This window comes from Rhodanobacter sp. sgz306013 (assembly GCF_057031145.1).
In genome coordinates this window covers 1-57,671 of the sequence record NZ_JBXCIJ010000001.1, presented here as the reverse complement: position 1 = coordinate 57,671, position 57,671 = coordinate 1, and the positions used below count along the sequence as shown (strand labels likewise).

Annotated in this window: 49 protein-coding genes and 1 pseudogene; 25 read left to right on the top strand and 25 right to left on the bottom strand. The window is 62.9% G+C overall.

All coding sequences use genetic code 11. The annotated features are described in order from the left end of the window. Nucleotides 1–43: 43 nt before the first annotated feature. Nucleotides 44–754 carry a monofunctional biosynthetic peptidoglycan transglycosylase gene (gene mtgA, locus AC2EWF_RS00250; protein WP_483637366.1) on the top strand — a complete coding sequence of 237 codons (711 nt, stop codon included), beginning with the start codon at nucleotides 44–46 and terminating at the stop codon, nucleotides 752–754. 155 nt (nucleotides 755–909) lie between these two features. Then, nucleotides 910–1,338: a CBS domain-containing protein gene (locus tag AC2EWF_RS00245; protein WP_483637365.1), complete on the top strand. Its 429-nt coding sequence runs from the start codon at nucleotides 910–912 to the stop codon at nucleotides 1,336–1,338. On the opposite strand, the gene AC2EWF_RS00240 is transcribed toward AC2EWF_RS00245, so the two are convergent. After that, entirely contained in the window at nucleotides 1,328–2,584 is a 1,257-nt protein-coding gene (locus AC2EWF_RS00240) for an NTP/NDP exchange transporter (RefSeq protein ID WP_483638231.1), read from the bottom strand. The genes AC2EWF_RS00245 and AC2EWF_RS00240 overlap by 11 nt on opposite strands. Nucleotides 2,585–2,852: 268 nt before the next feature. On the opposite strand from AC2EWF_RS00240, the gene AC2EWF_RS00235 reads away from it, so the two are divergent. Beyond that, nucleotides 2,853–4,148 (top strand): serine hydrolase domain-containing protein, encoded by a 1,296-nt coding sequence (locus tag AC2EWF_RS00235; RefSeq protein ID WP_483637364.1) that lies wholly within the window; start codon nucleotides 2,853–2,855, stop codon nucleotides 4,146–4,148. Nucleotides 4,149–4,218: 70 nt separating this feature from the next. Here the strand turns inward: AC2EWF_RS00235 and AC2EWF_RS00230 are convergent, their stop codons facing one another. The 9 genes from AC2EWF_RS00230 to AC2EWF_RS00190 all read right to left on the bottom strand — a co-directional run bounded on the left by AC2EWF_RS00230 (nucleotide 4,219) and on the right by AC2EWF_RS00190 (nucleotide 13,659). After that, nucleotides 4,219–5,241, bottom strand: a complete 1,023-nt coding sequence (locus AC2EWF_RS00230; RefSeq protein WP_483637363.1) for an energy transducer TonB — start codon at nucleotides 5,239–5,241, stop codon at nucleotides 4,219–4,221. A 390-nt stretch (nucleotides 5,242–5,631) separates the two neighbouring features. After that, complete coding sequence (gene metJ / locus AC2EWF_RS00225; RefSeq protein ID WP_483637362.1) at nucleotides 5,632–6,159, bottom strand: met regulon transcriptional regulator MetJ; 528 nt, start codon at nucleotides 6,157–6,159, stop codon at nucleotides 5,632–5,634. Nucleotides 6,160–6,211: 52 nt separating this feature from the next. Beyond that, nucleotides 6,212–6,424, bottom strand: coding sequence for a hypothetical protein (locus tag AC2EWF_RS00220; protein WP_483637361.1), 213 nt, complete (start codon nucleotides 6,422–6,424; stop codon nucleotides 6,212–6,214). Between the two features lie 366 nt (nucleotides 6,425–6,790). Beyond that, nucleotides 6,791–7,186 (bottom strand): glycine cleavage system protein GcvH, encoded by a 396-nt coding sequence (gene gcvH, locus AC2EWF_RS00215; RefSeq protein ID WP_369494728.1) that lies wholly within the window; start codon nucleotides 7,184–7,186, stop codon nucleotides 6,791–6,793. A gap of 73 nt (nucleotides 7,187–7,259) precedes the next feature. Next, nucleotides 7,260–8,360, bottom strand: a complete 1,101-nt coding sequence (gene gcvT / locus AC2EWF_RS00210) for a glycine cleavage system aminomethyltransferase GcvT (RefSeq protein WP_483637360.1) — start codon at nucleotides 8,358–8,360, stop codon at nucleotides 7,260–7,262. 69 nt (nucleotides 8,361–8,429) lie between these two features. After that, nucleotides 8,430–9,047 carry an alpha-ketoglutarate-dependent dioxygenase AlkB family protein gene (locus AC2EWF_RS00205; RefSeq protein WP_483637359.1) on the bottom strand — a complete coding sequence of 206 codons (618 nt, stop codon included), beginning with the start codon at nucleotides 9,045–9,047 and terminating at the stop codon, nucleotides 8,430–8,432. A 90-nt stretch (nucleotides 9,048–9,137) separates the two neighbouring features. After that, nucleotides 9,138–11,030: an adenylyl-sulfate kinase gene (gene cysC / locus AC2EWF_RS00200; RefSeq protein ID WP_483637358.1), complete on the bottom strand. Its 1,893-nt coding sequence runs from the start codon at nucleotides 11,028–11,030 to the stop codon at nucleotides 9,138–9,140. Next, nucleotides 11,030–11,947 carry a sulfate adenylyltransferase subunit CysD gene (gene cysD, locus AC2EWF_RS00195; RefSeq protein WP_483637357.1) on the bottom strand — a complete coding sequence of 306 codons (918 nt, stop codon included), beginning with the start codon at nucleotides 11,945–11,947 and terminating at the stop codon, nucleotides 11,030–11,032. Before cysD ends, cysC begins: the two co-directional genes overlap by 1 nt. A gap of 314 nt (nucleotides 11,948–12,261) precedes the next feature. Continuing rightward, on the bottom strand, nucleotides 12,262–13,659 hold the full coding sequence (locus AC2EWF_RS00190; RefSeq protein WP_483637356.1) for an amidase: 1,398 nt from the start codon (nucleotides 13,657–13,659) through the stop codon (nucleotides 12,262–12,264). A 219-nt stretch (nucleotides 13,660–13,878) separates the two neighbouring features. Here AC2EWF_RS00190 and AC2EWF_RS00185 point away from each other — a divergent pair, with 219 nt between their 5' ends. The 12 genes from AC2EWF_RS00185 to AC2EWF_RS00130 all read left to right on the top strand — a co-directional run bounded on the left by AC2EWF_RS00185 (nucleotide 13,879) and on the right by AC2EWF_RS00130 (nucleotide 28,785). Then, entirely contained in the window at nucleotides 13,879–15,495 is a 1,617-nt protein-coding gene (locus AC2EWF_RS00185) for an electron transfer flavoprotein-ubiquinone oxidoreductase (protein ID WP_483637355.1), read from the top strand. A gap of 112 nt (nucleotides 15,496–15,607) precedes the next feature. Continuing rightward, on the top strand, nucleotides 15,608–17,587 hold the full coding sequence (locus AC2EWF_RS00180) for a glycosyltransferase (RefSeq protein WP_483637354.1): 1,980 nt from the start codon (nucleotides 15,608–15,610) through the stop codon (nucleotides 17,585–17,587). 51 nt (nucleotides 17,588–17,638) lie between these two features. Next, nucleotides 17,639–19,699, top strand: a complete 2,061-nt coding sequence (locus AC2EWF_RS00175; protein WP_483637353.1) for a glycoside hydrolase family 99-like domain-containing protein — start codon at nucleotides 17,639–17,641, stop codon at nucleotides 19,697–19,699. A 113-nt stretch (nucleotides 19,700–19,812) separates the two neighbouring features. Continuing rightward, the gene (locus AC2EWF_RS00170) at nucleotides 19,813–20,559 is read left to right on the top strand and encodes an electron transfer flavoprotein subunit beta/FixA family protein (RefSeq protein WP_483637352.1); all 747 of its coding nucleotides are present in this window, start codon (nucleotides 19,813–19,815) and stop codon (nucleotides 20,557–20,559) included. Between the two features lie 111 nt (nucleotides 20,560–20,670). Further along, nucleotides 20,671–21,612 (top strand): electron transfer flavoprotein subunit alpha/FixB family protein, encoded by a 942-nt coding sequence (locus AC2EWF_RS00165; RefSeq protein WP_483637351.1) that lies wholly within the window; start codon nucleotides 20,671–20,673, stop codon nucleotides 21,610–21,612. Nucleotides 21,613–21,652: 40 nt separating this feature from the next. Continuing rightward, nucleotides 21,653–22,996 (top strand): phosphohexomutase domain-containing protein, encoded by a 1,344-nt coding sequence (locus AC2EWF_RS00160; RefSeq protein WP_483637350.1) that lies wholly within the window; start codon nucleotides 21,653–21,655, stop codon nucleotides 22,994–22,996. A 248-nt stretch (nucleotides 22,997–23,244) separates the two neighbouring features. Continuing rightward, nucleotides 23,245–23,991 (top strand): NAD-dependent epimerase/dehydratase family protein, encoded by a 747-nt coding sequence (locus AC2EWF_RS00155; protein ID WP_483637349.1) that lies wholly within the window; start codon nucleotides 23,245–23,247, stop codon nucleotides 23,989–23,991. After that, on the top strand, nucleotides 23,988–24,998 hold the full coding sequence (locus AC2EWF_RS00150; protein ID WP_483637348.1) for a glycosyltransferase family 2 protein: 1,011 nt from the start codon (nucleotides 23,988–23,990) through the stop codon (nucleotides 24,996–24,998). The genes AC2EWF_RS00155 and AC2EWF_RS00150 overlap by 4 nt, the downstream gene beginning before the upstream one ends. Nucleotides 24,999–25,003: 5 nt before the next feature. Beyond that, the gene (locus AC2EWF_RS00145; RefSeq protein WP_483637347.1) at nucleotides 25,004–25,438 is read left to right on the top strand and encodes a GtrA family protein; all 435 of its coding nucleotides are present in this window, start codon (nucleotides 25,004–25,006) and stop codon (nucleotides 25,436–25,438) included. A gap of 25 nt (nucleotides 25,439–25,463) precedes the next feature. After that, on the top strand, nucleotides 25,464–26,096 hold the full coding sequence (locus AC2EWF_RS00140) for a class I SAM-dependent methyltransferase (protein WP_483637346.1): 633 nt from the start codon (nucleotides 25,464–25,466) through the stop codon (nucleotides 26,094–26,096). After that, on the top strand, nucleotides 26,080–28,164 hold the full coding sequence (locus AC2EWF_RS00135; protein ID WP_483637345.1) for a hypothetical protein: 2,085 nt from the start codon (nucleotides 26,080–26,082) through the stop codon (nucleotides 28,162–28,164). The genes AC2EWF_RS00140 and AC2EWF_RS00135 overlap by 17 nt, the downstream gene beginning before the upstream one ends. Before the next feature lie 66 nt (nucleotides 28,165–28,230). Next, nucleotides 28,231–28,785, top strand: a complete 555-nt coding sequence (locus tag AC2EWF_RS00130) for a hypothetical protein (RefSeq protein WP_483637344.1) — start codon at nucleotides 28,231–28,233, stop codon at nucleotides 28,783–28,785. A gap of 150 nt (nucleotides 28,786–28,935) precedes the next feature. On the opposite strand, the gene AC2EWF_RS00125 is transcribed toward AC2EWF_RS00130, so the two are convergent. Together AC2EWF_RS00125 and AC2EWF_RS00120 are read right to left on the bottom strand one after the other, a co-directional pair. After that, nucleotides 28,936–29,094 carry a hypothetical protein gene (locus AC2EWF_RS00125; RefSeq protein WP_483638265.1) on the bottom strand — a complete coding sequence of 53 codons (159 nt, stop codon included), beginning with the start codon at nucleotides 29,092–29,094 and terminating at the stop codon, nucleotides 28,936–28,938. Nucleotides 29,095–29,125: 31 nt separating this feature from the next. Further along, entirely contained in the window at nucleotides 29,126–30,955 is a 1,830-nt protein-coding gene (locus tag AC2EWF_RS00120; protein WP_483637343.1) for a Wzt carbohydrate-binding domain-containing protein, read from the bottom strand. A gap of 403 nt (nucleotides 30,956–31,358) precedes the next feature. Between AC2EWF_RS00120 and AC2EWF_RS00115 the strand changes: the two are divergent. After that, nucleotides 31,359–32,522: pseudogene (locus AC2EWF_RS00115) on the top strand (IS3 family transposase). 199 nt (nucleotides 32,523–32,721) lie between these two features. On the opposite strand, the gene AC2EWF_RS00110 reads toward AC2EWF_RS00115, so the two are convergent. The 9 genes from AC2EWF_RS00110 to AC2EWF_RS00070 all read right to left on the bottom strand — a co-directional run bounded on the left by AC2EWF_RS00110 (nucleotide 32,722) and on the right by AC2EWF_RS00070 (nucleotide 44,458). Then, nucleotides 32,722–34,764, bottom strand: a complete 2,043-nt coding sequence (locus tag AC2EWF_RS00110; protein ID WP_483637342.1) for a glycosyltransferase — start codon at nucleotides 34,762–34,764, stop codon at nucleotides 32,722–32,724. A 28-nt stretch (nucleotides 34,765–34,792) separates the two neighbouring features. Next, nucleotides 34,793–35,812, bottom strand: a complete 1,020-nt coding sequence (locus AC2EWF_RS00105) for a glycosyltransferase (RefSeq protein ID WP_483637341.1) — start codon at nucleotides 35,810–35,812, stop codon at nucleotides 34,793–34,795. After that, entirely contained in the window at nucleotides 35,809–36,783 is a 975-nt protein-coding gene (locus tag AC2EWF_RS00100) for a GDP-mannose 4,6-dehydratase (RefSeq protein ID WP_483637340.1), read from the bottom strand. Before AC2EWF_RS00100 ends, AC2EWF_RS00105 begins: the two co-directional genes overlap by 4 nt. After that, nucleotides 36,780–37,733, bottom strand: coding sequence for a GDP-mannose 4,6-dehydratase (locus AC2EWF_RS00095; RefSeq protein ID WP_483637339.1), 954 nt, complete (start codon nucleotides 37,731–37,733; stop codon nucleotides 36,780–36,782). The genes AC2EWF_RS00100 and AC2EWF_RS00095 overlap by 4 nt, the downstream gene beginning before the upstream one ends. Next, nucleotides 37,730–39,649 (bottom strand): methyltransferase domain-containing protein, encoded by a 1,920-nt coding sequence (locus AC2EWF_RS00090; RefSeq protein WP_483637338.1) that lies wholly within the window; start codon nucleotides 39,647–39,649, stop codon nucleotides 37,730–37,732. Before AC2EWF_RS00090 ends, AC2EWF_RS00095 begins: the two co-directional genes overlap by 4 nt. 90 nt (nucleotides 39,650–39,739) lie before the next feature. After that, nucleotides 39,740–41,035: an ABC transporter ATP-binding protein gene (locus AC2EWF_RS00085; RefSeq protein WP_483637337.1), complete on the bottom strand. Its 1,296-nt coding sequence runs from the start codon at nucleotides 41,033–41,035 to the stop codon at nucleotides 39,740–39,742. Further along, nucleotides 41,032–41,826 carry an ABC transporter permease gene (locus tag AC2EWF_RS00080; RefSeq protein WP_483637336.1) on the bottom strand — a complete coding sequence of 265 codons (795 nt, stop codon included), beginning with the start codon at nucleotides 41,824–41,826 and terminating at the stop codon, nucleotides 41,032–41,034. Before AC2EWF_RS00080 ends, AC2EWF_RS00085 begins: the two co-directional genes overlap by 4 nt. A 66-nt stretch (nucleotides 41,827–41,892) precedes the next feature. After that, entirely contained in the window at nucleotides 41,893–43,275 is a 1,383-nt protein-coding gene (locus AC2EWF_RS00075; RefSeq protein ID WP_483637335.1) for a glycosyltransferase, read from the bottom strand. Nucleotides 43,276–43,291: 16 nt separating this feature from the next. Next, nucleotides 43,292–44,458, bottom strand: coding sequence for a trans-sulfuration enzyme family protein (locus AC2EWF_RS00070; RefSeq protein WP_483637334.1), 1,167 nt, complete (start codon nucleotides 44,456–44,458; stop codon nucleotides 43,292–43,294). Between the two features lie 184 nt (nucleotides 44,459–44,642). Between AC2EWF_RS00070 and rfbB the strand changes: the two genes are divergently transcribed. From rfbB to AC2EWF_RS00045, 5 genes are all read left to right on the top strand, one after another. After that, the gene (gene rfbB, locus AC2EWF_RS00065; protein ID WP_483637333.1) at nucleotides 44,643–45,692 is read left to right on the top strand and encodes a dTDP-glucose 4,6-dehydratase; all 1,050 of its coding nucleotides are present in this window, start codon (nucleotides 44,643–44,645) and stop codon (nucleotides 45,690–45,692) included. Next, nucleotides 45,689–46,573: a glucose-1-phosphate thymidylyltransferase RfbA gene (gene rfbA, locus AC2EWF_RS00060; RefSeq protein ID WP_483637332.1), complete on the top strand. Its 885-nt coding sequence runs from the start codon at nucleotides 45,689–45,691 to the stop codon at nucleotides 46,571–46,573. The genes rfbB and rfbA overlap by 4 nt, the downstream gene beginning before the upstream one ends. Then, nucleotides 46,570–47,127, top strand: coding sequence for a dTDP-4-dehydrorhamnose 3,5-epimerase (gene rfbC, locus AC2EWF_RS00055; protein WP_483637331.1), 558 nt, complete (start codon nucleotides 46,570–46,572; stop codon nucleotides 47,125–47,127). Before rfbA ends, rfbC begins: the two co-directional genes overlap by 4 nt. Then, on the top strand, nucleotides 47,124–48,056 hold the full coding sequence (gene rfbD, locus AC2EWF_RS00050; protein WP_483637330.1) for a dTDP-4-dehydrorhamnose reductase: 933 nt from the start codon (nucleotides 47,124–47,126) through the stop codon (nucleotides 48,054–48,056). The genes rfbC and rfbD overlap by 4 nt, the downstream gene beginning before the upstream one ends. Nucleotides 48,057–48,164: 108 nt before the next feature. Continuing rightward, nucleotides 48,165–49,577, top strand: a complete 1,413-nt coding sequence (locus tag AC2EWF_RS00045) for a mannose-1-phosphate guanylyltransferase/mannose-6-phosphate isomerase (RefSeq protein ID WP_483637329.1) — start codon at nucleotides 48,165–48,167, stop codon at nucleotides 49,575–49,577. A gap of 66 nt (nucleotides 49,578–49,643) precedes the next feature. On the opposite strand, the gene AC2EWF_RS00040 is transcribed toward AC2EWF_RS00045, so the two are convergent. Continuing rightward, a complete protein-coding gene (locus AC2EWF_RS00040; RefSeq protein ID WP_483637328.1) occupies nucleotides 49,644–50,429 on the bottom strand; it encodes an SURF1 family protein in 786 nt (261 codons plus the stop codon). A 98-nt stretch (nucleotides 50,430–50,527) separates the two neighbouring features. Further along, a complete protein-coding gene (locus tag AC2EWF_RS00035; protein ID WP_483637327.1) occupies nucleotides 50,528–51,859 on the bottom strand; it encodes an MFS transporter in 1,332 nt (443 codons plus the stop codon). A 224-nt stretch (nucleotides 51,860–52,083) separates the two neighbouring features. On the opposite strand from AC2EWF_RS00035, the gene cyoA reads away from it, so the two are divergent. The 4 genes from cyoA (at nucleotide 52,084) to cyoD (ending at nucleotide 56,126) form a co-directional block, all read left to right on the top strand. Beyond that, entirely contained in the window at nucleotides 52,084–53,085 is a 1,002-nt protein-coding gene (gene cyoA / locus AC2EWF_RS00030) for a ubiquinol oxidase subunit II (protein WP_483637326.1), read from the top strand. Between the two features lie 64 nt (nucleotides 53,086–53,149). Beyond that, complete coding sequence (cyoB, locus tag AC2EWF_RS00025) at nucleotides 53,150–55,138, top strand: cytochrome o ubiquinol oxidase subunit I (protein ID WP_483638230.1); 1,989 nt, start codon at nucleotides 53,150–53,152, stop codon at nucleotides 55,136–55,138. After that, entirely contained in the window at nucleotides 55,135–55,752 is a 618-nt protein-coding gene (gene cyoC, locus AC2EWF_RS00020) for a cytochrome o ubiquinol oxidase subunit III (protein ID WP_483637325.1), read from the top strand. Before cyoB ends, cyoC begins: the two co-directional genes overlap by 4 nt. Next, nucleotides 55,749–56,126 (top strand): cytochrome o ubiquinol oxidase subunit IV, encoded by a 378-nt coding sequence (gene cyoD / locus AC2EWF_RS00015; protein WP_483637324.1) that lies wholly within the window; start codon nucleotides 55,749–55,751, stop codon nucleotides 56,124–56,126. Before cyoC ends, cyoD begins: the two co-directional genes overlap by 4 nt. Nucleotides 56,127–56,736: 610 nt before the next feature. On the opposite strand, the gene AC2EWF_RS00010 is transcribed toward cyoD, so the two are convergent. Together AC2EWF_RS00010 and AC2EWF_RS00005 are read right to left on the bottom strand one after the other, a co-directional pair. After that, on the bottom strand, nucleotides 56,737–57,006 hold the full coding sequence (locus tag AC2EWF_RS00010; RefSeq protein ID WP_483637323.1) for a hypothetical protein: 270 nt from the start codon (nucleotides 57,004–57,006) through the stop codon (nucleotides 56,737–56,739). 463 nt (nucleotides 57,007–57,469) lie between these two features. Next, a partial coding sequence (locus AC2EWF_RS00005; RefSeq protein ID WP_483637322.1) for a hypothetical protein occupies nucleotides 57,470–57,671 on the bottom strand: 202 nt, incomplete at its 5' end.

The following is a 57,671-nucleotide window of genomic DNA, read 5'->3' as shown; positions in this document are numbered from 1 at the left end:
TGGCCGCCTCTATACTGCCGCGGATCTCCTCCAGCCGCCCGCCATGCCACGTCTCCCGCCCTTTCGTCGCCTGCTGCGCTGGATCGCGTTCGCCGCGTTGGCCTGGGTGGCGCTCACCTGGTTCGCCGTGCTGGTATTGCGCTTCGTGCCGCCGCTGACTTCGGCGGTGATGGTGGAGCGGCGCATCGGCGCCTGGCTGCACGGCGAGCGCGACTTCCGCCTGCGCCAGCACTGGGTGCCGTGGTCGCGGGTGTCGCCGTGGGCACCGCTGGCGATGGTGGCCGGCGAGGACCAGAAATTCCCCTTCCACCACGGCTTCGACTTCGACTCCATCCACGAGGCGATCGACGCGGCCGACGAGGGGGCGCGCCTGCGTGGCGCCAGCACGATCAGCCAGCAGACCGCGAAGAACCTGTTCCTGTGGAACGGCCGCAGCTTCGTGCGCAAGGGGCTGGAGGCGTATTTCACCGTGCTGCTGGAACTTACCTGGCCGAAGCGGCGCATCCTCGAGGTGTACATGAACATCGCCGAGTTGGGCGACGGCATCTACGGCGTCGGGGCGGCCAGCGAGATCTATTTCCACGAGGCGCCGGCGCGCCTTACCCCGGAGCAGGCGGCGCGGCTGGCCGCAGTGCTGCCTAGCCCGCGGCACCTGCATGCCGACCGTCCCAGCGCCTATGTGCTGCGCCGCGCGGCGTGGATCGAGCGGCAGATGCGCCAGCTCGGCGGCCCGGCCTACATCGGCGAGCGATGACCTTTGCGATCGTCCCCGGTCGCGAGAATCTAGCGGGCGGCCATCCCTGGCCGCACTATCCAAAACGGTGCTTCACGATCCGGCTACACCGGCCGCGAGCTCTGGCGCTAGACTCATCCGGCCCCCATCCGCGGGTTCAACCGGAGGTCCTCGGCATGCGTCAGGTCAGGCATCTGCTGGAAGGCAAGGGTGGCGGCCTCTACACCATCGCGCCGGACGCCCCCGTGCTGGATGCGATCAAGCTGATGGCCGAACACCGCATCGGTGCCCTGCTGGTGATGCGCGGCGAACAGCTGGTGGGCGTGGTGTCCGAGCGCGACTACGCACGCAAGGTGATCCTGCAGGGCCGCTCCTCGGCGCAGACCGCGGTGGCGGACATCATGCGTGCCGACCCACTCACGGTAGGGCCGCAGACCGACGTGCTGGATTGCATGCGCCTGTGCACCGACAGCCGTGTGCGCCACCTGCCGGTGCTCGAAGGCGGCAAGGTGGTCGGTGTCATCTCGATCGGCGACCTCGTGAAGGCGGTGATCGACGCCCAGGCCGAGCAGATCGAGCATCTGGAACGCTACATCACGGGGTGAACACGTCCTTGCGAGTCACCGGGGTTTCCGGCGCCAGATCGGGTGACCAGCCCGCACGCCGCGACACCCAGCTGGCCAGCACTGCCACGCCGGCGCCCGCCAGCGCCAGCCCGGCGACACCCACGCCGAGCACGCGCAGGCCGCTCACCGTGCTGGTCACCACCAGGTCGCCGAAGCGCCACACCGCGGTCTCCACGAAGTTCTTGCCCTTGTAGCGCGTCTCGCGCGGCACCCGCGTGTACAGCGCATCCGCCGCCGGCTTGGTCATGCCGTAGGCGAAGCCGCGGGTGATCACCTGCATCACCGCCAGCAGCGGCACGCTGTACCCGAGCAGCTCAAGGTGACCGGCGCCAAGCATCGCCACTCCGGCCAGCAGCAGCACGTTCACCAGCGCCGGAAACAGCAGGCCCCAGCCGGCACCATGGCGGATCAGCAACCAGCGGGTCAGGCCCAGCTGCAGCAACGCGCCGAGCAGGTTGGTGGCCAGGTCCAGGTTGCTGTAGAACGCCGTGCGCGCCACCGCGTCGGTGAAATGCGCCTTGGCGTAGTCGGCCACGAGCGCGTAGGCCAGCGTGCCGATACCGTCGCCGAACAGCATCAGCAAAGCCATGTAACGCAGGAACGGACGTGACCACAGCTCCTTGAGTCCGGCCCACAGCGAGCCGCCGATCGCCGCTTCGCCAGCGCCGCCCGGCTGCTGATCGTGCTGCGCGGAAAGCCGCAGCAACAACGCCAGCGAAAGCGTCAGCGCGCACGCAGAAACCACCAGCAGCGGCGCCACCCCGATCAGTTGCACCAGCAGCTTGGTCACCAGCGGACCGAAGATCGCGCCAGCCATGCCGCCCAGTGCGATCAACGAAAATACCCGTCGCGCGTGGCCGCTGTCGAAGATGTCCGCCATGAAGCTCCAGAACAGCGACACCACGAACAGGTTGAACACGCTGGCCCAGACGAAGAACACCACGCCCAACTCGCGCGCGCCGATGCGCTGCTGCGCCATGAACGCCGGCACGAACGCCAGCAGGCAGAGAATAAAGAAGCTGTAGCTCCAGCCCAGCAGCCGGCGGCGCCGGAAGCGCGCCACCAGCATCCCGAACAGCGGCGTCAGCAGCAGCATCACCACCAGCACCGCGCCGTAGAACAGTGGCAGCGACTGCGAGCCGACCGCACCGCTCAGCTGGCCCATGACTGGCCGGATGATGTAGTACGAGGTCATCACGAAGAAGAACGCCAGTGCGGACAGCACGGGTTCGGCGCCCTCGCGGGTCGCGTCGGCACGAATCGGACTCACGCGGGCATCCAGCACGGGCAGGAGCCCGGGGGGCTGCAAGGCTAGCACGCCCCGGGCGCAGCGTCGGCGATCCGCGGCGACCGCCAGATGAACCCGCGCACGCAGCCGCGTTGTCCCTCCATGCAAAGTGCTGGAGAATCAGCGCTTCCGTCCAGCCGCCGGCCACTCGCCCGGGCACATCCAAGCTCGACGTCGTCCTTGTCATCCAGCCTTGCCGAAGTACATGCCGTTCCGACACCTGCCTACCGTTCTCGCCTGCGCCATCGGGCTGGCCTGCACCGGCCTCCACGCCGCGCCGGCCGACGACAGCGGCAACCTGCCCCCGGCCAGCGCGCACATCGCGTCGGCCGAACTGCCGCCCGGGCGCGTCAAGGCCACGCTTGCCGACTACCGGCGCTGGCTTGGTGAACTCGACGCGCGCCACGGTGCCGCCGGCCTGGCCACGGCGGTGGTGGTCGACGACAAGGTGGTGTTCGAGCAAACCCTCGGCTACGCCGACGCAAGCAAGCAGACGCCGGTCACGCCGAATACCGTGTTCCGGCTCGCCTCGCTCTCCAAGGCGTTCGCCACCGCGGTCACCGGCCTGCTGGTGGACAGCGGCAAGCTGCGCTGGGACATGAAACTGGTCGACGTGCTGCCCTATTTCAAGCTCAAGGACATGCAGTCCGCCGACCAGGCCACCGTGGCTGACATCCTCGGCCAACGACTGGGCCTGCCGCACAACACCTACGACAACTTGCTGGAAGACGACGAGTCCTACCAGGAGCTGGTGCGCAAGCTGGACGAGGTGGACAACACCTGCCCCGCGGGTCAGTGCTACGGCTACCAGAATGTGGCCTTCAGCATGATCGGCGATGTGCTGTTCGCGCGCACCGGCAACTTCTTCAGTCGCCTCGTCGATCAGAGCCTGTTCCATCCGCTGGACATGCAGACCGCCAGCTACGGCCGCTCCGCGCTGGAATCCAGCAAGAGCTGGGCGCACCCGCACCGTCCCGGAAGGAACCACGGCTGGATTCCGTTCGAACCCAACGAGACCTATTACCGCGTGGCCCCGGCCGCCGGCGTCAACGCCAGCATCCGCGACATGGAGCTGTGGCTGATCGCGCAGATGGGCGGCCGCCAGGACGTGCTGCCCACCAGCCTGCTCGACGTCCTGCATGCCCCCGCCGTGAATACCCCGACCGAACTGCGCGCCACGCCATGGCGGCGGGCGCGGCTCAGCGCCGCGCACTACGCGCTGGGTTGGCGCGTCTACACCTATGCCGGCGAAACACTGATCTTCCACGCCGGCGCGGTGGCCGGTTACCGCACCATGATCGGCTTCTTCCCGAAGTACCACGCGGGCGTGGTCACCTTGTGGAACTCCGCCGGCGCGATGCCCAGCGGCTTGATGCCGATGGTGTTCGACAGCCTGCTCGGCCTGCCCCACGTGGACTGGGCCGGGGTGGAAAGTCCGGAGCCGGCCAAGGCGGCGCCGGCCAGGCCCGTGCACAAGGCGCGACCGCGCCGCCGCCACTGAACGGGCCATCCACGCAAAAACGGCGCATGCCATGCATGCGCCGTTTTGCCCGAACGAGCCGGAGCTCCCGTCAGCGTCCGGTGCTGAACTCGATCTTCTGCTGCTTGGTGCTCGCCACCGCCGTGCCGCCACGCATCGCCGGCTTGAAGCGGTAACGGTTCACCGCCTCCATCGCGGCGCGATCGAACACGTGGCGCGGCTGCGCATCGACCACGCGCACGTCCGAGGTGCGGCCTTCCGGCGTGACGGTGAAACTGACTACCACCCAGCCGCTCTGGCCCGCACGCAGCGCCGCGGTGGGATAGTTCGGGTTCGCGCCCTTCAACAGCACCGCATCGCTGCTCTCGGCGGCTGCGACCGCAGCCGGCGCGGCCTGCGTCTTCTCCGGCGCTGCGGCCTGTTGCTGCTGTTCGGTCCGCTGCTGCTTCGCCTTGGCCTGCTCGGCGGCCAGCTGCGCCTGCTGCTGCTCGGCCTGCTTCGCGGCCTCCTGCTTCTCGGTGGCGGCCTTCTGCGCCGCAAGCTGCGCCGCCTTCTGCTGGTCCTGCGCCTGCTGTTGCTGCTGGCTGGCCAGCTTGCGCTGCGCATCCAGCTTGGAACGCAGGATGGTCAGCGTGTAGTTCGCCGGATCGGCCTTGGCCAGCAGGTCGATCTCGCGCTGCGCCTCGTTGAAGTCACGCGAGTTGACTGCCTGCTCGGCATCCGAGGCGGCGTACGGGAAGGTCTCGCGCAGGGCGCTGGTGGCCACGGGATTGCCGGGCTGCTTGGCCAGCACGCGCAGGTAGAACTCGAACGCGTTGTTGCCCGCCGGCGCGAGCAGGCGCTGGTCCTTCAGGGCCTTGCTGGCCTCGGTCAGCAGCTGGTTGACGTCCATCGCCTGCACGTTGGCCGGCGCGGCCTCAGCCTGGGTCTTCACCGCCGCCGACACGGCCGGCACACCGCCGGTGTCCAGCTGCATCTGCTGTTGGTAGGGCCGGATGATCAGCAGCCACGCCGCTGCAGCAAGCGCGGCGACGATGGCAACAATGGCGATGGCGACGGGCCGAACGGCCCCGCGCACGCGACGGCGCGCGATGTGTGTATATCGGGTATCCATGGTCTCTCACCGAGTGTCGACAGATACCCGCGCTTTTTCCCCCTGTGCATCCAGGAGCGGCGAGTCCCCTGACTACGCCGCGGCGCGGATGTGGGAAAGGTAACCGCATTGCGCCGGAGGGGCAAATCGCATGGACTTTCGTCGCAAGCCGTGATGCGTTCCGCGGCGGCGCGGCGGGTGTCGTGCTGGCGGGGCGGCATGGAATCGCCGGTTGCCGGCGGCGCCAGTCCTTGCGATACCCCGCTGGCCGGGGCAGTCAAACAGGCGGCCATCCAAGGTCGCACTCCAAAAACGAAACGTCCCGGCAATGCCGGGACGAAGTTTCCGAATCGATCTCCCCGCGCTGGGCACCGCGGGGAGACAAATCGATGATGCCTGTTGTTGTAGTGCTTACTTTTTGCTGGTCTTGCTGGTCTTGACGGCCTTCACCACCTTGGCGGCGGCAGGCTTCTTGGCAGCGGCCTTCTTCGCCGCCGGCTTCTTGGCGACCTTCTTCGCAGTGGTCTTCTTCGCAGCCGCCGGCTTCTTGGCGGCAGCCTTCTTCGCCGCCGGCTTGCGGGCGGTCTTCTTCGCGGCAGCCTTCTTGACGGCCGGCTTCTTGGCGGCGGTCTTCTTGGCAGTGGTCTTCTTGGCGGCCTTCTTGGCAGCCGGCTTCTTTGCAGCGGATTTCTTGGCAGTGGCCATGGTTCGTCTTAGCTCCTCATCGGTTGGCAGTGGTTGCCCAGTAAAAGCATGGAGGAACGCCTCGACCAGCAAATCGCTGTTGGTGGCGTGCCTCAGATTCTTCACCTGACGTTCGGTGCGCAGGTCGGACAGCGTACGCAATACATGGAGCGGAATCGAAACGGTGATCTTGCGTACCGCGTTCGCCTTCTCACCGTGCTCTATGTAAGGCGTGATGTATTTCGGTGATGCCATGTTGCCGTTCCCCGTGAACTTGGGCGAAAGCTATTCCGTAAGATTTCAGCTGTCAATGGATTTTGGCCGGCAAATCAATCCGTTTCGCCAAGCGGCGCGTGCCGCCGGCGCGGACGATGGCACCGGATCGGCATCCGGGACATTTGCATTTGGACATCCATACATCCAAACGGTATCCCGGCGCATTTTTCATCGCGCGTTGAAAATTGCCTGAAACAAGGGCTTTTCCGATTGCGCACCGCATCTCGCCTGGAATGCGGCGCATCTTCGTCTCCACACACCGGCCCGCGCTCCGCCTGCCGGATGAGGGCGCTCCGGAGAGATGAACGGGACGCGACCGGATTCTCCGCGAAACGACCGCCGGCGGAACCGTTTGCGGCCGTCGCGGGCAACGAACAGCCGGCCAAGGCACCTCGCCGAGGCGGCGGCAACGACCGGGACCGTCCGCTCCGGCGACGCCGGCAAGCACGCCGAGCGCGACCATCGCCCCCGCTTCCGACGCTTCGGACGACTTGCATCGCCTCCGCAAACGGCCGTCCATTTGACGCATCGGGCACGGCATGCACGGATGCCGGAAACGACGACGGCCGCGCGAGGCGGCCGTCGTCGGTCCGGGCGGGAACGCGGAAGCTCAGTGGTCCTCGTTCTCGATCAGTTCCTCATAGGCGCTGGCGTCGAGCAGCTGGTCCAGTTCGGCGCGGTCGCTGATGCGCACGGCGAAGATCCAGCCTTCCCCGTAGGCGTCCTCGTTGATCGTCTCGGGCTTGTCGTTGAGCGCCTCGTTGACCTCCACCACCTCGCCGGACACCGGCGAGTAGATGTCCGAGGCGGCCTTCACCGACTCCACCACCGCGGCGGCATTGCCGGCCGTGACGCTGGCGCCGATTTCCGGCAGCTCGACGTAGACCAGGTCGCCGAGCTGGCCCTGGGCATGGTCGGAGATGCCCACGCGTACCAGGCCGCCGTCTTCGACGCGAGCCCACTCGTGGGATTTGTTGAACTTCAGGTCGCCGGGAATCTCGCTCATGGTCGGGTCCAGTTTCGGGTCAGGGGACAGGCGGCCATTCTAGCCGCAAGAGATTGGCAGGAAAGGCGCCGGCTCAAATGCCGTCGCAGGGCTTGCCGTCGCGCACGAACGGGTACTTCACCAGGCGCACCGGCACCTCGCGACCGCGGATGTCGACCCGGATCGCACCCGGCTCGCCGGCGGGGATGCGGGCGAACGCGACGGCCTTCTCAAGGGTGGGCGCGAAGCTGCCCGAGAGGATCTCGCCCTCGCCGTTCGCGGTGAGCACCTTCTGGCCGTGGCGCAGCACGCCCTTCTCGTCCAGCACCAGGCCCACCATCACCCGCGACACGCCAGCGGCCTTCTGGCGCTCCAGCGCGACGCGGCCGATGAAATCGCGCCCCTCGTCCAGCGCGATGGTCCAGCCAAGGTTGGCCTCCCACGGCGAGACGGTCTCGTCCATGTCCTGGCCGTAGAGGTTCATGCCGGCCTCCAGGCGCAGCGTGTCGCGCGCGCCGAGGCCGGCCGGCGCCACACCCGCCGCAGCCAGCGCCTCCCACAGCGCCACCGCGTGCTCGGCCGGCACGATGATCTCGAAACCGTCCTCGCCGGTGTAGCCGGTGCGCGCCACGAACAGCGGCATGCCGTGCGGCCCCTGCGCGGCGGCGGCGGCGAACTTGCCCAGCTTCTCGATGCGCGGGCGATCGACTTCGTGCAGCACGCCCAGCACCTTGGCGCGGGCGTGCGGGCCCTGCACCGCGATCATCGCGAACTCGGGACGCTCCCGTACTTCAACGCCGTAGGCAGCGGCCTGCTTCTCGATCCACGCCAGGTCCTTGGCGCGGGTGGCGGCGTTCACCACCAGGCGGTAGAACTCGTCGCCAAGGAAATACACAATCAGGTCGTCGATCACCCCGCCCTGCTCGTTGAGCATGCACGAGTAGAGCGCCTTGCCGTGCACCTTGAGCTTGTCGACGCTGTTGGCCAGCAGGTGGCGCAGGAAGTCCTTGGCGCGCGCGCCGTGCAGGTCGACCACGGTCATGTGCGAGACGTCGAACATGCCGGCGTCGCGGCGCACCGCGTGGTGTTCCTCGATCTGCGAGCCGTAGTTGATCGGCATGTCCCAGCCGCCGAAATCGACCATCCGCGCGCCCAATGCGCGATGAGTGGCGTTGAGTACGGTCTTCTCGGTCATCGCGATGGCGCCTTGCGGGGATGGGAGACGGCCATTATCCCCTGCCCGCCCGCGGCATTCCAAGCCGCGTCAGTGCGCCGACGTATCGATCCAGCGGAAGGTGAGGTTGATGCGCGGCGCGGTGATGCCGCGCATGCGCGGCAGGTCGTGCCGGTACAGGCGCTGCGTGTCGCCGGCCATGCGCAACAGGCTGCCGTGCGGCAGCACCAGCTCCAGGGTGTCGCCGGGCCGCACCGACTCGCCGCGCGGACGGCGCCGGCGGAAGCGGAAGCGGCGCTCCGCACCCAGGCTCAGCGAGGCGATCAGCGGCCGCGCGCCCAGCTCGGGCTCGTCGTCACTGTGCCAACCCATCGAATCCCGGCCATCCCGATACAGGTTCGCCAGCACGCTGTTGAAGCGCGCGCCGCAGTCCTGCTCGACACGCGCACGCACGGCGGCCAGCGCGGCCGGCCAGGGCCGCGGCTCGAAGCGCGTGCGCGAATAGGTGTAGGCGATGCCGGGATCGCCGATCCAGCAACTCAGCCGAGGCGAATCGTGCTCGCGGCCGAACAGGCGGATGCGGTGGGTCTCCCAGGCAACCGCCCGGCCCAACTCGGCGAACAGCGCATCCGCCTCCGCCGCGTCCAGCCAGTGCGACCATAGCGCCGCATCGGCATCGGCAAGCCGGAGGCCCTGCCAGCCGCTCATCGCCCGGGCCGGCGGTCCGGACCATGCGCAATCCGGAGCGATGCATGCAGCGCCCATGGGCAGGGCGAACAGGAGAGCGCCCCCGCAAGCTCAGACGGCGTAGCCATCGTCATGCGCCTGCAAGCCGATACGCCCCAGCAACTGCGTGGCCAGCTGCTCGGCGAGCTGCTCGGCACGCAGTCCGGCGGTCTGCAGGTGCACCTCGGGCGCCTCGGGGACTTCGTACGGCGCGTCGATGCCGGTGAAGTTGCGGATCTCGCCGGCGCGCGCCTTGCGGTACAGGCCCTTGGGGTCGCGCTGCTCGCACTCGGCCAGCGGCGTGTCCACGAACACTTCGACGAACTCGCCCGCGTCGAACAGCTCGCGCACCGAGCGCCGCTCGCTGCGGTAGGGCGAGATCGCGCTGACCAGCACGATCAGGCCCGCATCCACCATCAGGTGCGCCACCTCGCCGATGCGGCGGATGTTCTCCACGCGGTCCTCAGGGGTGAAACCCAGGTCCTTGTTGATACCGTGGCGCACGTTGTCGCCGTCCAGCAGGTAGGTGTGGTGGCCCAGCGCGTGCAGGCGCTTCTCCACCAGGTTCGCGATGGTGGACTTGCCCGCGCCGGACAGGCCGGTGAACCACACGCACAGCGGGCGCTGGCCCATGCCGGCGCCGCGCACCGTCTTGTCCACGTCCACGTGCTGCCAATGCACGTTGGCGGAGCGGGTCAACGCGAAGTCGATCATGCCGCAGGCCACGGTGGCGTTGCTCTGGCGGTCGATCAGGATGAAGCCGCCCAGAGTGCGGTTGGTGGCGTAGGACTCGAACGCGATCGCCTCGTCCAGGCCCACCGTGCAGTAGCCCACCTCGTTGAGTGCCAGATGGCGTGCAGCCAGCTTGGCCTGCGTGTTGACGTCCACCTTGTGCTTGATCGCCATCACCCGCGCGTTGACCGTGCGCGTGCCGATCTTCAGCCAGTAGGTGCGGTTGGGGAGCAGCGCGTTGTCGCCCAGCCACACGATGTGGCAGGCGAACTGGTCCGCCACCGGCGCGGGGCGCAGCGCGTCGGCGATCACGTCGCCGCGGCTGGCGTCCAGCTCGCGGTCCAGGCACAGGGTCACGGCCTGCCCTTCGCCCGCGCTGTCCAGGTCTCCGTCGGCGGTGACGATGCGCGCGATGCGCGCGCGCGCCACGCCGGGCTGCACCACTATCTCGTCGCCCTTCGCCACGCGGCCGCCACAGATCGTGCCGGCATAGCCGCGGAAGCCGTGGTCGGGGCGGTTCACCCACTGCACCGGCATGCGGAAATCCGCCGCCCGCGCCGGCGTGGCGTCGGCCGCCTCCAGCAGGTCGAGCAGCGTGGGCCCGTGGTACCAGGGGAGGCGCGTCGAACGCGTACCCACGTTGTCGCCGCCCGGCGCGATGACTGGCAGGCAGTCGACCCTGGCGATGCCCAGCGTCTGCGCCAGCGCCCGGTAGGACGCGGCGATCTCGCGGTAGACCTGCTCGCTGCAGTCCACCAGGTCCATCTTGTTCACCGCCAGCACCACCTGGCGGATGCCGAGCAGGCTGCATATGTAGGAGTGCCGGCGCGTCTGCGGCAGCAGGCCCTTGCGCGCGTCCACCAGCACCACCGCCAGCTCGGCGTTGGAAGCGCCGGTGGCCATGTTGCGGGTGTACTGCTCGTGGCCCGGGCAGTCGGCCACGATGAAATGGCGGCGCGCGGTGTGGAAGTAGCGGTAGGCCACGTCGATGGTGATGCCCTGCTCGCGCTCGGCATCCAGGCCGTCGGTGAGCAGGGCGAAATCCAGTACGTCGCCCGCGTCGGCATGCAGGCGACGGCTGTCGCGCCCGAGCGCGGCGAGCTGGTCCTCCGGCACCATGCCGGCGTCGTACAGCAGGCGGCCGAGCAAGGTGCTCTTGCCGTCGTCCACGCTGCCGCAGGTGATGAAGCGCAACAGGCCCTGGCCGGCGCGATCGGCGTTGACGGCGTCCATCAGAAGTAGCCCTCCTGTTTCTTGCGCTCCATCGAGGCCGAGGGATCGTGGTCGATCACCCGGCCCTGCCGCTCGGAGCTCTTCGAATCGGCCATCTCCTGGATGATCTCGTCCAGCGTGGCGGCGCTGGACTCCACCGCGCCGGTGAGCGGGTAGCAGCCCAGGGTGCGGAAACGCACCATGCGCGTCTCGATCCGCTCGCCCTCGCGCAGGGTGAAGCGCTCGTCGTCCACCATGATCAGCGCGCCGTCGCGCGCCACCACCGGGCGCGGCCTGGCGAAGTACAGCGGCACCACCGGGATGTTTTCGCGGCGGATGTACTGCCACACATCCATCTCGGTCCAGTTGGAAATGGGGAACACGCGCACGCTCTCGCCCTGGCGGATCTGCGTGTTGTAGGTATGCCAGAACTCCGGGCGCTGGTGCCTGGGGTCCCAGCGGTGCTGGGCATTGCGGAACGAGAACACGCGCTCCTTGGCGCGCGACTTCTCCTCGTCGCGGCGCGCGCCACCGATCGCCGCGTCGAACCGGTGCTGGTCCAGCGCCTGTTTCAGCGCCTGCGTCTTCATGATGTCGGTATGCACGGTGGCGCCGTGGGTCAGCGGCGAGATGCCCTGGCGCACGCCGTCCTGGTTGATGTGGACCATCACCTCGACGTCGCCCGCAGCGGCCACCTGGTCGCGGAACGCGATCATCTCGCGGAACTTCCAGGTGGTGTCCACGTGCAGCAGCGGGAACGGCGGCTTCGCGGGGTGGAAGGCCTTGCGCAGCAGGTGCAGCAGCACCGAGGAGTCCTTGCCGATGGAATACAGCATCACGGGTCGGCGGAAGCTGGCCGCCACCTCGCGGAAAATGTGGATGCTCTCGGCCTCGAGCTCGTCGAGGTGGTCGGTGCGTGGTGCCAGGCGTGCGTTCATGAGGTGCCAGTTTCAGTAGCGAGGTACGGCCCGCTGCAGGCCGAGCCGAACGGGCATGCTACGCGAGCGCCGCCGATTGCCCAAACAACCAGGCCGATGGGAAAGCGCACGAGATGGCATATGGTGCCAAAACGCATCCCGTGCGCGACGCTTGAACCGCGTAGTAGCGGCTTCAGCCGCGATTCGCGCCCCATCCCGAAAAGCACCGCGGCTGAAGCCGCTCCTACGCCATTCCTGTGGGTTTGCATCCGTCGGGTCGAGTCCGCATGGGCTTGCCATTGCCTGGCAGCCATGCCAAGGCGTGGACTTGTGTGTCAGGCGATCGCCGGATAAACCGGATCGGCATCCAGCGTGGCCGCACAGACCGCGGCCAGCTCCAGCAGGCGCAGGTCCGAGCCGCGTCCGCCCACCAGTTGCAGGCCGACCGGCAGGCCGTTCGCCAGCGTGCCCATCGGGATGCTCACCGCGGGACAGCCGGCAAGGCTGGCGAAGCTGGTGAGGTCGGCGTGGTTGTCCGGCTCCGCCCCGCCCAGCGGGAAGGCGCCGCAGGGCGTGGTGGGCAGCACCAGCACGTCGATCTGCGAGAACAACCGGCGCATCTTCAGCGTGGCCGCGTCGAGCACGCGGTCGGCCCTCGCATAATCCGCCGCGCTCTTGCGCGCGGCGTAACCCAGCATGTCGCGGAAACGCGGCGACACCGGATGCGCGCTGTCGGCCAGATCCTCGGCGAACGTGCCCAGCATCTCCGCCTCCATCAGCAAGAGGCCGGCGCGGCGGGTGCGCGCGAAATCCCAGTCGGCGAAATCCACCGTGCGGCGCTCGCCCAGTGCGTGGGCGAGCTTGGCCACGGCCGACTCGAAGAGGTCCGCCACCTCGGCCTGCAGGCCCACCGCGGCCAGGTCCGGCAACAGGCCGGTACGCAGCTTGCCCGGCTCCCAGTCCGGCAGCGCCAGCGCCACGCGGCGGCGGCGCGAGCGCGCGTCATCGGCGTCGTAGCCGGCCAGCACCTGCAGCAGCACGGTGAGGTCGGCCACGCTGCGCGCGATCAGGCCCACCGCGTCCAGCCGCCGCGCCGCCGGCACCAGCCCGCGCGCGGAGATCTCGCCGTGGGTGGGCTTCAGCGCATAGACGCCGCAGTAGCTGGCAGGAATACGGATCGAACCCAGGCTGTCCGAGCCCACCGCCGCCGCCGCCAGGCCCGCGGCCACCACGGCCGCGGCGCCGCCGGAGGAGCCGCCCGCGCTGTAGCCCGGCTTCCACGGATTGTGGGTGGGGCCGTAGTGCGGGTTGTCGGTGGCCGCGCCCAGTGCGCCCTCGTCCATGTTGGTCTTGCCGACCAGCACCGCGCCCGAGGCGCGCAGCCGCGCCACCACGTGCGCGTCGTCGGTTGCCGGCTGGTCGCGCCCCGGCAGGCCGGCGCGGGTCGGCCAGCCGGCGATGTCGAGGTTGTCCTTGATCGCCACCGGGATGCCGTCGAGCCGGCCGATCACGCCGTCGCGCCGCCGGTGCTCGGCGGTGCGCGCCTGTTCCTGCAGCAGGCCGGGACTCAGGCCCACGTAGGCATTCAGTTGCGGGTTGATGCGCTCGATCGCTTCCTGGGTCGCCTCGGCCAGCGCCTGCGGGTTGGTGCGCCCGGTGGCCATCCAGTGCAACAGCTGGCACACGGTGGCGCGGCGCAGGTCCAGGTCGGTGATCGGCGGCAGCGAGCTCATCGGCATTCCTTAACTTGTGCGTTCTTCCATGAACGCGTGAATCAAAAAGCGGCCATCCATGGCCGCGACCTCCATTAGGCGTGGGCGGATTATCGCCACCACCCGTGAAGCCCGTGCAAGCCCGGGATGCCGGGTTTGCCGCGCAGCACGCGAAACCGGACAATAGCGCATTGACCGTGTCGCGCCGCCGACACCGCCCCCGACCTGCCGGAGTCCGCCATGAGCGAACGCGAAACCATGGAATACGACGTCGTCGTGGTCGGCGCCGGCCCGGCCGGGCTGTCGTTCGCGATCCGCCTGAAGCAGCTGCAGCCCGACACCACGGTGTGCGTTATCGAGAAGGCGTCCACCATCGGCGCGCAGATCCTCTCCGGTGCGGTGATCGAACCTGGCCCGCTGGACGCCCTGCTGCCCGGCTGGCGCGACGCCCCGCCGCCGATCTGCGTGCCTGCCGGCGAGGACGAGTTCTGGCTGCTGAGCAAGACCGGCGGCCGCAAGCTGCCGGTGCCGCCTGGCATGAACAACCACGGCAACTTCATCGTTTCCCTGGGTGCCCTGTGCGCGTGGATGGCTCCGCAGGCCGAGGCGCTGGGCGTGGACGTGTTCCCCGGCTTCGCCGCCGCGGACACCGTGTTCAACGACGACGGCTTCGTCGCCGGCGTGCGCATCGGCGACATGGGCGTGGCGAAGGACGGCTCGCACAAGGCGGGCTATACCCAGGGCATCGACATCAAGGCCAAGGTCACCGTGCTCGCCGAAGGCGCGCGCGGTAGCCTCACCAAGCAGCTGATCAAGCGCTTTGCGCTGGACAAGGACAGCGACCCGCAGGGTTATTCCATCGGCATCAAGGAACTGTGGCAGGTGCCCGCCGGCCGCGCCGTGCCTGGCAAGATCGTGCACAGCTTCGGCTGGCCAGCCGACAGCCACACCTACGGCGGCAGCTTCCTCTACCACCTGGACAAGGACCGCATAGCGCTGGGCTACGTCAGCGGCCTGGACTACACCGACCCCAACTACCAGCCGTGGGAGGCCTTCCAGCAGTGGAAGAACCATCCGACAGTGAAGTCGTTGCTGGAAGGCGGCACCATCCTCTCGGCCGGCGCACGCGCCATCGTCACCGGCGGCTGGCAGTCGCTGCCCAGGTGCGAGATGCCCGGGGCCCTGCTGATCGGCGACACCGCCGGCCTGCTCAACGTGCCCAAGATCAAAGGCACCCACCAGGCGATCCGCAGCGGCATGCTCGCCGCCGAACACCTCGCCGCCAGCGGCCTGGATGCCGCCGGTTTCGACGCGAAACTGCGCGGCTCCGAGGCGATGGCCGAACTGAAGAAAGTGCGCAACATCAAGCCTGCCTTCAAGAAGGGCCTGTGGTTCGGCATGCTCAACGCCGCGTGGGAAACCGTCACCGGCGGCCGCTCGCCGTGGACGCTGAAGAACAAGCCCGACTGGTCGTCGCTGCACAAGCTCGGCCAGCAGGAGGAACCGAAGCGCGACTACGTGCAACGCGAACTGCCCCCGCGCGACCGCCTCGCCGGCGTCTACTTCGCCGCCACCGAGCACGACGAGGACCAGCCCATCCACCTGCACGTGGCCGACACCGGCATCTGCGTCGACCAGTGCACCAGGGAATACGGCAACCCCTGCACCCGCTTCTGTCCCGCCAACGTCTACGAGATGGTGGAAGACGTGCACGCCGATGGAAGCAAGGGCAAGCGCCTGCAGATCAACGCCGCCAACTGCGTGCACTGCAAGACCTGCGACATCAAGGATCCATACCAGATCATCACCTGGGTGACGCCGGAAGGCGGCTCGGGGCCGAACTACCAGAACCTGTGAGGGCGTTCCGCTGAGCGGCAAGCTGTCATGGCGACTGAAGCGCCTGCGCTACCTCGCGCAACGCACCCGCGCCAGCCTGGCACTGCGCGGCTGGCGCGGCACGCTGGCACGCATGCGGCAGGAGTTCCGATTCCGCCCCGAACACGACGACACGCTGGAACTGCTGCCGCTGGACGAACCGTTCGCGCCCTTCGCACTGCCCACATCGGACGCACCGCACGTGTCCGTCGTGATACCGGTGCATGGAAAGCTTGCCTACACCATGGCCTGCCTGCGTTCGCTGGCGAAGCACGGCGCGCAGGCGGCGTACGAAGTGATCGTGGTGGACGACGCGTCTCCCGACGACAGCGCAGCCACACTGGCAAAGGTCGGCGGCCTGCAACTGCTTTGCAACGCCGGGAACCTCGGCTTCGTGGGCAGCTGCAATGCCGGCGCGGCAACGGCGCGCGGGGAATTCCTGCTGTTCCTCAACAACGACACCCAGGTCACGCCCGGCTGGCTGGATGCGCTGCTGCGCTGCTTCGACGAACGTGCCGACTGCGGCATCGCCGGCAGCCGGCTGGTCTATCCCGACGGCCGCCTGCAGGAGGCGGGTGGCCTGGTCTTCGGCGACGGCAGTGCCTGGAACTACGGACGCTTCGAAGCGCGCAACGACAGCGCCTTTCGCTACCGCCGCGAGACCGACTACGTTTCCGGTGCGTCGCTGATGATCCGCCGCGAAACCTTCCAGCGAGTCGGCGGGTTCGACACGCGCTACGCCCCCGCCTACTACGAAGACGCCGACCTCGCTTTTGCCGTGCGCCAGCTGGGCCTGCACGTGTACTACGAGCCGGCCAGCACAGTCATCCATTGCGAGGGCATCAGCGCCGGCACCGATACGGACAGCGGGATGAAGCGCTTCCAGCGTATCAACCAGGCGAAGTTCGTCGAGAAGCGGAAGGCCGACCTGGCCAGGCAGCCGCTCCCAGGAACGCCGCTGGAACGTGCGGTCCGTTGGCGCCGTCGCGGCCGCGTGCTGGTGGTGGATGCCATGACACCCGACCCCAGCCGCGACTCCGGCTCGCTGCGCCTCACCGCGATCCTGCGCATCCTCGACGAGCAGGGCTGGAGCGTAGTCTTCTTACCCGATGATGGCCGCGCATCGGCAAGCGAAATCGCCGCACTGGGCGCGCTGGGTTGCGAAGTGCTGTGCAAGCCGGAAACCACCAACCTGCCCGACTGGTTGCGCCGCTACGGCCGTGAGCTGGACGCCGTGATGCTCTGCCGCCACACCGTGGCCGGCCAGTACGAGGCACTTGTGCGCCGCCACGCACCGCAGGCGAGATTGCTGTTCGATACCGTTGACCTGCACTTCCTGCGCGAACAGCGTGCCGCGGAACTGGCCGCCAGCGACGCCATGCGCCAACAAGCGGAGAGCTCACGCCGCAGCGAATTGAAGCTGATCGAACAAGCCGACATCAGCTTTGTGGTCAGCCCGCACGAACAGGCGCTGTTGAAAGACTTACTACCCGGTGCTCGCGTGGAACTACTTTCCAACATACACGAGGTGCACGGGACTCCCGCTCCGTTCACCGGACGGCGCGATCTCGTCTTCATCGGCGGCTACGGCCACCCGCCGAATAGCGACGCGATCCGCTGGATCGCCGCCGAAATCCTGCCGCGCCTGCGCAAGGTTCTGCCCAACATCCGCGTGCACCTGATTGGCGACATGCCGGAAGTCGCACGACAGGAACTGTCCATACCGGGCCTGGAAATCCACGGCCGTATCCCCGACATCGCCCCCTGGCTGGACCGTTGCCTAGCCACCATAGCCCCGCTGCGCTTCGGCGCCGGAGTGAAGGGCAAGATCAACATCTCGATGAGCCATGGCGTGCCCGTGATCGCCACTCCACTTGCCGTGGAAGGCATGCGACTGGAGAACGGCGTGAACGTGCTGTTGGCCAGCGACGCCGATGCCTTCGCCACGGCAGCAGTGCGGCTGCAGCATGACTCAGCGATGTGGCAACAGCTGTCCAGCCATGGGCTCGACAATATTCGCCGGCACTTTTCCATCGCAGCCGCGTCCGCCACGCTTCATCGCGTACTGGGTTGACCACGCGCCGGCCAACGTCGATGCTTCTGCATCGCTACTCATAGGTCACCGATGCCCGCCCGCGAATTCGCCAGACGCTGCCTGTTCGCCGTGCTGCGCACGGGCTTCCGGCTCACCCCAATGCCCGGCGCCACGCGCGACCGCCTGCGCCAGCGCTTCCTTGATCGCCACGCGTATCTGGTCCCGCGTAGGCCGCATGGCCAGGCCAACGGAACATCGCAAGCCGATCATCGCCTACGCAGGCAGGCCGCCGGCCGTGCGATCGGCTTCGTGCCCCGGCGCAGCGGCAGTTTGCCGACGCCGCTGCCGGCCACAGTGGTAGCGTTCTATCTGCCGCAGTTCCACCCCATTCCCGAAAATGACACATGGTGGGGCGAGGGTTTCACCGAGTGGCATAACGTCACGCGCGCATTGCCACAGTTCGAGGGCCACCAGCAACCGCGCCTGCCCGGTGAACTCGGCTTCTACGATCTGCGCCTGGCGGACACGATGCGCCAGCAGATGCGGTTAGCTCGCGAGTACGGCATTGGCGCGTTCTGCGGCTACTTCTACTGGTTCGCCGGCAAGATTTTGCTGGAAACGCCGCTACAGCAATGGCTGGCCGACCCAACGCTCGACCTGCCGCTGTGCCTGTGCTGGGCCAACGAAAACTGGTCACGGCGCTGGGATGGACGCGCCGATGACATCCTGATCCGGCAGCAACATAGTCCCGCTGACGATCTCGCCTTCATCGAACACGTCGCGCACTATTTCGTCGAGCCGCGCTACCTTCGCATCGACGGCAAACCGCTGCTGCTGGTCTATCGCCCCGGACTGCTGCCGGACCCGAAAGCGACCGCCGCGCGCTGGCGCGAATGGTGCCTCGCCAACGGCATCGGCGAGATCCGGCTCGCCTATGTGCAAAGCTTCGATCGCGTCGATCCGCTTACGATCGGCTTCGACGCCGCCGTGGAGTTTCCGCCAAACAACACCTCGCCGGTGCCGATCACTGCGCGCCAGCGTTTGCTCAACCCCGACTTCCGTGGTGACGTGCACGACTGGCGTGAGCTGGCCCGCCAATCAATGGAACAGCCCGATCCGGCGTACCCACGCTACCCCGGCGTCAACCCGGGCTGGGACAACGAGCCGCGGCGCAGCGGCGGCGGCCGCATCCTCGCCCACGCCTCGCCGCGCGGCTATCGCGACTGGTTGCGCCACGCGATCGCCGCGGCGCAACGCCGCTTCCCGGTGCAGCCGTTGGTGTTCGTCAACGCTTGGAACGAGTGGGCCGAGGGCGCCGTGCTGGAACCGGACAGCCGCCTCGGCCACGCTTGGCTGGAGGCGACTCGCACCGCGCTGCGACCCGCCCCGGCTGCGGATCACCGCCCCTGTGCCGTGCTCCACGTCTGGTACCCGGAACTGTTGGATGAGCTCGTCGCGGCACTGCGCGCCAGTGGCATCGACTGGCGACTCGTCCTCACTACCGCGCTCGAGCGCGAACAGGCGGTACGCGAGCGGATCGCCCGGCTAAGTATCAACGCCGAGATCGAGGTGTTCGAGAACCGCGGTCGCGATATCCTTCCGTTCCTGCACGTGGCCAACCGGCTGCTCGACGAGGGAGTGACCACCGTGCTCAAGCTGCACGGCAAGCGCTCCACTCATCGGTCGGACGGCGAAATCTGGCGTCGCGAACTGCTGGACAAGCTGCTCGCACCCGAGCGTGCTACGCGTGTCGCGGCAGCCTTCCGCAACGACTCCACGCTAGGCCTGGTATGCGCCGAGGGACACTTGCAGCCGCTGGACTACTACTGGGGCGCCAACCAAGCCAACGTCGAATACCTGACCCGCCGCATCGGCATACCGGCGCCGAACGTGCAGCGCGACAGCTTCATCGCCGGCAGCATGCTCTGGCTACGTCCGGCCGCATTGCGTCCTCTACTGGACGCACATTTCGGCACAGAGGAATTCGAGCCAGAGGCTGCTCAGCTCGACGGCACATTGGCCCATGCCGTCGAACGCGTACTTACTCTCACTGCCGCCGCTGGCGGCTTCCGCACGGCGACTGCAGCCTCACTGATCGGCCTCGCCGAGACCGGAGCCTATCCCTATCCTTATGCGCGCCGCAGTGGCTGAGCAGCCTGCCGCCGCGCCACTCTAATTGCTTGGTTCGTGCGAGTGTTCAAGCAGGGTAGAATGAGCATTTAAGCGCCCCTGCAGCGGCCTACCCCTGAGTCAAGGAATTGCTGATGAAAATTCTGGTCGGTTACAAGCGCGTCGTGGACTACAACGTGCGCATCCAGGTCAAGCCCGATGGCACCGGCGTGGTGACCGATGGCGTGAAGCTTTCCGCCAATCCGTTCGACGACATCGCGCTGGAAGAAGCCCTGCGCCTGCGCGAGAAGGGCATTGCGGAAGAGGTCGTGGTGGTGGGCATCGGCCCCACCGACCTCACCGCGCACCTGCGCAACGGCCTCGCGATGGGCGCCAACCGCGCCATCCACGTCACCACCGCCGACGCGGTGCAGCCGCTTACCGCGGCACGCGTGTTCCTCAAGCTGGTCGAGAAGGAACAGCCCGGCCTGGTGATCCTCGGCAAGCAGGCCATCGATGACGACGCCAACCAGACCGGCCAGATGCTGGCGGCACTGTGGGACCGCCCGCAGGCCACCTTCGCCAGCAAGGTCGAGATTGCCGACGGCAAGGCCACGGTGACGCGCGAGGTGGACGCCGGCCTGGAAACCATCGCGGTGGATCTGCCCGCGGTCATCACCAGCGACCTGCGCCTCAACGAGCCGCGCTTCATCAAGCTGCCGGACATCATGAAGGCCAAGTCCAAGCCGATCGACGTCATCGAGTTCGCTACGCTGGGCGTCGACAGCGGCGACCACCTGAAGACCACCCACTATGCCGCACCGCCCAAGCGCAGCAAGGGCGTGATGGTGAAGGACGCAGCCGAGCTGGTCGCGGCGCTGAAGCAGAAGGGCTTGCTGTAACCACCACATCACCCGTAGGAGCGGCTTCAGCCGCGACCGGCTGAAAGGAATCGCGGCTGAAGCCGCTCCTACAGCGCTCCTGCCGAGAAGCAAGACACAAGGAACCATGCCATGAGCAAGATCCTCGTCATCGCCGAACACCTGGACGGCAAGCTGAATCCCGCCACCGCCCGCGCCGTAAGCGCCGCCGTGGCCGTGAAACCCGAGTCCATCGACGTGCTGGTGCTGGCCGACAACGCCACCGCTGTGCCCGCCGAAGCCGCGAAGATCGAAGGCGTGTGCCGCGTGCTTACCGTCGAGCGCGCCGAGAACGCGCACCCGCTGGCTGCCGTACTGGCGCCGCAGATCGCCAAGGCCGCCGCCGGTTACAGCCACGTGTTCGCGCCCTCCACCACTTTCGGCAAGGACGTGACACCGCGCGTCGCCGCCCTGCTCGGCGTGGCCCAGGTCAGCGACGTGATGAGCGTGGAAGGCCCGCACCGTTTCAAGCGCCCGATCTACGCCGGCAACGCCATCGTCACCGTCGAAGCCGAACCCGCGCATACCGTGGTCGCCACCGTGCGCACCGCCTCCTGGCCGGTCGCAGCCAATGGCGCGAACAGTGCACCGGTCGAGGCGCTGGCACTCGACATGGCGCTGCCCGCCCACACCCGATACGTCGGCCTGCAATCCGGCAAGAGCGACCGCCCCGACCTGCAGAGCGCGAACAAGGTTGTCTCCGGCGGCCGTGGCGTGGGCTCGAAGGAAAACTTCGACATCATCTTCAAGCTTGCCGACAAGCTCGGCGCCGCCGTGGGCGCATCGCGCGCCGCCGTGGATGCCGGCTACGTGCCCAGCGACCTGCAGGTGGGCCAGACCGGCAAGATCATCGCCCCCGAGCTGTACATGGCCATCGGCATCTCCGGCGCCATCCAGCACCTCACCGGCATCAAGGACGCCGGCACCATCGTGGCGATCAACAAGGATGGCGAGGCGCCCATCTTCGAGGTGGCGGACTTCGGGCTGGTGGGGGATCTGTTCAAGCTGATTCCGGAACTCGAACACGCGCTCTGAAAATCTGCAAGGAAACGGCATTCGCGTGAACGGAAACCACATGAACCTCAATTGCTTCAAGGCCTATGATATCCGTGGCCGGGTGCCGGACGAGCTCGATGAAACGCTGGCCCACCGGATAGGCGTGGCCATGGCAGGCCAGCTCGGCCCCGGACCGGTCGTACTGGGGCGCGATGTCCGCCTTTCCAGTCCTGCGCTCCAGGCAGCACTGACAGACGGCTTCCACCGTGCCGGTCGCGATGTTATCGACATCGGGCTCGGCGGCACCGAAGAAGTGTATTTCCAGACTGCCCATCTTGGCGCAGCCGGCGGCATCATGGTCACGGCCAGCCACAATCCCATGGATTACAACGGCATGAAGCTGGTGCGCGAAGGCGCGCGGCCGATCAGCGGTGACAGCGGGCTGTTTGCTATCCGCGACTTCGCCGCTGGCGAACAGGCTCCGATCCCGGCCTCCTCTGCGGCACCTCGTGTGATGCTGGACAAATCCGCCTACATCGCACACCTGCTGGGCTACATCGATCGCGACCAACTCAAACCCTTGAAAATCGTGGTCAACGCGGGCAACGGTGGAGCTGGCTTGATCGTGGATCAGCTCGCACCACATCTTCCGTTTCAGTTCATCCGCCTGCAGCACGAACCTGACGGCCGCTTTCCCAACGGCATCCCAAACCCCTTGTTGCCTGAGTGCCGCACCGCCACAGCAGAGGCCGTACGTGCGCACAACGCAGACTTCGGCGTGGCCTGGGACGGCGACTTCGACCGATGTTTCTTTTTCGATGCCGACGGCCGCTTCATCGAGGGCTACTACCTCGTGGGCCTGTTGGCCAGGGCTTTGCTGGCACGACATCCGGGCGAACGGATCATCCATGACCCCAGGTTGGTCTGGAATACAGTGGACATGGTGCGCGCAGCCGGCGGTGTGCCGGTGATGTGCAAGACCGGCCATGCCTTCATCAAGGAGCGTATGCGTGCCGAGAACGCCGTATACGGTGGCGAAATGAGTGCGCACCACTACTTCCGTGACTTCAACTACTGCGATTCAGGGATGATCCCCTGGTTGCTGATTGCCGGCCTCGTTTCCACCACGGGAATGTCACTGGCGGAAATGGTCGAGGATCGCATGCAAGCCTTCCCATGCAGCGGCGAGATCAACTTCAAGGTTGACGACGCGCACGCAGCCATCGATCGCGTCATGGCCCATTACACGCGATTCGAGCCGGTACTCGATCACACCGACGGCATCAGCGCCGACTTCGGCAACTGGCGCTTCAATCTGCGCAGCTCCAATACCGAGCCGCTGCTGCGGCTGAACGTGGAGTCACGAGCTGACGCGAGGCTAATGCACGAGAAGACCGCCGAACTCTCGTCTCGCTTGCAGTAAGCCTTCGGACAGTCATTCGCGTCTCAAACACGCTGAACCCGCTTCCGGCAACCCATCCGACACTCACATGCGTCCGTCGCAACTGCAATGGGTTCGACAGAGCCAGCAGGCCGAACCCGCAAAGGATGCACCATGCAATCTAAGCACCCCGCTACATCGTTCATCGTTGCCGACTACATCGCCAGACCGTGGCGAACCTGCCCAGCGGCGGCCACGCCTCCCCTGATGACCGGCCGCGAGGTACAGCCATGATCGTCGGGAGGGGACTACTTGCGCATGCCTTTACGCCACACTTCGGAGCGAATGACAAGGTCGTCATCTTCGCCTCGGGAGTTTCCAATTCTCTTGAAACCCGCGAAAGCGAGTTTGAGCGGGAACACACCCTACTCCGCCAAACGCTGGATCGCGACGCGCGGCGATTCGTTTATTTCAGCAGCTGCGGGGTCATAGCCCCAGAAATGGAACTCACCCCCTACATGCGACACAAGCGGCGCATGGAGTCCATGGTGCTGACCAACTCGAATGGGCTGGTCTTTCGCCTGCCACAGGTGGTCGGCAGGACGGACAACTCGCACACCTTGACCAACTTCCTGCACAACCACATCACGTCTGGTGAGCATTTCATGGTATGGGCGCATGCCGAGCGGAACCTGATCGACATCGATGACATCACCAGGATCGGCAACAAGCTGGTCAATGAACTCCCCGCCATGCCTGCCGCAATATCCATCGCCGCCCTTGAATCCCTGCCCATGCCGAGAATCATCCGAATCTTCGAAAACGTATTGGGAAAGAGAGCCAACTGCACATACGTCGACAAGGGAGCACCAATGCCGGTCGATATTGTTCAGGTTCAGAAGACAAGCGCCAGTCTGGGAATCGACCTGGGTGGCGACTACGTCGAACGCGTCATCGTCAAATACTATGCTGGCGATGCAGACTGCCACTCCTGCCATGCTTCCCGGCCACAATCAGCCCTGGACGCTTCAACGTGAACAGCAATGAATCAATCACAGATTCACCCAGCGGCTCCGAGTTGGGTGTCTCCATCGTGGTGCCGGTATACGGCGGAAGCGCGGCGCTACCCGACCTTTGTCGCCGGCTGGAAGCAACCCTGCAACCCACCGGGCTGACTTACGAAGTGATCCTGGTCGACGACCGCGGTCAAAGCGAAGCTTGGACTGTCATCCGCTCGGTTGCCGCGAAATATCCACACGTCCGCGGCTTGCGCCTCGGGCGCAATTTTGGCCAGCACGCTGCCACCATCTGCGGCATGGCGCACGCACGCGGGGAGTGGATCGTCACCATGGACGATGATCTCGAGCACCCTCCCGAATCCGTGCCCGCCTTGCTGGCGGCGGGCGACGTTGACCATCCACTGGTCTACGGCGTGTTCGAGAAGCGTACACACGCCGCATACCGGAATCTCAGTTCGGAACTGATGCGTCGCATGCTCAAGCTCGCGTTTCCCGATCTGAACGAAGACTACTGTTCGTTCCGGGTCATACACGCCCCACTGGCAAAACAACTCGCCGGCTTTGGCCTCAACCGGCCCTACATAGACGGTATGCTGTCCTGGCTGACGTCATCGACCCGCAGTGTCAACGTTCCCCACGAGCAGCGGCAGCATGGCGAAAGCACCTACACCATGCGCAAGCTGCTTTCGCACGCAGCCAACATCTTCGTTACATTTTCCTACCTACCCCTGCGTATCGCCACGTTTGGTGGTGCCGGTTTGGCCGCTATCAGTTTCCTGTATTTGCTCTACGTGATCTATGGCAGGCTGAGCGGCCAAATCACCAATCCCGGCTACGCCTCGCTGATGTCCGTGGTGCTGTTTGCCTGCGGCATCCAGTTGCTGATCCTCGGGGTGGTCGGGGAATACGTGGGAAGGCTTATGGGGGCCACATTCCGGCGGCCGATGTATGTTGTCGATAGCATGGTTGGAACACGCTCGACCGAAAACGCCGCGATCAATATATCCAATACAACCGACCATTAAAGACAATGCCGTTACTCGCATCACGCGCTGCGTCCGCCAGTCCCCGCTTGGCGTCGAGACTTCGTTCCTGGACGGGCGAAGTCTTCCGTTTTCTCGTTGGCGGTCTGTTGAACCTCGGTGTCAGTTACGGCGGCTATCTGCTTTTGTTGCACTGGTTGCATTACGCAGCTGCATACTCCATCTCATACGTCTTCAGCATCATAACCTCTTATTTGTTCAGTGCCTGGTTCGTTTTCCGGCAGCCTTTGCGCGCTCGGGCCGCACTCTACTATCCGTTTGTCTATCTTGTGCAATTCTTGGTGAGCTATGCGTTACTGCGCGTCCTCGTTGAACTTCTTCGAATGCCCGCTTCGATAGCGCCGCTTCTGGTGAGTATTCTGACGATTCCCCTGACATTTTTTTTGTCGCGTTCCATCGTTCGATCTGGCGCGACACGTTAACAACTAAACATGAGGATAGTGCACCATGCAAGACGACAGCGGCCTCAAACGACTCCTCGGGTTTTCATGGATCTATGCCGGGTTCCAAAGCCTGGTGGGAGCGACCCGTGGAGCAAAATGGGTCGCAGAAAACTTTTGGCGCACGCAAAAAGGCCAGAAAGTTGTCGATATCGGCTGCGGGCCTGGAAATACCGCGCATCTGCTGCCCATAGGGGTGCGCTACGTAGGCTTTGATATAAGCGATGGCTACATCGAGCATGCGCGGAAAAAATTTGCCCATGACCAAAGCAAGTCGTTCATTGTCGGCATAGCGGAGGACTTCGCTGCTGCCCCGCCCGATCAGATGCAAAACGCAGACCTTGTCATCATGAACGGCCTTTTGCACCACCTCGATGACGACCAAGCAATCACTGCCCTCCGGCTCGCACGAGCGACACTCGCTCCGCATGGGCGTATGGTTTGCCTAGAAGGCTGCTTCCTTATCAGTCAGGCGCCTTTGGCACGATGGATCCTAAAGCAGGATCGCGGCCAAAATGTTCGTAGCGAGCAGGAATGGAAGCGACTTGTTTCATCTGTGTTTGACAACTTCGAAACTCACATAGTCACTGGATTACTACGAATTCCATATACTCAGGTTATTATTGAAGCACGAAAGTAAATCGCCACTTAATAATAGTTTAAAAAACAAAATGCATCTGGACAACAAAATGAGACCGCTAAAAAGGGCCACTATCCGCAAACATCCTATACTTGTGTTTGCGCTTTTCATTGTCCTGCTGAGCATAAGCGCGACCCTGTATGATCAATACAGATATGCATTTCATAGCGACGACGCTATCAAAACAGTACTGAGTAGACTAGCAATATTTGATGGCAGCTTAGTACCAAAGAACTGGGTATATGCAAATGGCGACACCTTTTTACTTAGTCCATATATATTCTCTGTTCTAATTTATCCAATTCTTGGAATATCTTACTTATCAAACGCAGTGGCATCATGGCTGGCATACCTATGCTTGACATTGGCGGTTTATTTCGCAACAAAAAAAATCGCCGCCGGAAGATCGCGTGCCGCGCTCATCTCGACGATCATATCGGCGGCCGGAATTTCCGCCGCCAACTTCGAATTTGTCATCGCACAAGGGGCGTACTCAATGTACGCCGCCATTGCGGTTTGCATTTACGCCTTGGCGACGCCGACCCAACTGCCAACCAGCGAGAATAATAAAACAAAATCGACCAGAATCCTGTTGTTTTGCGGGTTCCTTGCTGCGCTGTGGGCGAGCATCAGCAATCCCACTCGAGGCATTGCCACAATAACTTTGCCCGTCGTACTTGGATGGGCAGCGTTCATGCTTTTTTCGGTACAAAACCGCAACCGAAAAGCACTTTATATGCAACATTACAAGGTCATCGTCTCGATTTTTGCTGGGTCAATCGCAGGGTATCTTCTATACAAATACGAGATTTATCCAAAGATCCTGAATTTCGATGCCGCGGCCAAAGTCGGTGTTGCGCCAAAATGGGAAATTTTCGCACATTTGCAAAAAATTCCGTCAGCGTGGTTTGCGTATTTCCAGCTTTGGGGCAGATGGGAAACACTTTCGCCCCCCCTTCGAGCACTACAGGCTTTCGTCTGGCTAATTGCGCTTGCGCTGGCTTTCCTGCCGATATACACAGTTTTCAATTTCAAAAGGCACAGCCAATCACTCGTCTGTTTAGCGTGGCTGATCCTAGCAAGCTATGCCGTCAGCCTTTCGGCAATGGCCGTATCACCAACGTTATTTTCTAGCGCGCTAGACATGAGATATGCAACCTTTCCAATGTACGGTGCGGTCTGCATGTTGGCAATTTATATCGACCAATTCGCATCTAGACATAACGCGTATGGGAAGGCAGTGCTTGCGTGTGTGATCGTTGCGGGGGTTTCATCTGCGCAACTATGGCGCGGCGAATACCAGCCCGGCGCAGCATCGTCAGGGGATGCAAGCTATACGCAACGCATGTCGCTGATCAGGCTTTTAAAAGCCAACAATGTCGGCACCATACTTACCACATATTGGAATTCGCATGTATTGACAGTCCTTTCCGATGGCGCGGTTTACGCCTACCCAGTAGGCATAGGGTCGCAACTGACGCCTTTTGCACACCATATGCCAAGGCATATTTTTTACGGATCTGCAGGAATAAGACAAGCAGTTATCCTCAACGGGACAGACTCCAACACGGACGCGTGGAGTACTGTCGATCACCAGCTCGGGAGGCCATATGAAAAAATTTTTATTGGCCCCTTTACAGCCTGGATTTACAACAAAGACATTACTGAAGCGGTTCTGCAAACTGGCAGTGAAATTGACTCTGCTATCCCGCCTAGTCAACTAGAAATAAGCCTTTCCGAAATAAATGTTGCGGCTTGCCATTCCGACAATGGCTGCCATTACCGGATCGACGCCGTCAATATTGGCCATCATGTCTTGAGTAGCGTTGGCTTTCGCCCCATGCGGCTCGGCATTCATGGCGTAGACAACAGAGGGGATATTATTGTCCAGGATGCAGGCAGAGCAGACTTTCCCGTAGCGCTCAAATCGGGTGACTCAACTCACGTCGAGTTGACCCTACCAAAGTCAAGTGATCCGAGAGTTTCAGGCTATCGTCTGTGCCTGTTACAGGAGGGGGTGAATTGGCTTTGCGATCACACGCAAACCCAACCGAGGCAAGACAGATAGGCCGGTATGGTTCGTGTGCTCCTCGGCAACTGTGCAATCATCAATTCCACCCACTGGAGATCGAGCATGAAAGGTCGTCTTATTGCATTTCCCTCAATGGCATTGACTTGTCTCATTGCGCTTTCTGCTTGCAACTCAAGTAACCAAGCAGAAAACCAACAGACGTCTTCTTCTACAAGCACCACGAGCGGAGGCAGCTACCAGGCATCACTGGCTCTGAGTAGCCCCCCCGAGATATCGGCCAATGGACAAAGCATTATCGTGACCGTCAATGTCACAAATACTGGCTCTGGTACTTTCGGATCTACCACTACACCGAACAATGTGAATCTCGCTGCCCATGGCATCGATGCCACCGGAAAGATTGTTGACCAGGATCTCGTCCGCGGGCATCTGCCGCAGGTAACACCCGGTGCCACAGCCTCTGCCACTATTCTGCTACCTGTCGACAAGATCCTCGGAAGGAGCGCCGAAATCCTTCCCGTTCAGGAGAATGTCGCGTGGTTCGACAAGTGGGGAACCAAGCCCCTTAAGGTGGGCCCTTTCGAAGCCTGCAGCGATACTGCTGCCGGCAAGGTCTGCGATAGCAACGGCAAGCCACTTGCGGTTGCGGCGCAATAAGCCGACATCTGAAAGCCAAGAAGGGCCGGTGCTTGCACCGGCCCTTCTTGTTTTACCTTGGCTACCGAGACTGTAGTATGCCCGACCATTGGCAAGCGTCTGCTGACCTTCCCCTTCCTCCGCAACGTTGTCTATGGTGCGTGGCTGGCGTCAACGATCGGCAACAGGCTGTCGATCGCGCTGCTTCCGCACAGAGAAAGCGCGCATGCGGATCGTCTTGGGCGGGCCGCGAATGATGCCCAAGCGATCCAGCACGCGCGTCACACCGATGCCGGAGATGGCTCGTTCGACTTCGATGGCGGTGAGCAAGCGGCAAGCCTGACGGGTGACCGCTATACCGTCAACGAACTTCGATAATCAGAAAGCAAGCCGAGTTCTCATCCCGATCGGAGAACCACGCCACCTGCTCTTGCACAAGGGAAATTTCTAGCAAGTAAAGTCCCGCTTCCTTTGGTGTACGAACCTGGAGGGCAGATATCTGGCTTGCCCCTGGCGACATATCTTCCCGCAAGACCGTTCGCAATCCATCTGCCACCACCATTTCGCTGCTTTGGTGACCTCGAAAGACTTCAGTATCCTCACGCCGATCTTGGGCGATTCGTCGCATCAAACGTACAAGTGCTTGATGGGCGAAAGCGAGTCCGAACACACGCCAGACTCGCTGACTTGAAGAGCCGCCAGGAATGCGACTTTTCGAGGCTCTGCTTTCAGGCAATCGCCAACGATATGAGAGATGTACTGGGTTCCGGCCGCTTGAAGGCCAGGTCTCTGATCCATTGTTTGTCAATCTGACTTGCAGCAGGCCGTCGACCGCGCTTGGCATGATGTCAACAGGGACCATTGGCTCGATGATTGCCGTAAAATCCTGCAACGGTCCATTCAATCGTCCGAATGAGCGTATCGCTATCCCGGGTGGCTGGACTGACTCCCGCTGCCATGCGGCACCGGGTGATGTACCGTCGAACCAGACCTCGGCATCCATAAGCACCCGCCCTTCGTAGTGCTGCACGGCATAGGCGTCCACGACAAAGCCCGCCACTTGCTCCTGCCAGTGATAGCAACCGTCATAATGCGACTCGCCGGGCATCAGGGCTGCATCCAGCTGATAACGTCCGGGGCCGAGACGATTGACCATCGTGAAAGTGGCCGCGTAGCGCCCAAGGTTCAGCCTGTACAGTGAACCGTGCAGCAAGGTATTGCTGCCGTACATGAGCATGCCTAGCTCGTCCTTGATGGCGATGCCGACATTGAGCTGCTCGACTGGTTGGTTGGCGGCGAACTCGATGGTGACATTCATCACTTCGCCTGCCATTACCTGCTGGTATCCGCTGACGCTCCCGCTGACGCTGGCGTTGAGGATTTCGCAGCGCAAGTCACCGAAGTTCCTCGGCTCGGCAAATTCGGCGACGTTGGCAAATGTCACCTCATCGCCCTCGCCTGAATTTGAACCTGGGACCACTACGGCATGGCCACGACCGATCCATCCACGTCGGTCTCGACGAAATCGGGAAAGCGCATGATGGTACAGCTCGGCTTCTGGCTCGATCAGACGCTGGATCATTGCCCGCTGGGCGGTTGAGAGGTTTTCCACTGCCATACGTTTCGACGTGGCGTTCACTAGGCTCAAGGGTTTGTATGGCCAGTCCATAACGGCCGTGAGCATGGCAGCAAAATCGTCCAGTTCTTCAGTTACGCCCACCAGCTCGAACTGGTCTAGCGCCCCACGGGCAGCGGACAACTTTTCTTCTGTCGTCAGGCGTGTCTGCACATCTGTGCCAAGCGGGTAAAGCATGCCCAATTGCACCGACGAAGTTTCAACGGGCGCGCGAGCGAGACTCTCGCAATATTCGTCCAAGTTGTGCGTAAAGCGTTTGGCGTCAAGTAGGAGATCGTCGACATCGTGCTTGTTGTAGCTGAACTCGGAGACAAAGCGCTCGATCGGATCACGCAGTACCGTCATGCACAAACGGTCACGAGGCAGGATATCCCCTTGTTTGGCGGCAAAGTGCCCGGTGATGGCTTGGATATCTTGCCATTGCAACAGGGCATCTGTGAGCTTGATCCCTCCAAGCGCAGGGGAAACCTGAGCAGCTCCCAGTTGCTCAACGAGAAATGCCTGCAACGCCATGCCACCGGTTTTCGGCAAATGCAGATGAAATATCTTACGCATTTCTCTCCTCTTTTCACAGCAACATTTGAGCTTTGCGCTCAAGTCGAGGCTTGCATCAATCCCATTATGTCATTGATTTATAAGAATTTATATGCGAATTCGGCTTCTGTAGTCACGCTTTTGTCACGTCTGACAAGACACTTCTTCGCATCTCATCAAGATATTTCGGCACCCCACCACTGCAGGAACCTCCGGCGACATGCTTACATCGCAAAAGATCACGAATAACTAACGCACACGCAGCGCGCGCGTTGACAGCAATGGAGACGTGAACCAGAGATGCGCCCTTTCGGCCGCTAACCACCGGAAGTTGTGCGGGCAACTCAGCCGCCGCTAAGGTGGAGTGACCAGCTTTTCGTAGACACCTCAGAGGCCATAATTGATGGCAACGGCGGAGGTGTTCATGAAGGGCAAGCAGTACACGTCAGAGTTCCGTGCCGAGGCGGTCAAGCAGGTGCTGGAACGCGGCTTCACCACGGTGGACGTGGCCGCGCGGATCGGCATCCCCAAGCACACGTTGTACGGCTGGGTACAGGCCGCCAAGCAGGCTGCGCGTTCGGCCAGTAGTAGCGAGCCGGCACCGGTGTTGAGCGAGGCGGCCGAGATTCGCCGGCTGAAGGCCGAGGTCAAGCGTCTGACCGAGGAGCGCGACATCCTAAAAAAAGCCGCCGCATACTTTGCCAAGGGGTAAAGGCGAAGTACGCCTTCATGCGTGCCCATGCCCGCGAGTTTCGCCTGTGCGCGATGTGCCGGGTGCCGGGTGCTCGGCGTGCATCGCAGCGGCTACTACGCCTGGCTGCACGAAGGCGCCAGCGCTCGCGAGCGTGAGGACCAACGGTTGGCCGGCCTGATCAAACATGCCTGGCTCGCCAGCGGCACGGTGTACGGCTATCGCAAGGTCACGCTGGATCTTCGCGAAGCCGGCGAGCACTGCAGCCGCCATCCCGTGCGGCGCCTGATGAATGCCGAAGGGCTGTGCGCGCAGGTTGGCTACGGTCGCAAGCCGCGCCATCGCGGTGGCCCGGTCGGCGTGGTCGGCAACGTGTTGAACCGCGATTTCGTCCCGGAAGCGCCGAACAAGGTGTGGGTGACCGATATCACCTACATCCGCACCTACGAAGGCTGGCTGTTCCTCGCCGCCGTGATGGACCTGTACTCACGCCAGATCGTGGGCTGGGCCACGCAGCCCACGATGACCAGCGACCTGGTGTTGCAGGCTTTGCTGGCCGCACTGTGGAAGCGCAAACCCGGCCCGGGCGTGATGGTGCATTCCGATCAGGGCAGCCAATTCACCAGCAGCGACTGGCAGTCGTTCCTCAAGGCGCACCGCATGGTGCCGAGCATGAGCCGACGTGGTAACTGCCACGACAATGCGGTGGCGGAGAGCTTCTTTGGCGCGCTGAAGAAGGAACGGATCAAGCGGCGGATTTACCCGAACCGGGACACAGCAAGGTCGGACGTGTTCGATTACATCGAGATGTTCTACAACCCGATCCGCCGGCACAGTTCCGCTGGCGATCTGTCACCGGTAGAGTTTGAGCGGCGCTACGCGCTAACCGGCCAATGAGTGTCTACGGAAGGCTGGCCACTCCATAGTGATCGGCCTCGATGGCAGAACGGCAGCATGAGCACCAATCCTCAAGGAAGGATCAACTTTGGCTAGTGACAGAAGGGAGGGCATGGAAGTGGCTACACTGGCCAGCCACAACCGGTGGCCTGGCCAGAATGTTTCACCGGTGCCGGCCACTCGCGGAAGATCTGAGTATCTACGAACTTGGGTGCAGCAGCCTCTGAATATCGTTTACCCAGTCGGGTGGCGGAACGTCATGCATGTCCATTCCCCGCTGGAAATGTGCCCAGAATCCCGCTGTCTTGCAGTAATGCCCTTCCATGAAGAATAGCTCGCGGTACCTGTCCGGATGCTTCTTTAGAAGTAACGCGTCCTTTTCAAAGAACCTGTTGCGTTCATCCAGCGATTCTCGCTGGACGTCGCGGCGCTGAGCAGGATGAAACACCTCCACGTCGGCCGCATACGGCACCATGCCAAGCTCTTGCAGACGCCAGCCAAAATCGGTGTCTTCGCGGAAATGCGGTCTGTCGAAAGCAACATCGAAGCCATCCAACTGCTGGAACGCTTCGTTACGCACCATCAGGTTGGCCGTCATGAAACCGATTCCCTCGAAGCCGATATTGGTGACCGGCCGCCAAGCGGGGTCGTCAAGGTGATCCGAGCGGATCAGGCCTTCGATGCCGACATTCATCGGGTCGTCAAACCAGTGCCTCGCATTCATCAGCCAGTCGGGCATGGGTTCACAGTCGTCGTCAGTGAAGGCAATAATGTGCCCCGAAGCCAGATGGCCGCCGAGATTGCGCGCAGGCACGGCACCCTTTACTTCGCTGTGCACGTAGTGCAACGGAAAGCCTCTTTTCACATCCGCGTTCAGCCAGCGCTCGCTGGACTGGTCGACCACGATGACCTCGAAGTCGCGTTCCTCCTGTGCCTCCAGGCGCAACATCAGCCGGTCGAGCCGTTGGTGTCGTTCATAGGTGGGAATGACGACTGTGAAGAAGGGGCGCGCCCGCCCCTTGTTGCGGAGATGTTCGGAAAGCAGGCTGCCGAGCGACGGCGAGATGCGCTCCCAGGCATAAAACTGTTCGACCGTCTGGCGCGCCTGGAGTGCGTATTCTTCCAGTGCGGACTCGTTGCGCAGCAGTCCTGCTACGGCATCGGCGAAATTGTCCAGTGCGGCCACAACGAACGGAGCCCTTCCCACATGGGTAATGCCACGCGCACCGATTTCGGTGGTTACGACCGGCAATCCCGCAGCCATGAAGTCGAACATCTTGATACTGGTTCCGGAGCCGGCCGCCAGCGGATTCACCGCCAGGTCGGCGGCCTGCATCCAGTGCAGCTTCTGCTTTTCATCCAACTGCCCAAGCGCCATGACATTCGGTGGCAAGGCATCCGATGCGAGCTTGCTGCAGCAACCGCCGATGAGCCCGAATGCCACCTCGGGCAGGGCGAGAGCAAGGCGATGGCCCACGTAACGTGCGGCATCGTTGTTGGGACCGTAGTCAGACCCAACGAAGACCACCAGGGCCTGCTGACTCACACCCAGGGCGTGCTTGGCTGCCAACCGCTCCGCCGAAGTCTGCAAAGCATGGGCGAACGCGAAGATTCCATTGGGCACGACTCTGAGTTTGGACCAGTCGAGACCGTAAACGCGGGCAAAGATCTCTCTGTCCTCATGCGAGCATGCCAATACCAGATCAGCCTCCTGACAGATCTGATACTCGACCTCAGCCACGCGCGCCAGCAGCGAAGAGGCCTGCGGCAGATCGCCGTGCAGCGACAACCTCAGCAGCGCTTCGACATTTTGCGAATCGTAGACGACCAGTTGACGCGCCTTCAGATCGCCGCGCAATGCCGAATAGCACCAGGGGTGGGAGAACACGACCACGTCCGCCGACGCGATCTGCGCGCGTGCCATGGCCAGGAATTCTTCCGACAGATGCACCTGATCCGGGAAGGCAATGTCGATCATCGTGCGCCCACCCATCTTCTTTGCGACGGCAGCAGCTGCCTTATGGTGTGCGGCCGAGAGTGGAACCGTAATTTCACGCAAACCCGGCGTCAGTTGCTGGTCACGAAACGACTCTCCGGGCCAATCGTAGGAGCCGACATACGTGCATTCGATATTCGAACCCAGCGCATGGTAAAGCCCCTGCAGACGCTGGCGACCTCCGCCTACCGCCGGCGTGATCGGCTGCATGTCGATGACAGTGACGCGTAGCAAATCCTGACTCATGCTTCCAATGCCCACTGCAAATCCATTTTCATCCCCCTGAAGCAACTACCAGTTGATCGACGATATCGGCCCAGGAAAGATTCCGCACCCAGGCATTTCCCGTGCGGCCAAATGCTTCGGCCTGAGTGTGATCCCCCCATAACTGGTCAATGTGCGCACCGATCACTTTCGGATCCGGCACACAGACATATCCGGATTGACCGTGCTGCACGATCGCGGCGGCCTCGCCCGAGTCCTGGCAGGTGACCACGGGCTTGCCACTGGCGAAGGCCTCCAGCGTGACGTACCCGTAGTCCTCGCGGTTCGGCGTGAAGGGAACAGCAAATGCCCCTGCGTACAGCTCGACAAGCTCCACATCCGTCACGCGGCCGCGGAACTCGATGCGACGATCGTCGCCAGCCAGGGCTCGCAACTCGGACTCGGCTTCACCGGTCCCCGTTATCACCAGGCGCAGCGGTGCGGAGACATGGCGCATAGCTCGTATCACCAGATCCACGCGTTTCCACGGATGCAAGCGACCGGGCAGAAGCAGATAGTCCCCCGAGACTCCGGAACGGAACGTATCGCTCCACAACGGCGGATGGAGGACTTGCGCATCGAGTCCGTTCCACTCGCGCAAGCGACGGGAAACCTCATTGCCAATGGAAAACACTTTACGGCAATTCGGTGGTTTCAGCGCCAAGCTGTCGATCCGACGGATCAGGTCCCGCTGCTCACGAAGCTCGCTGCCTGCATCGGGGAACACCGTGTCGAACATGTCGTAGAACACACGGATCGTGTGTACCAGATAGCAGACGTGACGCGGGTGCCTGACCAACCAAGTCGGTGCCTTGGTCGAAACAACCATGTCGTAGGCGGCGAGGTCGAGGTCGTAGCAGGCAAGGTAGTTCTGCAGTATATGCCCGAACGTCGACTCGTCGGCCACCACCGGCACGTCCCGGGCATCGTGACCGGCCTGACGAAAGGCATCGATCAGCGCATCATAGAAACGCTCGGCTCCACCCGCCTCGCCACCCGCCGAACGAGCCGTGACGATGGCTACTTTCAAAGCGAATCCCTGATTCGGCGCATGTCGGCATCTACCATCATGACCACCAGTCCCTCCAGGGTAGTCTTCGGTGCCCAGCCGAGCCGAGCCTTGGCCTTGGCCGGATTACCCAGCAATACGTCCACCTCGGCAGGCCGGAAGTACTGCGGATCAATCACGACATGATCCTCATAGTTCATGCCCAAATGACGAAAAGCGATCTGGCACATGTCGCGAACGGTTGTGGTGACGCCGGTGGCAATCACATAATCGTCCGCCTGTGCCTGCTGCAACATCAGCCACATGGCCTCGACATAGTCACCCGCGAAGCCCCAGTCGCGCTTTGCGTCGATATTGCCAAGGCGCAACTCCTTCTGGACGCCGAGCTTGATCGAGGCTGCGGCATGCGTCACTTTGCGGGTCACGAATTCGATTCCACGCAGCGGCGATTCATGATTGAAAAGGATGCCGCTTGAGGCATGCAGCCCGTGGCTCTCGCGATAGTTCACGGTTGCCCAATGCGCCATAAGCTTAGCGACGCCATATGGACTGCGTGGATAGAACGGCGTTGTCTCGTCCTGCTGCTCGGCCTGGATCAGGCCGAACATCTCGCTGGTGGAGGCCTGGTAGAAGTGCGCAGCGGGATTGACCAGACGTACCGCCTCGAGCATGTGAACTGCGCCGACGCCACTGACCTGAGCAGTCAGAATAGGTTGCTGCCAGGACGTACCGACGAAACTCTGCGCTGCGAGATTGTAGACCTCATCGGCCTTCGAGGTTTCGAGCGCTCGTGCCAGCGACGAAAGGTCCAATAGGTCGCCTTCGATGTAGTTTATCTCATGCTCGACGCCGACCTCGCGCAGACGCCAGCGCATGTCCGAACCACGTCTGGCAACTAAGCCAAAAACCTGATAGCCCTTCTCGAGCAACAGCTTCGCGAGGTAGGCGCCGTCCTGCCCAGTAACCCCCGTGATCAATGCGTTTTTCTTCATGGCGTTTCTTTCGTCCTAAAATAATCGAGTATCTGTCCAAGCGAGGTTTCAAGCGGAACCTGCGGTTCCCAGCCGGTATCCCGCCGCAAGCGGTCGCAACTGGCCATCATGCGCCGCTGCTCATTTGGCCGGAATCTGGATTGATCTGTTTCTATGACCGGCTCCACTCCGGCCAACTGGCAAAGTCGGTACAGGATCGATCGCACCGTTATTTCCTGCCCGGAGCTCACATTATAGGTCACGCCGGACTTGCCTTGGCGCAACAGTGTGGCGTAAGCCCGCACGACATCGCGTACATCCGAGAAATCCCGGCTTACATCGATGTCACCGACCACCATGCGCGGCGGCTGGATGCCTGCCGCTATGCGTGCCACCTGGCTGGCAAAACCTGGCACCACAAACCGTGTGGTCTGACCCGGCCCGACGTGGTTGAAGGGCCTGGCGATCACCACGTCCAACCCCTCGCTGAAGTGCCATTGCCGGCAAAGATGCTCGGCAGACAGCTTGCTGACTGCGTAAGGATTTCTGGGGACAGGCATTTGCGACTCGGACACCGGCAAGGCGTTTTCTGGTACGGCCCCATAGACGTCACCTGAACTGACGTAAAGCAAGCGCCCGGTGAACCCAGTGGCGCGTAAGCCCAGTAGCAGGTTGAGCGTACCGAACAAGTTGACGTCGAATGTCTCGCGCGGATTTGCAAACGAATCAGGTACGAAGCTTTGCGCCGCAAGATGGATCACCCAGTCCGGCCTGACCGCCGCGAGGGATGCACGCAGTCCCTCGGCATCCCGCATGTCCACGCCATGTGGCAGCGGATGAAACTCACATTCGCCAAACCCGCCCGCCGCGACGACCTGTGCCAGATGGTGACCGACGAAACCGGATGCCCCGGTGACATATAAACGTCGGACCGGAATACCATTGTCAGTCTTCGGGCCTCCGGCACTCATGGCTTTCTCGCAATAACTGCATAATCCGGCGCCGCGGTAAACCAGGCAGCCATCAGGTTGATCTGCTCGGCACCCGGAACGCTTTCCGAAACTGGCTGAATGTCGGATACGCGCCTGTTTTCGGTAAGCCGCTGCACGACCACCTGAGAGAAGCCACGCTCCTGCACGGTCCATTGCAGAAGATCCGGAGGGATTGGGTTGCGATGCGTCGGATCGAGATAGAACCAGCAGGCGCCCACGGTCAGGTTTTCAGGATTTGGCGTTTCCAGAATCAACATGCCCCCCGGCTGCAGCACACGCATCGCTTCGTCGAGCATCATGATAAGAACGTTGTGAGGCAGGTGCTCCACCAAATGCATGGAGGTGATCGCGGCCAGCGAATCATTCTTCAATCCACGCAGGTAGCCAATGACATCGGCTTCAACCACATCAAGTCCGCTGGCACGCGACTCCTCGAGCATCGCATTGTTCTGATCCACGCCGCGGCATCGATAGCCATGCTCGGCGAGCAATTCGAGCCACTCACCCCGGCCACACCCTAGGTCCAGCACGATACCCTTTTCTGGGTCAATGCCGGCGGCGCCTAATGCGCTCAGATAAGGGGCGGCGCGCGCCTTGATATCCTCCCGCTCGCCACGAAACTGGTCCTCAAACGACACATAATTTGCGTTAAGAACCGAATTCGCCTCCTGACCACCATCCACCGAAAAACGCTGGTCAACTTCCGGTGTCATCGCCGCAGCCCGGTCCAAGAAAATCATCAATCGGCGTTGGATATCCAGAATGCTACGCCGATTGTGGGCGACATCACCCTCGAGATTCGCCCTCACTGATTCCAGCGCATCCATCCATTGTCTTGAAGCACGATTGCGCTGATCTTGCTCCGACTTGTGCGCCTGGAGTTCGTCATTCAGTCTGGAAACTGATGTCTCATATGTACTCAGTCGCTGCTGCAAGTCGCCCTCGCAGGCAGCGTGATCAGCCTTATAGACCTCAAGCTCCGCGCGATGTTTCTGCAGCTCACCCGCAATCTCCTCCACAGCTTCCAGAACCGCAGTTCTCACCTCGGTCGTCCTCAACAGCTCCGCACGAACGAAGCTAAATTCCTTGTCGATCTCGGAAAATTGCGCCTCCAAGGCATCATCGATACGGTTTATCAACTGCCCATGATTCTGGGAATGCATTGCGACGGCATTGTCAAGCATCTGCAGATGCATCACCATCCTTGGCAACTTGATGATGGCCATCGCGAACGCCAGCACCCTGCCGATTCCGCGCACCCGACGCCATTGGTGCAATTTGTACGGGAGCAGCAACCCGTCCACATGGACGGACTGGCGCCGCCCTTCCTCTGAAAAACGAATCTTCCCTAGGACCTCGACTTTATCGAGCTCGCCACTCCGCAGGGCCGCGAGAAAATGCTCCCTCCCCACAGGGTCCGCCGGGCGTCGAAGCAGTGTGAAGTAAGCTGTGTCCACGAAATCCGCATCGGAATACTGCAGCAATTCGTGCAGGACATATTCCGGTTTGTTGAGCCGTACGGCCGGTGAAATCCAGCGGGGAAATCTACCGGCATACCCGGAACGATTGGCCTGCTCCTGACGAGACTGACCCGCGGAATTCACGGCGCGACGACGACGCTCAAGCTCGTCATGCAAGCGCCGCATGATCTCCGCCAGACTAAGAGCAGCACCTTGCTCAAGCTTTCGGCCTGACGCAGGCCTTACCTCAGCAGTCTGTTCAGCATCGACCACTGGCCGAGCATCAGATGTCATATAGCCAACTGACAGGCAGCTCCTTCGAACTTCACCCCGGACCTTGTCCATGATTTCTTCCAGGCTCAGCCCCTCCTGCAATGGCAGAAGCCCAGAAGTCCGTATCGATTCAGTATGTTTGACGTGCTTCTTCGAACTCATTTCGGTTTCCCGCGCCGACACTAACTGGTCTGCACAAATGCAATGCCGCAGGTCTCTAGATGGATGTGAGTATCCCGGGAACTGGGCTGGTCAATTTCGCATAAGTACGGAGTCCGACGTGGTGTCGCAGCCACCACCCCTATCCAGCTCGAATGGCTTGCCGTCAGACGACAGCGTCAACTTCGGCGGCAACCATGCGGTACCGACGAATTGCGAGCGCTGCGTGTTTGCCACCGTAAAGACCAAGGCCAGGTCGCGCCACTCGTAATTGTCGACAAGATGCGTTTCCGTACCGGTCAACGCAACTGACACAGAATAGCTTCCGACGCCAAGGTCCATTGGAAAGCTCGCACGCAATTCAAACACATCCCCGCTGGATACATTCTTGATCACCTGCTCGGAATGGAAGGTATTGGTGCCGTAGATAGACTGGCCAAGACGGTCCCGTATCATGTAGCCGATGACCAGCCGACTCAATCCGGACTTGGCACAGACCCGGATGACCAGATCAGCCTGGTCACCGACGCCAATAAACTGGACAGGATTGCCGTGGCGATCCTCCAACCAGATGCGCTCGATGGTCGCCTCTCCCGTCCCGGACACCGTCACGGCCGCACCGGCCTCGGTGCGAAGCTGTTGCACCGTGGAGTTCTCCTTCTCCGCAATCATCGCGTTGTAGAGGTCGAGGACTTCCTGAGGAGCGCCATCGGCAACCATTTTCCCTTTATCCAACATCACCGCGCGGTCGCACAGTGACTGCACGGCACTCTTGTCATGGGAAACGATCAGCAACGTGGTACCCGCATCGCGAAACTCGCGAATGCGCTTGAAGCACTTGTGGACAAAATAGGCATCACCCACGGCAAGCGCCTCATCAACAATGAGGATCTCGGGACGAGCGGCGGTTGCCAGACTGAAAGCTACTCGCATCTGCATGCCGCTTGAATAAGTCCTTACCGGCTCGTCGAAATAGTCGCCGATTTCAGCAAATTCCTCTATCTCTGGCATCAGCGACTGAATATCTGAGCGCGAGAAACCGAGCAACCCCGCGATATGCGCGGCATTCTGTCGTCCTGTCAAATCCGGGTTGAAGCCCATGCCTAGTTCAAGGATTGCCGCAATCCTGCCGCTAACACGCACCGCCCCCTCCGTCGCCCTCAAGGTGCCGGTAATCAACTTAAGCAAGGTGCTTTTACCGGCACCATTCTGTCCTACAATGCCAACAGCCTCGCCTCTTCGAACCGCAAAGCTGATATTCCTGAGCACCCAGTTATCCCTGATTTTACGTGAGTGCCATCCAAACCAGCTGCCAAACCGGCGCCATTCAGCACCGTATTCCCTGAATGATTTGCCGACATTGTCAACTTGCAAGGCAATCTTTGTCATAGCACGTCCGCCATGTCCGGGGCCGCCTTCCTGAACAACAAAAACGACAGCGCAAGTAGCGTCAACGAAACCAGCACAAGCACCAACAAGGCTGATGAATTCGGGCCACTCCCATAGACGAGTACGCTTTGATAGTCCGTAATGATCCAGTACATGGGATTTGCTGCCATCGCTGCATGCATCCTTGGCGGAATGATCGACGGCATGTAGACAACCGGTGTTAACCAGAACCACAACTGCAGCACAACATTCATGAATTGCGCGACATCGCGGACGAATACATTGAGGATACCTAGCAAAAGCCCCAACCCCATGGAAAAAGCAGCCGTCACGAGCATGAGCAACGGAATCCACAGCAGGGCAACGGTCGGCATGTGCCCAAGCAGGACAAAGACAACGATCATGACCAGAAACAGAAGCACATTATTGACTAATGCCGAGCCGAGCGTTATGACCGGCAGGCACGTGCGCGGAAACATTATCTTCTTAAGCATGTTTCCGTTTTCTACGAAGACGGTAAGCGAACGCGTCACTATTTCATTGAAAAGCGACCAGCCCGCCATACCGGCGAGCAGGTAGATCGAATAGGCATACGGGCTGTTGATCCCAGGTAACTTCGCCGTCATGATGCGGGAAAGCACCAAGGAATATATGGCAACCTGTGCCAATGGCTGCAGGATCATCCAGGTGGCACCCAGCTTGCTGCGGGCGAAACGCGAACGCAGATCATTTTTTATGGATGACAGAACGAAATGTCGGTAACGCCAAATGGCAAGAAACATTTCTTTCATTAAATATGACCTTTAAGGTTATTCATCACTGCCTGATATGACGAAAGCACTGGATTGCATCTGACATCAGACAAGCGCATTCAGTCGCTGAATGATCCGTTGTGCTGCAATGCGAGGAGAAAGTTTTTCATTAATATCAGCAGCAGCCCGCTCACCAATGGCTGCAGCAAATCCCCGATCTTCAACCAACCGTCTCATATAGGCAGCCGCCTGGTCAACACAGGGGTCCGCCCAGCGCTGGCCTTTGTAATGCACATACTCACCCTCATTCACCTGTATCAGCTGGTAGTCGACCAGACAACTGTTGTCGTGAGTCATGTATTCCATGTTCCCGGACCATGCTGTCGCGATCACCGGCTTGCCTAGTCGCATACATTCTGCAAGTCCGAGCCCGAACCCTTCAGAACGATGTAGCGATACGTAAGCATCCACACAACGTTGCAAGGCATGCATATCACCACGCCCAATTATGTCATCACGTATCAGAATACGATGATCGGACGCCGCGGCATTCAAGAGTATGCGCAACATCTCCGGATAGCGATGACCGTTACTCGACTTGATCAGAAGGCGTACGCTCGTTCGTTTATCAGGGAAAGCACGGCAAAACGCATCGATCACCGCACGCGGATTTTTTCTTGCCAATGACGAGTTGAAATCAAAACTGTTCAGAAAGACAAATGTATCGTCCTCCAAGCCAAAATCCGATCGCATCAGGCCACTATCCTCGACCTCACCCACCGGCAGTGGCGCGCTCAACACGGGCTTGTCTGTAACTGATTCGATTACTCCCCGAACAAAGCTGGACGAAACCATAATTTCATCGACTTTTTGGATTGCCGGCAACCACTCGCTCGGGAAAGATTCTAGCTCCCAGAACCAGCATGCAATCGTGTAACCACCATTCAGCCGTTCGTACCCTATGTTCTTGATGGCTTCATCTAGGTAATCTGGATTAATGAATATCAGATTTATGTTGTAAGGCGAACCTTTGCCCAAGTACGACTCAAGGCTGGCATCTCCCATACTATGAGGTATATCGAGTGGGACATCGATCACGGCGACGGGATACCCCTCGGCCAGAAGCGCACGAATATAGGCTCGGGCGCTTTCTGCAAGTCCGAATTGCCCACGGATGTTGGCATATATGTTGACCCCGGCATTTTCCCCAAATGCTTGGATCGCTGTAGCAGTATCTCGCTGTAAGGGCACAGAAGCGTCGATATGCGTCCAATTCAAGGATCGCTGAAACTTGACTTGTTGGCTTACATGCGAAATCGTGGCTTCAGAAAGACGGCTACGCCAAGAAACGGGCAAGTGTCTGTACATCACCCTCAACCATGGTTGCCGGCGTGTCCACGCCAACAGGTTCATCAGCGTAAGGTTGGCACTCATCTTTGGCTTGTTCGGAACGAGCACCTTAATCTCCCACGCCAATTCCTTGAGCACTTTTCCTCAGCATGGCTCAGTTGCTCAGGGCAAATTCCAACTCTGCACGAAGATCGGCGATGTCCTCGATGCCCACCGACAGTCGCACTAGCCCTTCACTGATACCCAACCGCTTGCGGTTAGCCGGCGGCACCGAAGCATGCGTCATGATGGCCGGATGTTCGATCAGGCTTTCCACGCCGCCCAGCGACTCGGCCAGTGCGAACAGCTCGCAACGCTCCAGCATGCGGCGCGCCTTCTTCAAACCGCCCTTGACTTCGATGCTGATAATGCCGCCGAAGCCGTGCATCTGGCGCTTCGCCAACGCATGCTGCGGATGGCTCTTCAGGCCCGGGTAGATCACCCGCTCGACGGCCGGGTGCTTGTCCAGCCAGCCGGCCAGTTCCAGTGCGCTGGCGCAGTGCTGGCGCATGCGCAGGTGCAAGGTCTTCAGGCCGCGCATCGCCAGGAAGGCGTCGAACGGGCCGGCCACCGCGCCTACCGAGTTCTGCAGGAAAGCCATGCGTTCGGCCAGCTCCTTGCTGCCTGCCACAACGATGCCACCGACCATGTCGGAGTGGCCATTGAGGTACTTGGTGGCCGAATGCAGCACCAGGTCAGCGCCGAACTCCAGCGGGCGCTGCACCATCGGCGAGCAGAAGGTGTTGTCCACCACCATGATCAAGCCATGCTTCTTGGCGAACGCGGCAACCTTGGCGAGGTTTACCAGCTTCAGCATCGGGTTGGTGGGCGTTTCGGCCCAGATCATCCGGGTGTTCGGCTTCAGCGCCGCCTTCAGCGCCGCCGTGTCGTTCAGGTCGATGAAGCTGAAATCCAGACCCGCCGAGCGCCGGCGCACCCGCTCGAACAGGCGGTAGCTGCCGCCGTAGAGATCATCCATCGCGATCACGTGGCTGCCGGAATCCAGCAGATCCAGCGTGGTGGCGGCCGCCGCCAGGCCGGAGGCGAACGCATAGCCTGCCTTGCCGCCTTCCAGATCCGCCACGCAGCGCTCGTAGGCCATCCGCGTAGGATTTTGCGTGCGCGAATACTCGTAGCCCTTGTGCTTGCCAGGGCTTTCCTGCACATAGGTGGAGGTGGCATAGATCGGCGTCATGATCGCGCCGGTCGAGGGATCGGGGTGCTGCCCTGCGTGGATCGCGCGCGTTCCGAGTCCGTGGCTGGCGGCAGACTTCTTTGGCATGGACAGGTAACCGTAGCTGGGCGGCAGGTTCCGGTAGCCGGCTGCCGCGTGAAGGGATCGTGCATTGTACCCGTGCGACCGGCGTTTGCCTTAACCGAGCCCCGAGCGCCGCGTGCCGGCGTATTTGAGCCGGGCGGAGAGCATGCAAAAATGCAGCTTTGTCGTCACACGGATCGCGCGCCCCATGCAGACCCTCCTTGTCACCGGCGGTGCCGGCTTCATCGGCGCGAACTTCGTGCTGCAGGCAGTGGCCGACGGCCTCACCGTGGTGAACCTGGACAAGCTCACCTACGCCGGCAACCTTGACACCCTGGCCACGCTGGACGGCAACGCTCGCCACGTCTTCGTGCAGGGCGATATCGGTGACCGCGCCCTGGTGGCGAGACTGCTGGCCGACCATCGGCCCGATGCGATCGTGAATTTCGCCGCCGAATCGCACGTGGACCGCTCCATCGATGGCCCGGCCGAATTCGTGCAGACCAACGTGGTGGGTACGCTGGGCCTGCTGGAGTGCACACGTGATTACTGGCGCAGCCTGGAAGGTGCCGCGCGCGAGGGCTTCCGTTTTCTGCACGTGTCTACCGACGAGGTCTACGGCTCGCTGGGCGAATCCGGGGCGTTCACCGAGACCACGCCGTACGCGCCGAACTCGCCGTACTCCGCCTCGAAGGCTGGCTCCGACCACCTGGTGCGCGCCTTCCACCATACCTACGGCCTGCCCACGCTCACCACCAACTGCTCGAACAACTACGGGCCGTTCCAGTTTCCCGAGAAGCTGATCCCACTGGTGACCGCCAAGGCGCTGGCCTGCGAGCCGCTGCCGGTCTACGGCGACGGCCTCAACATCCGCGACTGGCTGTTCGTGGGCGACCACTGCAGCGCGATCCGCCGCGTGCTGGAAGCCGGCCGCGTGGGCGAGACCTACAACGTGGGTGGCAACGCCGAGCGCACCAACATCACCGTGGTGAAGGCGATCTGCGCGCTGCTCGATGCACGCCGCCCGCTGCCCGGCGGCCGCGCCCGCGAATCGCTGATCACCTACGTGAAGGACCGCCCCGGCCACGATCGCCGCTACGCGATCGACTCCTCCAAACTGCAGCGCGAGCTGGGCTGGAAGCCCTCGCAGACCTTCGAGAGCGGCATCGCCGCCACGTTGGACTGGTATCTCGCCAACCAGTCCTGGGTGCAACGCGTGCTGGACGGCAGCTACCGGATGGAGAGGCTGGGCGCATGAGCACGAAAGGCATCATCCTCGCCGGCGGCTCCGGCACGCGCCTGCATCCGATCACCCGCGCGGTGAGCAAGCAGCTCTTGCCGGTATACGACAAGCCGATGATCTACTACCCGCTGGCCACGCTGATGCTGGCCGGCATCCGCGAGGTGCTGGTGATCAACACCCCGCACGAGCAGGCGATGTTCCAGCGCCTGCTCGGCGACGGCTCGCAGTGGGGCATCGAGATCACCTATGCCGTGCAGCCCTCGCCGGACGGCCTGGCGCAGGCCTTTACCATCGGCCGCGACTTCATCTCCGGCCAGCGGAGCTGCCTGGTATTGGGCGACAACATCTTCTACGGCCACGGCTTCACCGAACGCCTGAAGCGCGCAGCCGCGCGTGAGCATGGCGCCACCGTGTTCGGCTACTGGGTGAAGGACCCTGAGCGCTACGGCGTGGCCGAGTTCGACGCCTCGGGCCGCGTGATCGGCCTGGAGGAAAAACCCGCGCAGCCGAAGTCGCACTATGCCGTCACCGGCCTCTACTTCTACGACGCCCGCGTCTGCGACTATGCCGCGGCGTTGAAGCCGTCGCCGCGCGGCGAACTGGAGATCACCGACCTCAACCGCTGCTACCTCGACGACGACTCGCTGCACCTGGAGCAGCTCGGCCGGGGCTTCGCCTGGCTGGACACCGGCACGCACGAATCGCTGATGGAAGCGGGCAACTACATCGAGACGATCGAGAACCGCCAAGGCCTCAAGGTCTGCTGCCCTGAGGAGATCGCCTTCCTCAACGGCTGGATCAATGGCGAACAACTGCTGGCGCTGGCCGCCCCGCTGGCCAAGACCGGCTACGGCCAATACCTGCAGCAGCTGACCCGGCAGGGGCTGGCCCGATGAAGGTGATAGCAACACGCCTGCCTGGCGCGCTGGTGATCGAGCCCCAGGTGTTCGGCGATGCGCGCGGCTTCTTCTACGAAAGCTACAACCAGGCCAAGTACCGCGACGCGGGCATCGAACATAGCTTCGTGCAGTCCAACGTGTCGCGCTCGGCGCGCGGCGTGCTGCGTGGCCTGCACTACCAGTGGCCGAACCCGCAGGGCAAGCTGGTCAGCGTGCTGGAGGGTGAGGTGTACGACGTGGTAGTGGATATCCGCCGCGACTCGCCCACGTTCGGGCAGTCGGTGGGCGTGATGCTCACCGCGGAAAACCATCGCCACTTCTGGATACCGGAAGGCTTCGCGCACGGCTTCTGCGTAGTGTCCGAATTCGCCACCTTCAGCTATCAGTGCACCGCGCTGTACGACCCCAAGGCGGACGCCGGCATCCGCTGGAACGACGCTGCGCTGGGCATCGACTGGCCGATCAGCGAGCCGCTGCTGTCGGACAAGGACGGCAGCGCGCCCCTGCTCGCCGACGTGCCGGCCGAACGCCTGCCGATCTACCGCGCATGAGGATCCTGCTGCTCGGTGCCAACGGCCAGCTCGGCCGCAGCTTCATCGAAGATGGCGGACTGGCGGCACGTGGCGAACTGGTCACGGCCAGCCGCGACGGCCAGCGCTTCGATGGCACGACCATCGAGACCGCCGATCTCGCCGCGCCCGAGAGCCTGCCCACCCTGCTGGACCACGTCCGTCCCGACGTGATCGTCAACGCCGCCGCGTACACGGCAGTGGATCGCGCCGAGGAGGAAGAGGCGCTGGCCACCCGCGTCAACGGCGAGGCCGCCGGCGTGCTGGGCCGCTGGGCCGCTGCGCACGGTGCGCTGGTGATCCATTACTCCACCGACTACGTGTTCGATGGCGCCGCCAGCGTGCCCTACCCGGTCGACGCACCTGCCGCGCCGCTGGGCGCCTACGGGCGCAGCAAGCTGGCCGGCGAGCGGGCCTTTCGGGACAGCGGCGCGGCGCATTTCATCTTCCGCACCGCGTGGGTATATGCGCCACACGGCAACAACTTCCTGCGCACCATGCTGCGGGTAGGCGCCGAGCGCGACGAGCTGCGCGTGGTGGCTGACCAGTTCGGCGCGCCCACCAGCACCGCGCTGATCGTGGCGGGTACGCTCGCCGCGCTGGATGCGTGGCAAGCTGCCGACGCCACGTGCCGACGTGCGCTGGAAGGTACACATCATCTGGTCGCCAGTGGTCGCACCAGCTGGCATGGCTTCGCCTCGGCGATCTTCGACGGCACAGCGGAACGCGGACTGGTCGCGCGCCCCCCCCGGGTGACGGCGATCGCCACCTCCGATTACCCAACGCCGGCGAAACGCCCGGCCTGGTCGGTGCTGGACAACTCTGGCTTCCAGCAACGCTTCGGCTATGCTTTGCCCGACTGGCAAACCGGCTTGCACGACGTGCTGGATGCGCTCGTCCGCGCATCTTGATGTTCGCGTAGGAGCGGCTTCAGCCGCGACCACCGAAACAGGATGTCGCGGCTGAAGCCACTCCTACCGGCAAGCCGCGAGCCGCAGGCATACAAAGGTCGATCCACCATGCTCATTCCCCTGATTCTCAGCGGCGGCAGCGGTACCCGGTTGTGGCCCGTCTCGCGCCGCAACCTGCCCAAGCAATTCCTGTCATTGGCCGGCCAGGGCACGCTGTTCCAGCAGACCGTCGCGCGCACGCGCGCGCTGCCCGAGGTGGCGGCGCCGATCGTGGTGGCCAGCGAGGATCACCGCTTTCTCGCCGCCGAGCAGTTGCTGGAGGCCGGTGTCGAGGGCGCGGTCATCGTGCTGGAACCGCTGGCGCGCAACACCGCGCCGGCGATCGCGCTGGGTGCGCTGCAAGCGTTGAAACGCGATCCCGAGGCGCTGCTGCTGGTGCTGCCGGCCGACCACCTGATCGCCGACACCGAGGCCTTCGCCACCGCGGTGGCGCAGGCGATGCCGCTGGCTCGCCAGGGCTGGTTGGCCACCTTCGGCATCCGGCCCGATCGCGCCGAGACCGGCTTCGGCTACATCCGCCGCGGCGAAGCGCTGGGCGAAGGCGCGTTTCGCGTGGAGCGCTTCGTGGAGAAGCCCGACCTCGCCACCGCCGAGAGTTATCTCGCCGCCGGCAACTACGACTGGAACTCCGGCATGTTCCTGTTCCGTGCCGACCGCTATCTGGAGGAACTGGAAACACACGCGCCGGCGATGCTCGCGACGGTGCGTACGGCCCACGCTGCTGCCCACGCCGACCTCGACTTCGTGCGCGTGGACAAGGACAGCTTCGCCAAGGTGCCGGAGGATTCCATCGACTACGCGGTGATGGAAAAGACCACCCGCGCCGCGGTAGTGCCGGTGAGCTGCGGCTGGAGCGACATCGGCTCCTGGTCGGCGTTGTGGCTGGCCGGCGAACGTGACGCGGACGGCAACCTGCGCGAGGGCGACACGCTCACCGTCGACACGCGCAACTCGCTGCTGCGCTCGCATGAACGGCATCTCGTCGCCACCGTGGGCGTGGAGAATCTCGTCGTGGTCACCACGCCCGATGCCACGCTGGTCGCGCACCGCGACGCGGCGCAGGACGTGAAGAAGATCGTCGACCAGCTCAAGGCCGCCGGCCGCAGCGAGCACTCCTTCCATCGCGTGGTGCATCGCCCCTGGGGCAGCTACGACTCGCTGGAAGCAGGCGAGCGCTTCCAGGTGAAGCGCATCGTGGTGAAGCCCGGTGCGTCGCTGAGCCTGCAAAAGCACCACCATCGCGCCGAGCACTGGATCGTGGTCTCCGGCACCGCCGAGGTTACCTGCGACGAGCAGGTGTTCCTGCTCGGCGAAAACCAGAGCACCTACATCCCGCTGGGCAGCAGACACCGCCTGCGCAATCCCGGCAAGGTGGCGCTGGAACTGATCGAGGTGCAGTCCGGCAGCTACCTGGGCGAAGACGACATCGTGCGCTACGACGACGTGTACGGGCGCGCCTGAGCACGGATCGACGGTAGGAGCAGCTTCAGCCGCGAATCGTTCCGACGGTCGCGGCTGAAGCTGCTCCTACGGTCCGCGCAATTTCCGCTGCCTGCGCAACCGCCATTCGTCGCGCGCCACGTAGCCCGCCGCGCCCAGCACCATCAGCGCCAATACGTACCAGGTAATCAGGTAGTTGAGGTGGTGGTTGGGGAAGTGGATCACCGTCATGCCGCCGCGCGGCCATTCGGCCGCGGTCGTGCCCGCTGCGGCGTCCGCGTCCACGAAGTACGGCGCCACGTCCTGCAGGCCGCGCGCCCTGGCGATCGCCGCCACGTCGCGCGTGTACCAGGTGTCGCTGGCAGGGTCGTTGTGGCGGAACAGGCCGGAAGGTTCGCTGATGCGCAGCAAGCCGGTGACCGTGACCTCGCCGCCCGGCGGCGCCGGGCAATCGCCCTTGAGGTCGCACCAGCCCGCCGGCGCGAAGCCGCGGTTGACCAGCACGATGCTGCCGTCGTCGCGGCGCAATGCGGTGACTATCCAATAGCCGCTGCCGGCGTCGGTGGCCGTCCACACCCGGGTCTGGCGGTTATCGAGCCAGGTCCCGGAAAGCCGTACGTGGCGGTATTCGGCATTGGCCGCGGTGATGCCGGCCCAGTCCGCCGGCCCCGGCGCGGCCACCGGCGCCGCGTGCACGCGCTGGTCGACACGGGCGATCAACGCCGTCTTCCAGGCCAAGCGATGCACCTGCCAGGTACCCAGCGCCACGAAGCTGGCGAACAGCACCAGGCCGAGCAGGGCCAGCAGGCTCAGCGCCAGCGGGCCGCGCACGTGGCGTTCGTTCTCGTCGAAGGAGGGCGGATTGTCGCGCATGGCGCGGCATGATCGCACCATGCATGCCGCGCGTCACCGCGCGTGCATGGGCCGCCGCGCGATCAGCGACATCATGCCGCGGCCCGGCGTCGCAGGTTTCAGTCGTTGGGCAGGCCGCCGGAGCGACGGCTGAACCACAAGGCGGCCAGCGTGCCCACGGCGCCCGAGAGCAGGTACAGGCCCACGTAAGGAACACCGGCATAACGGGCGAGCGCCAGCGCCACCAGCGGCGCGAAGCCCGCGCCGATCAGCCAGCCCAGGTCCGAGGTGATCATGGCGCCGCAGAAACGGAACTCCGGCCGGAAGTTCGAGCTCACCGCGCCGGCCGCCTGCGCATGCGTGAAGCCAAGCAAGGCGTAGCCAAGGATGATGAACAGGTAGCTGTTCACCGTGCCGCCGGAGAGCAGCAGCGCGGTCCACCCGCTGTAGACCGCGATCAGCACGCCACCGGCGGCCAGGGTGGTGCGCCGGCCAAACCGGTTCGCCACCCGGCCGGACAGGAACATGCACGGCAGGGCGACGAAGGCACCGATGATCTGCACCACGAGGAAGCCGACCACCGATTGCTGTGTGAACAGCAGCGCCCACGACAGCGCGAAGATGGTCACCAGGTGGAACATCGCGTAGCTGGCCAGCGGGGCGAAGGCACCCAGGGCGATGTTGTCGCCCTGCGAACGCACCAGCTCGCGCATCGGCGAAGGCTCGAGATCGCGCTCCTTGAGCTGTTCCACATAGCGGGGCGCGACCACCATGCGCAGGCTGGCAAACAGGGACACCACGTTGATGGCGAACGCCGCGAAGAACGGATAGCGCCACCCCCAGTCGATGAACTCCTGGTGCGAAAGGCTAGCCCAGATATAGGCAAACAGCGCTGCCGCCATGATGAAACCGACCGGGTCGCTCAACTGGGGCAACATGGCGTACCAGCCGCGCCGATTCTTCGGCGCCTTGAGCGCCATCAGCGAAGCCAGTCCGTTCCAGCTACCGCCCAGCGCAAAGCCCTGTCCGAAGCGCAGCACCGCCAGCACCAGGATGGCGGCCCAGCCGAATGTCGCGTAGCCGGGCAGGAATGCCGTACCCGCGGTGGCCATGCCGAGCAGGAACAGCGCGATGGTGAGCTTGGTGGGCAGGCCGAAATGACGCTGCAGCACCAGGAAGAACATCGAGCCCAGCGGCCGCGCGATGAAGGCCAGCGCGAAGATCGCGAACGAGTAGAAGACCCCGTCGATCTGGCTGGCGAAGGGAAAGAACACGGCCGGGAACGCCAGTACGCAGGCGATGCCGAACACAAAAAAGTCGAAGGACTGGCAGGCGCGTCCCACCAGCACGCCGACAGCGAGGTCTCCCGGCGTCATCTGGTCGGCGTGGGAACTCCCGCCATGGGCGTGGACGGCCAGACCGGGAATCGACTGGGTGCTGCTGGTTGGCATGGCAATTCCCCGGCGACAATCGTGCAAGATTTGCTGGACAGATCGGCTGCGGTGTCGCGCGACGGAGCCGTCGGTTTCACATGACCGCCACAAATCCCTTGCTTGCGGCTTCGGCCAGCCCGACACCTGTCGAGCGAATCGGCAACACGCTGCGCGCGGGTAGTATAGACCCGCCCTTCCAGAGTAGTGTAAGCAGCACCTCGTTGCCCGATGCACACGCGCCCATGACCGTGAGACGTCTTCGTGGCTTGCTGTTGTCGCCCCTTGCGCTGCTGGGCGGCTGCCGCCTGGCATTGCTGGATCCGTCCGGCGATGTAGCCCGCCAGCAAAGCGACGTGATGATCGTCACCACGGCCATCACCTTGCTGATCGTCGTGCCGGTGCTCGTGGCCATCGGCGTCGTCGCATGGCGTTACCGGGCCTCCAACAAGAAGGCCCGTTACGACGCCGAATGGGATCACTCGCCCCAGCTGGAGCTGGTGGTGTGGGCCGGGCCGCTGCTGATCATCATCGCGGTCGGCGCCATCAGCTGGATCGGCACCCACCAGCTCGATCCCTATCGTCCGCTCGACCGCGTGGCCAAGGGGCAACCCGTGGCGGCCGGCACCACGCCGCTGGAAGTGGACGTCGTGTCGCTGCGCTGGAAGTGGCTGTTCTTCTATCCGCAGTACGGCGTTGCCACGGTGAACCAGCTGGCGGCGCCGGTGGATGTGCCGATCCGCTTCAAGATGACCTCGGACGCCATGATGGATGCGTTCTCCGTGCCGGAACTGGCCGGCATGGTCTACACCATGCCGGGCATGCAGACGGTGCTGCATGCCGTCATCAACCAGCCGGGCCAGTACCGGGGCTTTTCGGCCAACTACAGCGGCGCGGGCTTTACCGACATGCGTTTCAGCTTCGAAGGCATGAGCCAGCACGATTTCGGCGACTGGATCGCCAGGGTCCGCGCCGAAGGCAGCGAGCTCGACGGCAAGGCTTACGACCAGTTGCGCCAGCCCCAACGCGATGCGCCCGTGCGCTACTACGCGCGCTTCGAGCCCGACCTGTACACCCGCATCCTCGATCGCTGCATCGACCCCGGCGTGACATGCATGACCCGGATAATGTCGAGCGACGCCGGGAAGCCCATGCCCGGCATGCCCGGCCGTTCCGTGCATGCCGGCGCCGGACCACTGGCGGAGGCGGGGAAACCGGTCCGCGCGCAGGCCGCGGCGGCGCACTGACTTGCTTGCGGAGATTCATGCCATGCCCGAAGCCCTGCCTCATCGTGCGCCCGTGTGGAATTTCCTGTTCGGGCGCCTCACGCTCGACTCCCTGCCCTTCCTGAAGCCTGACCTCGAAGGCCGCATCGTCCTCGCCACCCTCGTCGTGGTGGCGATCGGCGGGCTGGCCATCCTCGGCCTGATCACCAAGAAGAAGCTGTGGGGCTACCTGTGGCATGAGTGGTTCACCAGCGTGGACCACAAGAAGCTCGGCATCATGTACATGATCCTGGGCACGGTGATGCTGCTGCGCGGCTTCTCCGACGCGATCATGATGCGCGCGCAGCAGGCGGTGGCGTTCGGCCCGCACATGGGCTATCTGCCCCCCGAGCACTACGACCAGATCTTCACCGCGCACGGCGCGATCATGATCTTTTTCGTGGCGATGGCCTACATCGTGGGCCTGATGAACTTCGTGATGCCGCTGCAGATCGGCGCGCGCGACGTGGCGTTCCCGTTTCTCAACAACCTGAGCTTCTGGTTCACCTTCTGGGGCGCGATCCTGTTCATGGTGTCGCTGTTCGTCGGCGACTTCTCCACTGCCGGCTGGCTGGGCTACCCGCCCGTGTCGGAGCTGCAGCAGGGCCCCGGCGTCGACTACTACATCTGGGGCCTGCAGCTGTCCGGCGTGGGCACGCTGCTTACCGGCGTCAACTTCGTCACCACCATCCTGAAGATGCGCGCGCCCGGCATGTCGATGATGAAGATGCCGGTGTTCACCTGGACCACGCTGTGCACCAGCGGGCTGATCCTGGCCACGTTCCCGGTACTCACCGCCACGCTGCTCCTGCTCTCGCTGGACCGCTACCTCGGCACCCACTTCTTCACCACCGGCTTCGGCGGCAACGTGATGATGTACATCAACCTGATCTGGGTGTGGGGCCACCCGGAGGTGTACATCCTGATCCTGCCGATCTTCGGCGTGTATTCCGAGATCGTGCCCACGTTCTCGGGCAAGCCGCTGTTCGGCTACTCGTCGATGGTCTACGCCACCGTGGCGATCATGATCCTGTCGTACCTGGTGTGGCTGCACCACTTCTTCACGATGGGCTCGGGCGCGGACGTCAACTCGTTCTTCTCGCTGACCACCATGATCATCTCGATCCCCACGGGCGTGAAGATCTTCAACTGGCTGTTCACCATGTACCGCGGGCGCGTGCGCTTCACCGTGCCGATGCTGTGGACGATGGGCTTTCTGTTCACCTTCACCATCGGCGGCATGACCGGCGTGATGCTGTCGGTGGCGCCGGCCGACTTCCTGCTGCACAACAGCCTGTTCCTGATCGCCCACTTCCACAACGTCATCATCGGCGGCGTGGTGTTCGGCGTGTTCGCCGCCGTCAATTACTGGTTCCCCAAGGCGTTCGGCTTCCGGCTGGACGAGTCCTGGGGCAAGGCCAGCTTCTGGTTCTGGCTGGTCGGCTTCTGGGTGGCGTTCACGCCGCTGTACATCATGGGCCTGATGGGCGTGACCCGTCGCCTCAGCCACTTCGACAACCCGGCGCTGCAACCGTACTTCATCGTCGCCGCGTTCGGCGCCTTCCTGATTGCGCTGGGCATCCTGTCCTTCATCATCCAGATCGCCGTCAGCATCCTGCGGCGCAAGGCCTATGCCGTGGGCGGCGACCCGTGGAACGGCCGCACCCTGGAGTGGTCCACCTCTTCGCCGCCGCCGGCCTACAACTTCGCATTTGTCCCGAACGTGCACCAGCGCGACGCCTGGACGGACATGAAGAAGCACGGCTTCCAGCGTCCGCTGGAAGGCTTCCACCCGATCCACATGCCGAAGAACACCGCTGCCGGCGCGATCATCGGCGCACTGTCCTTCGCCTGCTGTTTCGGCCTGGTCTGGTACATCTGGTGGCTGGCCGTGGCGTCGTTCGCCGGCGTGGTCGTGGCTTCCATCGTCCACACCTTCAATTACCACCGCGATTACCACATTCCTGCGGACGAGGTGCGGGCGTTCGAGCACAGCGGCAACTGGCAGGCTGACGCCCAGGGGGCAAGCGCATGAGCACCACGGTTGCCGATACCGCGTCCTCGCGCTTTCTCTGCCTCGAGGAGTCGCACGCGCACAACGGAACCCTGCTCGGGTTCTGGCTCTACCTGATGAGCGACTGCTTCATCTTCGCCTCGCTGTTCGCCTGCTACGCGGTGCTCGGCACCAGCACCGCGGGCGGCCCCACCGCCGCCGAGGTGCTCGACCTGCCGGGCCTGGCGGTGAACACCGCCCTGCTGCTGCTGTCGTCGGTCACCTTCGGCTTCGCGATGCTGGAGATGGCCCGGAAGAACCAGCGCGCCATACTGGCGTGGCTGGCCGTGTCCGGCCTGCTGGCCGCCGGCTTCGTGACCCTGGAGATCCACGAGTTCCTCGGCATGATCGCCGAAGGCGCCGGCCCCGGCCGCAGCGCCTTCCTGTCGTCATTCTTCACCCTGGTCGGCACGCACGGGCTGCACGTATCCGTCGGCATCCTGTGGCTGATGGTGCTGATGGTGCAGCTGGGCAAGTTCGGCCTTACCGAAGCCAACATCCGGCGGCTGCGCTGCCTGAGCATGTTCTGGCACTTCCTGGACCTGGTCTGGGTCGGCGTCTTCAGCTTCGTCTATCTGGCAGGAGTGCTGCGATGAGCCATCCCACTGCATCTGGCCACAACGACGACGCCCTGCACGTGCACGCGGGCAGCCTGCGCGGCTACCTCACCGGATTCGTGCTGGCGGCGATCCTCACCGTCATCCCGTTCTGGCTGGTGATGGGGCACGTGTTCGAGAACCGCTGGCTGACGATCACCCTCGTGCTGCTGCTGGCGGTCGTGCAGATCCTGGTGCACATCGTCTACTTCCTGCACCTCGACACGCACTCCGAAGGCGGCTGGAACATGATGGCCTTCATCTTCACCATCGTGCTGGTGGTGATCGTGCTGGGCGCGTCGATCTGGGTGATGTACAACGAGAACGCGCTGATGATGCCGATGTCGCCGCAGTACCAGCACAGCGGGGAGTGATCTTTGCGATCGTCCCTGATCGCGGGAATCAGTTGGCTGCCTCCATGGCAGCACTTGCAAGGAAAAGCCGGCAACTGCCGGCTTTTTCGTTACTGCGATTCCAGGTGTAGACAGCCAATAGAGTTCCATCCTTAGGTGGCCGCAACCCATTGATATACGTTCTGGTCAGTCGAAGGGAAATCCTTAAAGTCCTATCCCGCGAAGACCTGAGATCCGTGACGACCGGAGAATAAAGTTCTACCCGCGGTTGTCGCAATTCCGGTGGATTCGGACTCCAAACGGCCGTGCTACTCAAAACCGGGGGACGTCGGGCACACCCTCGACCCGGAGGCTTGATTGCCCTCGGCTTCATGTATTTGACGCGCTGCCCTTTGCGTGCCATGTCAAGCCACGCGCGAGGACGAGGGGTACGACGGCACCGTCGGCGCACTGATGACGTGCGTACTGCGTGGTGTGCGCGCTGGATTCGAGAGAGACGTTGCTACGCTTGGGTTAGCCGCATTTTCCACGCTCCGCGACGTGGCCGCGTTGCCGCCGCGAGCGGGCCGCGATGATCCCGCGTTCTCCGGCTCCGACCCCCGCGAGGTCGCCATCGTATCGATTGCCAACTTCAAACTCCACCACCACCTAAAACAATGAACACTGGCAACGCCAATAGTTGAACAGCAAATGCAGTCAAAAGAAGCGGAAGAGGCAACTTACGCGCGTATGCAATTAGAGCAATGTTCGCCATTACAAGCGCACCAGGGAAAAGCACATACATGCCTAACTGCCCGGAGTTCGGATAACCAGGCACCTTCTGCGCAACAACTCCCAAGTAAAGACGAATGCCGATAAAAAGGACCACGCCCCAGGCGAGCAACCACGCACCGAATGCCATTCGAAATTTTGTCATTGAGCACCTTCATAACATGGGTTTGGTTTTTGGGCGACCCTTTGGCATGGCTTAAATGTACTGCATTTTTAGTTACAAAAGAAGTTCCATGTACTGATATATACATGACATCACGAGAGGCATGGAGGGGAAACGGGGGGAGAGTAGGAATGTACCCACAACCAGTCTCAGCCAATGACGCATAGCCGCCCTTAACTTCATCCGTGACCGGGTGGCAGGCTGTGGCCAACCCATCTTTGACTGAAACCCCTACCGCTTGCGGCTTGGCTTCGCGCGGAATGGCCCGCAAGCACGTCCTGGCGCTGGCCGTGGTCAATCTGCGTAAACGTTTCACACCTGCCCGAGCAATCGGCAGGCGTCTGCCTCTGGCTGGTTCCGGTCGCGGGCTTTCAACTGATCAACATGCCAACACCGGAGCATGACAGGACCCCGCAATTCGGCGTCTTGGTCAGCACAAGCGAGTTGTGCCAAAAACTGCCAGAACGATGGCAGCCATTTTCGGAGTCCGCAGCGCGGCTGGATGACCTAGCAGGCTGTTGAGAAGCAGGGTTCCGCACTGCTTTTGATAGACACGATCTATGGCATGGCGGCCACTGCGATAGCGGTGGAGTGCGATTTTCCGCCCTGCGGGCGCACGTCTCCTGTCATCG

What these genes read in the sequence shown, in the direction of transcription:
- mtgA (WP_483637366.1), top strand. Translation starts at nt 44, where the DNA reads ATGCCACGTCTCCCGCCCTTTCGTCGCCTGCTGCGCTGGATCGCGTTC.
- AC2EWF_RS00245 (WP_483637365.1), top strand. Translation starts at nt 910, where the DNA reads ATGCGTCAGGTCAGGCATCTGCTGGAAGGCAAGGGTGGCGGCCTCTAC.
- AC2EWF_RS00235 (WP_483637364.1), top strand. Translation starts at nt 2,853, where the DNA reads ATGCCGTTCCGACACCTGCCTACCGTTCTCGCCTGCGCCATCGGGCTG.
- AC2EWF_RS00230 (WP_483637363.1), bottom strand. Translation starts at nt 5,241, where the DNA reads ATGGATACCCGATATACACACATCGCGCGCCGTCGCGTGCGCGGGGCC.
- metJ (WP_483637362.1), bottom strand. Translation starts at nt 6,159, where the DNA reads ATGGCATCACCGAAATACATCACGCCTTACATAGAGCACGGTGAGAAG.
- AC2EWF_RS00220 (WP_483637361.1), bottom strand. Translation starts at nt 6,424, where the DNA reads ATGCGCCGCATTCCAGGCGAGATGCGGTGCGCAATCGGAAAAGCCCTT.
- gcvH (WP_369494728.1), bottom strand. Translation starts at nt 7,186, where the DNA reads ATGAGCGAGATTCCCGGCGACCTGAAGTTCAACAAATCCCACGAGTGG.
- gcvT (WP_483637360.1), bottom strand. Translation starts at nt 8,360, where the DNA reads ATGACCGAGAAGACCGTACTCAACGCCACTCATCGCGCATTGGGCGCG.
- AC2EWF_RS00205 (WP_483637359.1), bottom strand. Translation starts at nt 9,047, where the DNA reads ATGAGCGGCTGGCAGGGCCTCCGGCTTGCCGATGCCGATGCGGCGCTA.
- cysC (WP_483637358.1), bottom strand. Translation starts at nt 11,030, where the DNA reads ATGGACGCCGTCAACGCCGATCGCGCCGGCCAGGGCCTGTTGCGCTTC.
- cysD (WP_483637357.1), bottom strand. Translation starts at nt 11,947, where the DNA reads ATGAACGCACGCCTGGCACCACGCACCGACCACCTCGACGAGCTCGAG.
- AC2EWF_RS00190 (WP_483637356.1), bottom strand. Translation starts at nt 13,659, where the DNA reads ATGAGCTCGCTGCCGCCGATCACCGACCTGGACCTGCGCCGCGCCACC.
- AC2EWF_RS00185 (WP_483637355.1), top strand. Translation starts at nt 13,879, where the DNA reads ATGAGCGAACGCGAAACCATGGAATACGACGTCGTCGTGGTCGGCGCC.
- AC2EWF_RS00180 (WP_483637354.1), top strand. Translation starts at nt 15,608, where the DNA reads ATGCGGCAGGAGTTCCGATTCCGCCCCGAACACGACGACACGCTGGAA.
- AC2EWF_RS00175 (WP_483637353.1), top strand. Translation starts at nt 17,639, where the DNA reads ATGCCCGCCCGCGAATTCGCCAGACGCTGCCTGTTCGCCGTGCTGCGC.
- AC2EWF_RS00170 (WP_483637352.1), top strand. Translation starts at nt 19,813, where the DNA reads ATGAAAATTCTGGTCGGTTACAAGCGCGTCGTGGACTACAACGTGCGC.
- AC2EWF_RS00165 (WP_483637351.1), top strand. Translation starts at nt 20,671, where the DNA reads ATGAGCAAGATCCTCGTCATCGCCGAACACCTGGACGGCAAGCTGAAT.
- AC2EWF_RS00160 (WP_483637350.1), top strand. Translation starts at nt 21,653, where the DNA reads ATGAACCTCAATTGCTTCAAGGCCTATGATATCCGTGGCCGGGTGCCG.
- AC2EWF_RS00155 (WP_483637349.1), top strand. Translation starts at nt 23,245, where the DNA reads ATGATCGTCGGGAGGGGACTACTTGCGCATGCCTTTACGCCACACTTC.
- AC2EWF_RS00145 (WP_483637347.1), top strand. Translation starts at nt 25,004, where the DNA reads ATGCCGTTACTCGCATCACGCGCTGCGTCCGCCAGTCCCCGCTTGGCG.
- AC2EWF_RS00140 (WP_483637346.1), top strand. Translation starts at nt 25,464, where the DNA reads ATGCAAGACGACAGCGGCCTCAAACGACTCCTCGGGTTTTCATGGATC.
- AC2EWF_RS00130 (WP_483637344.1), top strand. Translation starts at nt 28,231, where the DNA reads ATGAAAGGTCGTCTTATTGCATTTCCCTCAATGGCATTGACTTGTCTC.
- AC2EWF_RS00120 (WP_483637343.1), bottom strand. Translation starts at nt 30,955, where the DNA reads ATGCGTAAGATATTTCATCTGCATTTGCCGAAAACCGGTGGCATGGCG.
- AC2EWF_RS00110 (WP_483637342.1), bottom strand. Translation starts at nt 34,764, where the DNA reads ATGAGTCAGGATTTGCTACGCGTCACTGTCATCGACATGCAGCCGATC.
- AC2EWF_RS00100 (WP_483637340.1), bottom strand. Translation starts at nt 36,783, where the DNA reads ATGAAGAAAAACGCATTGATCACGGGGGTTACTGGGCAGGACGGCGCC.
- AC2EWF_RS00095 (WP_483637339.1), bottom strand. Translation starts at nt 37,733, where the DNA reads ATGAGTGCCGGAGGCCCGAAGACTGACAATGGTATTCCGGTCCGACGT.
- AC2EWF_RS00090 (WP_483637338.1), bottom strand. Translation starts at nt 39,649, where the DNA reads ATGAGTTCGAAGAAGCACGTCAAACATACTGAATCGATACGGACTTCT.
- AC2EWF_RS00085 (WP_483637337.1), bottom strand. Translation starts at nt 41,035, where the DNA reads ATGACAAAGATTGCCTTGCAAGTTGACAATGTCGGCAAATCATTCAGG.
- AC2EWF_RS00080 (WP_483637336.1), bottom strand. Translation starts at nt 41,826, where the DNA reads ATGAAAGAAATGTTTCTTGCCATTTGGCGTTACCGACATTTCGTTCTG.
- AC2EWF_RS00070 (WP_483637334.1), bottom strand. Translation starts at nt 44,458, where the DNA reads ATGCCAAAGAAGTCTGCCGCCAGCCACGGACTCGGAACGCGCGCGATC.
- rfbB (WP_483637333.1), top strand. Translation starts at nt 44,643, where the DNA reads ATGCAGACCCTCCTTGTCACCGGCGGTGCCGGCTTCATCGGCGCGAAC.
- rfbA (WP_483637332.1), top strand. Translation starts at nt 45,689, where the DNA reads ATGAGCACGAAAGGCATCATCCTCGCCGGCGGCTCCGGCACGCGCCTG.
- rfbC (WP_483637331.1), top strand. Translation starts at nt 46,570, where the DNA reads ATGAAGGTGATAGCAACACGCCTGCCTGGCGCGCTGGTGATCGAGCCC.
- rfbD (WP_483637330.1), top strand. Translation starts at nt 47,124, where the DNA reads ATGAGGATCCTGCTGCTCGGTGCCAACGGCCAGCTCGGCCGCAGCTTC.
- AC2EWF_RS00045 (WP_483637329.1), top strand. Translation starts at nt 48,165, where the DNA reads ATGCTCATTCCCCTGATTCTCAGCGGCGGCAGCGGTACCCGGTTGTGG.
- AC2EWF_RS00040 (WP_483637328.1), bottom strand. Translation starts at nt 50,429, where the DNA reads ATGCGCGACAATCCGCCCTCCTTCGACGAGAACGAACGCCACGTGCGC.
- AC2EWF_RS00035 (WP_483637327.1), bottom strand. Translation starts at nt 51,859, where the DNA reads ATGCCAACCAGCAGCACCCAGTCGATTCCCGGTCTGGCCGTCCACGCC.
- cyoA (WP_483637326.1), top strand. Translation starts at nt 52,084, where the DNA reads ATGACCGTGAGACGTCTTCGTGGCTTGCTGTTGTCGCCCCTTGCGCTG.
- cyoC (WP_483637325.1), top strand. Translation starts at nt 55,135, where the DNA reads ATGAGCACCACGGTTGCCGATACCGCGTCCTCGCGCTTTCTCTGCCTC.
- cyoD (WP_483637324.1), top strand. Translation starts at nt 55,749, where the DNA reads ATGAGCCATCCCACTGCATCTGGCCACAACGACGACGCCCTGCACGTG.
- AC2EWF_RS00010 (WP_483637323.1), bottom strand. Translation starts at nt 57,006, where the DNA reads ATGGCATTCGGTGCGTGGTTGCTCGCCTGGGGCGTGGTCCTTTTTATC.